Genomic DNA, 55,644 nt, shown 5'->3' with positions numbered 1-55,644 from the left:
TCCTGGGCGCGTCCGAGGCGTTGAACGGCTTGCCGGATCATTACCAGATGGTCCAGTGCAGTCCGGGGATCATCTATCAGGCGAAGTGATTGGCCTGGGTTATAAAAAACGGGAGCCCTACGGGGCTCCCGTTTTTTTTTGCCCTCCAGCCACCACCGTCCCCCTGTGGGAGCGAGCCTGCTCGCGAAGCTTTATCCCGGGCGAAAGCAATGTGGACTGACACAGCGCTTTCGCGAGCAGGCTCGCTCCCACAAAAGAAATGCATTCATCCTGCAGAAGCGGCAGAAAAGCGGCAGCCAGCGGAAACCGATTGCCGCTTTTCTGGCATTGCCGCTTTGCCGATCCCCGCAAAGCCCCGGTTTACGGGCTTTTGGAAAGTGGCACGGTGATTGCTAAAGCCATCGTACGAACATTCTGGTCACCCAAAGGTTTCCGCCATGAGCATCAGCTTCGATAAAGCGCTCGGTATCCACGAACAGGCCCTGAGCTTCCGCGCCCAGCGTGCCGAAGTCCTGGCCAACAACATTGCCAACGCCGACACCCCGAACTACAAGGCCCGTGACCTGGACTTCTCCAAGGTGCTCGCCGAGCAGAACGAAAAAACCAAGAACGGCCACTTCGCCTTGAACATGACCAACAACCGTCATATCGAAGCCGAGGGCGTTGGCAGTGGCGACGGATCGTTGATGTATCGCACGCCGATGCAGCCGTCGATCGACCAGAACACCGTGGATGCTCAACTGGAACAGTCCAACTACGCGGAAAACTCCGTGAACTTCCAGGCCAGCTTCACCCTGCTCAACAGTAAATTCAAAGGGCTGGTATCAGCCCTGCGTGGAGAGTAATTCATGTCGATCGCGAGCGTATTCAACATCGCCGGCAGTGCCATGAGTGCCCAGACCACTCGCCTGAACACCGTCGCCAGTAACATCGCCAACGCCGAGACCGTCTCGTCGAGCATCGACCAGACCTACCGCGCCCGCCACCCGGTATTCGCCACCATGTTCCAGGGTGGCCAGTCCGGCGGCAGCGACTCGCTGTTCCAGAATCAGGACGCGGCCGGGCAGGGTGTGCAGGTGCTCGGCGTGGTTGAAGACCAGAGCAACCTCGACGCCCGTTACGAGCCGAATCATCCGGCCGCCGACGCCAAGGGTTACGTCTACTACCCGAACGTCAACGTCGTTGAAGAAATGGCCGACATGATTTCCGCCAGTCGTTCGTTCCAGACCAACGCCGAAATGATGAACACCGCCAAAGCCATGATGCAGAAGGTCCTGACCCTCGGTCAGTGATAAGGGGCGAGTCACATGAGCGTCACCAACACCACCAGCGGTTTGAGCCTCAACGAGATTCTGGCCAACTCCTCGGTCAAGACCAACACCACGACCGATGGCCTGGGCGCGGCAACCAACGCTGCCTCCGGCAATAAAGAGCTGGGCAAGGATGCGTTCCTGCAACTGCTCGTGACCCAGCTGAAAAACCAGAACCCGCTGGAGCCACAGGATAACGGCGAGTTCGTTGCCCAACTGGCGCAATTCAGCAGCCTGGAAGGCATCACCACGCTCAACGACACCGTCAGCGGCATCGCTGGCAACTACAACTCGTCCCAGGCGTTGCAGGCTTCGTCCCTGGTCGGTCGCTCGGTCATCGCGCCCGGTGACAAGGCCGTGGTCGACACCTCCAAGAGCCTCAACGGCACGGTAGTGGTACCGGCATCGGTGTCCTCCGTCGCCGTCAAGATCGTGGACAAGGACGGCAAGACCGTTCGCACCATCGATCTGGGCAGTCAGAACGCCGGCAACTCCGCCTTCATCTGGGATGGCAAGAACGACGCGGGCACGACGGTCGAGTCGGGCACGTACACCTTCGCGGCCTCGACCACCATCGACGGCAAGGCCACGTCGCTGATCACCAACCTGCCGGCCACGGTCAGCAGCGTGACGATCAGCCAGACGGGCGGTGAGCTGATGCTCAACCTGGCCGGACTGGGCAGCATTGCCCTGTCCAAAGTACAAACTATTGGTATGTAGAGCCGACTAACCGGCAAAAGGAGTCAACATGTCTTTTAACATCGGCCTTAGCGGTCTCTATGCAGCCAACAAACAGCTGGATGTGACCGGCAACAACATCGCCAACGTGGCGACCACCGGTTTCAAATCGTCCCGTGCGGAATTCGAAGACGTCTACTCGGCCACCAAGCTCGGTTCGGGCAGCAAGACCGTCGGCAACGGCGTGCGCCTGGCCAACGTTTCCCAGCAGTTCGGCCAGGGTGACGTGAACAACACCGGCAACGTGCTGGACATGGGCATCCAGGGCCAGGGCTTCTTTGTCCTGAGCAACGACGGTTCCCTGAGCTACACCCGTGCCGGTACGTTCAAGACCGACAAGGAAGGTTTCATCACCAACAGTGATGGCACTGCTCGCCTGCAGGGCTATGGCGTGGATGCCAACGGCAAGATCCAGAACGGCATCCTGACCGACCTGCGCATCGACACTTCGAACCTGCCGCCGACCGCCACCAGCCTGGTATCGTCGACCATCAACCTGAACTCGACAGCGACGCCGATCACAGCCGCGTTCAATCCGGCCGACACCGCTACCTTCACCAAGCAGTTCACCACCCCGGTCTATGACACCCAGGGCAACCAGCACTCAATGGACCAGTACATGGTCAAGACTTCCGGCAACACCTGGAATGTCTACACCTTGATCGACGGTCGTAACCTCAATGGCAGCGCGCCGACCACGACCGGTGCGAACGCGCCGATCCCTTCGACCATGACCTTTGATTCCAGTGGCCGGTTGACGCAGGTCAGCACGCCGCCAGTACCGCCTGCCACTACGCCGACTATCAACAGCGATCTGGTATTGACTGGTTGGGTTCCTGGCACCGTGACCAACGGAACATGGACCGCCAACGGTGCCGCCAGTGCGCCGACCATTACGATTTCCATGGGCAACAGCACCCAGTTCAACGCCGATACCGCGCGCTCGATCCCAACCCAGAACGGCTACGCCACTGGCCAGATCACTAACCTGACCATCGACGGCAGTGGCGTCTTGCTGGCCAACTTCAGCAACAACCAGACCAAGCCGATTGGTCAGCTCGCCCTCGCCAGCTTCACCAATGAGCAGGGCCTGCAGCCAGTAGGTGGCACCAGCTGGAAGGAAACCTTCGCCTCGGGCATCCCGGGCTACGATGCGCCACAGACCGGCACCCTGGGTTCGATCGTCTCCAACTCCCTGGAAGAGTCCAACGTCAACCTGACCAACGAACTGGTCGAGCTGATCAAGGCGCAAAGCAACTACCAGGCGAACGCCAAGACCATCTCCACCCAGAGCACCATCATGCAGACCATCATTCAGATGGCTTGATGTCGATGGCTGTTTGAAGGCTGCACAAGGAGCCCCTCGCGAGAGGGGCTTTTTCATGGGCGATGGTTTTGTATTGTTTGTGCCGGCCGCTTTCGCGAGCAGGCTCGCTCCCACAGAAAGGACGCATTCCAATGTGGGAGCGAGCCTGCTCGCGAAAGCGGCGGGTCAGTCAACACTTTATTCCAGACAAAAGAAAACCCCCGATAAACCAGCGGTCTATCGGGGGCTTCTTTAGCAGGCGCCTTGCAGCGCCTACCTGCTCAGCTTATTGGCAAGCTTCGCAATCCGGCTCGTCGATGGCGCAGGCTTTTGGCACTGGCGCAGGGCCGGCTGGAGCGGCCAGGACCGAATCGTCACCGTGGTTGCCGCCGCTGGAAACCGCGTTCAGCTTGCCGGTGTTGATGGTCGACTTCTCGGTGCTGGTGGCGGCCAGGGCACGGAGGTAGTAGGTGGTTTTCAGGCCACGGTACCAGGCCATGCGGTAGGTCACGTCGAGCTTCTTGCCCGAAGCGCCGGCGATGTACAGGTTCAGCGATTGAGCCTGGTCGATCCACTTCTGGCGACGGCTGGCGGCGTCGACGATCCACTTGGTGTCCACTTCGAATGCGGTCGCGTAGAGCTCTTTGAGTTCCTGCGGGATGCGCTCGATCTGCTGTACCGAACCGTCGTAGTACTTCAGGTCGTTGATCATGACCGAGTCCCACAGGCCGCGAGCCTTGAGGTCGCGAACCAGGTACGGGTTGATCACGGTGAATTCGCCCGACAGGTTCGACTTCACATACAGGTTCTGATAGGTCGGTTCGATCGACTGCGACACGCCGGTGATGTTGGCGATGGTGGCGGTCGGTGCGATGGCCATGATGTTGGAGTTACGAATGCCTTTCTGCACACGGGCGCGAACCGGTGCCCAGTCCAGGGATTCGTTCAGGTCGACATCGATGTACTTCTGGCCACGCTGGGCGATCAGGATCTGTTGCGAGTCCAGCGGCAGGATGCCCTGGGACCACAGCGAACCCTGGAACGTCTCGTACGAACCGCGCTCGTCGGCCAGGTCGCAGGAGGCCTGGATCGCGTAGTAGCTGACCGCTTCCATGGACTTGTCGGCGAACTCGACCGCAGCGTCCGAACCGTACGGGATGTGCTGCAGGTACAGCGCGTCCTGGAAGCCCATGATGCCCAGGCCGACCGGACGGTGCTTGAAGTTGGAGTTCTTCGCTTGCGGCACCGAGTAGTAGTTGATGTCGATCACGTTGTCGAGCATGCGCACGGCGGTGTTCACGGTGCGTTGCAGCTTGGCGGTGTCCAGCTTGCCGTCGACGATGTGGTTCGGCAGGTTGATCGAGCCCAGGTTGCAGACTGCGATCTCATCCTTGTTGGTGTTCAGGGTGATCTCGGTGCACAGGTTCGAGCTGTGGACCACGCCCACGTGCTGCTGCGGGCTGCGCAGGTTGCACGGGTCCTTGAAGGTCAGCCATGGGTGGCCGGTCTCGAACAGCATCGAGAGCATCTTGCGCCACAGGTCTTTGGCCTGGACGACTTTGAACAGCTTGATCTTGTTGTACTCGGTCAGGGCTTCGTAGTACTCGTAGCGCTCTTCGAAGGCCTTGCCGGTCAGGTCGTGCAGGTCTGGCACTTCGGATGGCGAGAACAGGGTCCACTTGCCGTCATCGAAGACGCGCTTCATGAACAGGTCCGGGATCCAGTTGGCGGTGTTCATGTCGTGGGTACGACGGCGGTCATCACCGGTGTTCTTGCGCAGCTCGATGAACTCTTCGATGTCCATGTGCCAGGTTTCCAGGTAGGCGCAGACCGCGCCCTTGCGCTTGCCGCCCTGGTTGACCGCAACGGCGGTGTCGTTGACCACTTTGAGGAACGGCACGACGCCCTGGGATTTGCCGTTGGTGCCCTTGATGTAGGAGCCCAATGCGCGAACCGGGGTCCAGTCGTTGCCCAGGCCACCGGCAAATTTCGACAACATGGCGTTGTCGTGGATGGCGCCGTAGATGCCCGACAGGTCGTCCGGCACGGTGGTCAGGTAGCAGCTCGACAGTTGTGGACGCAGGGTGCCGGCGTTGAACAGGGTCGGGGTCGACGCCATGTAGTCGAAGGACGACAACAGGTTGTAGAACTCGATGGCACGGTCTTCACGCTGCTTCTCTTCGATCGCCAGGCCCATGGCCACGCGCATGAAGAACACCTGCGGCAGTTCGAAACGCACGCCATCCTTGTGGATGAAGTAACGGTCGTACAGGGTTTGCAGGCCCAGGTAGGTGAACTGCTGGTCGCGCTCGTGGTTGATCGCCTTGCCGAGTTTTTCCAGGTCGAATTCGGCCAGGACAGGGTTCAGCAATTCGTACTCGATACCCTTGGCGACATAGGCCGGCAGGGCCTTGGCGTACAGGTCGGCCATTTCGTGGTGGGTCGCGCTGTCGGCAACTTCCAGGAAGCTCAGGCCTTCGGCGCGCAGGGTGTCCATCAGCAGGCGGGCGGTCACGAACGAGTAGTTCGGCTCGCGCTCCACCAGGGTGCGGGCGGTCATCACCAGCGCGGTGTTGACGTCCTTGAGGGCGACGCCGTCATAGAGGTTCTTCAGGGTTTCGCGCTGGATCAGGTCGCCGTCGACTTCTTCCAGGCCTTCGCAGGCTTCGGTGACGATGGTGTTCAGGCGGCCCATGTCCAGTGGCGCCAGGCTGCCATCGGCGCGGGCGATGCGGATCGAAGGGTGAGCCTGGACCGGTGCGTCGGCCGGCGTGCGGATGGCGCGTTCCTTGGCCCGGGAGTCACGGTAGATCACGTAGTCGCGGGCGACTTTCTGCTCGCCGGCACGCATCAGGGCCAGTTCGACCTGGTCCTGGATTTCTTCGATGTGAATGGTGCCGCCCGACGGCATGCGACGCTTGAAGGTCGCGGTGACCTGTTCGGTCAGGCGGGCCACGGTGTCGTGGATTCGCGACGAGGCGGCAGCGGTGCCGCCCTCAACTGCGAGGAACGCTTTGGTGATGGCGACGGTGATCTTGTCATCTGTGTAAGGAACGACAGTCCCGTTACGCTTGATCACGCGCAGCTGGCCAGGCGCGGTGGCGGACAGATCCGGGCTCGAATCGGCGGCCAGCGGCGCGGTGCCCTGCGGGTTCTCGCGAGTTGTGTCGGTGTGCATGGGTGTCTCCACGTTCTCTATGTTTATTTGGGCACCATCACGGTGCCCACCGTTCCGTCCTGAAGCACTACAACCGGCTGGCGCCGGGTATAACAACTTCGGGACAGTAGGAAGCGGGCCGGTGGCACCGCTTCCATCCGAAGTTCTCGGGTCGCGAGCCTGGGCTCGAAACCGGGTTTGCCGGGTGGCAGCAAAGGACTGCAACACCCGTACCGTTCCGGTCGTTTTCGACCTTGGAAACAGTTGCCATCCGCAGGGGCGGTCTGGGTTTGGAAAAATGCGCTGTCGCAGCAGGACAGAGGCAAGAAAAGCGCTTGAATTCTCTATCCGACTTGTGTTTGGTTTTTGGCCTGAAACCCTACATGTAGGGTTTTTTGCGCGGCGGGCTACAAGATAATGCGTTTTGGGGGATGAATCAACGTGCTACCTGTGGATAAGCCTGTGCGTAATTTGTGTGCGAAACGTGGAACTGCTCTGTAGGCCGCGACCTTGCTGGAGCGAGCCTTTTTTCAACGATTTCGACCGGCCGAAAACAGCTTGGTGTTTTTGCGGGCGCGCACGTTACCACACACATCCGGCTCGACCGAACGCATTTGTCCGCTTGTTTTCCATGCAGCCGCCGTTTATACAATCGGCCGGTGCATGAGCGCGATGATCCTCCTTTGATATGACAAAAAGATGGGAGGATGCAGGTTTTCAAGTGGGCACTGTTGTGGCGAGGGAGCTTGCTCCCGATGGGCTGCGTAGCGGCCCCAGGATTTTACGGTCGCTGCGCAACCGAGCGGGAGCAAGCTCCCTCGCCACAGGGTGAGCGTTCATCCTTTCTTTTTATAGCTACAACAAGACGAGGCCCCTCCGTGGAACAAGAAGCCTGGCAGATATTGATTGTCGAGGATGACCAGCGCCTGGCCGAGCTGACCCGCGAATACCTGGAAAGCAACGGCCTGCGCGTCGCCATCGAGGGCAACGGCGCGGTGGCGGCCCAGCGGATCATCGACGAGCAGCCGGACCTGGTCATTCTCGACCTGATGCTGCCCGGCGAAGATGGCTTGAGCATCTGCCGCAAGGCGCGCGAGCACTACGACGGACCGATCCTGATGCTCACCGCGCGGGCTGACGACACCGACCAGATCCAGGGCCTGGACCTGGGCGCCGACGACTATGTCTGCAAGCCGGTGCGCCCGCGCGTCCTGTTGGCCCGCATCCAGGCCCTGTTGCGGCGTAGCGAGCCGGAGCCGTCCGCAGCGCCGAAGCAGCGGCGCCTGGAGTTCGGCCCGTTGGTGGTGGACAACGCCTTGCGCGAAGCCTGGCTGCAGGGCAACGGTATCGAGCTGACCAGCGCCGAATTCGACCTGCTCTGGCTGCTGGTGTCCAACGCCGGACGCATCCTGTCTCGCGAGGAAATCTTCACCGCGTTGCGCGGTATCGGCTACGACGGCCAGGATCGCTCGATCGACGTGCGCATCTCGCGCATCCGTCCGAAGATCGGCGACGACCCGGACCATCCTCGATTGATCAAGACCATCCGCAGCAAAGGCTACCTGTTCGTCCCTGAAGCCTGCGTAGACGCGACCCCGTGAACTCCATCTTCCTGCGCATCTATGGCGGCATGTGCGCGGCACTGGTGCTGGTGGCGGTGCTTGGCGTGCTGGCGCTGCACCTGCTCAACCAGACGCGCGGCGAGCAATACCGCGAGCGCCTGGCCCATGGCACGTTTTCCTTGATGGCCGACAACCTGCGGCCGATGAACGACACCGAGCGGCGCCGGGCCCTGGCGGTGTGGGAGCGCCTGCTGGGCATTCCGCTGGCGTTGCAGACGTTCAGCCAGACCGACCTCGACCTGGGCCAGCGCACCCGGGTGTTGCGCGGGCAGGTCCTGGTGGAGCAGATCGGGCCGCATGCGGCGAAGGTTTATCGGCTGGTCAGCGATGGCGAGCAGTTGACCCTGGTCGGGGAGGTTCGCCAGATCAGCGAGCAACTGGCCCGGGCGACCATTTACCTGCTGGCCGACGAACTGGTGCGCTATCCGGTGGCCGAGCAACCCGAGCGGTTGGCGCAACTCAAGCAGGAAAAAGGCTTCGGTTTCGACCTGCGCCTGATGACTGTCGAGCAGGCGGACATGGACGACGACCAGCGCCGGCGGGTGGCCGAGGGCGACACGGTAATGGCCCTGGGCAAGGGTGCCGACTCGATCCGGGTGTTCGCCGGCATGGTGGGGACGCCGTGGGTGCTGGAAATCGGCCCGCTGTACCAGATGAATCCGTACCCGCCCGAGTGGCTGGTGCTGATTGCCGCACTCGGGTTGAGCCTGATCGGCCTGATTGTCTATCTGCTGGTGCGCCAGCTGGAGCGGCGTCTGCGTGGCCTGGAGTCGGCCGCAACCCAGATCGCCCAGGGTAGCCTGGAGACCCGCGTACCCGCTCGGGGCGCTGACTCGGTCGGGCGCCTGGCAGCAGCGTTCAACGGCATGGCTGAGCACTTGCAGCAACTGCTGGCGATCCAGCGCGAGTTGGTGCGCGCGGTGTCCCATGAACTGCGTACACCGGTGGCGCGCCTGCGCTTCGGCCTGGAAATGCTCGGCAGTGCCAGCACGCCCGAGGCCCGGGACAAGTACCTGGCCGGCATGGATCACGATATCGAAGACCTGGATCGGCTGGTGGATGAAATGCTGACGTATGCGCGGCTGGAGCAAGGGTCGCCGGCGTTGAATTTCCAACGGGTCGACCTGGATGCGTTGGTCAACCAGGTTATCGAAGAACTGGGCCCGTTGCGTGCGGGGATTACCGTTGAGCGCGGCCTGTGCCTGTCCGCCGCCGATTGCGACGGCGCCTGGGTCGAGGCCGAGCCACGCTTTTTGCATCGGGCGTTGCAGAACCTGGTGGGTAATGCCATGCGCCACGCCAGATCCCAGGTGACCGTCAGTTACCAGGTCGGCCAGTTGCGCTGTCGGGTCGATGTCGAGGATGACGGCCCGGGCGTACCGGAGGCGGCCTGGGAGCGGGTGTTCAAGCCATTCCTGCGCCTGGACGACAGCCGCGCACGCGCGTCGGGCGGCCATGGGCTGGGGCTGTCGATTGTGCGGCGGATCATCCATTGGCACGACGGCCGGGCGCTGATCGGCAAGAGCAAGCGCCTGGGCGGGGCGTGTTTCAGCTTGAGCTGGCCGAGGCATCAGGATCGGTCTTGAGAGAGACGGTGTCCATGCAGGCCTCTTCGCGAGCAGGCTCGCTCCCACATTTTGAAATGCATTCCAGCTGTGGGAGCGAGCCTGCTCGCGAAGGCGGCATTGTGGCCAATACAACTTTTAGGCCTTGACGCCCAGCAGGCTCAACAACTGCCCATCCTTCACCCCAAACTGCCCCTGCAGCTCACTGCCATGGCGCCACTCGGCCGACAGATCGGTCAATAACCGCAGCAGCGCTTGCCCGGAGTGGCACCACTCGACTATTTCGGCATGCTCGAAGTAGAAACGCTGCCCGACGATGGGGTACAGCGCTTTGAACAGGCTTTCTTTCATCGAAAAAGTCAGGGTGACCAGCAATGCGCGGTCATCCTGCGGCGCGGTGGCCATGCGCAGCAGTTCCGCCGGGGTGAGGATTTCACCGGCCAGGCGCTCGGCGCGTTCGGGGTCGAGGAGGTTTTCCAGATCCATGCCCAGCCCTTGCCAATCCCGCTTTTGCGCGACGATTGCCGCGGCCCGGCCGGTGCTATGGGTGATCGAGCCGCTGACATGGGCCGACCACACCGGGGCGCGGTCTTCGCCGATGGCCGGCACGTCGGCCTGACCGTCGAGCCTCAGCAACGCCGCCCGGGCACAGATCCGCCCGGCGAGAAACTCCGCCTGACGCTTGGCTACCGAACGCCGGATGCTCGCCGGAGGCTCGATGGCGCTGTTGGGAAAATCGTCAGCGACAAGCAACAGCGGATCGAAGCGAGTACTGAGCAGCACCGTATCGGGCAGGGCGTCAGGCAGCAGCCATTGGTCATCCAGGGGCGAACAGCAGGCGGGCAGGGCAAGGAGTGGGTTCATGACGGGCATTTTGCCGGGTTGGCTTGCGCCTGGGTAGTGGGAGCGGCTTGAGCGGGATGGCTTTTGTGGCGAGGGAGCAAGCTCCCTCGCCACAGGCGCGGTATGTGTCAGAAAATCTTCTTGAAGAACTTTTGCATATCCGCCCACGACTTCTCGTCAGCTTCCTTGTTGTAGGCGATGTCCGGCCCTCCATGTTCGCCATGACTCAGGCGGTCGGCGTCGGGGTTGCTGAAGCCGTGCTTGGCGCCTTCCAGGCTGACAAACTTGTAGTCGGCGCCGGCCTTGTCCATCTCGCTCTTGAACGCGGTGACGTTGTCCTCGGTGACCATGCTGTCCAGCGCGCCGTGCTCCACCAGGATCCTGGCCTTGACGCTGCCGGGGGTGGCCGGCGTGTTAGTGACCAGCGCACCGTGGAAGCTCACCACGCCGGCCAGTGGAACACCTTGGCGCGCCGCGTCCAGCACCACCTTGCCGCCGAAGCAGTAGCCGATGGCAGCGAGTTTGTCCGGGTCGGTCTGCGGTTGTTTCTTCAACAGGTCGAGTCCGGCCTGGAAGCGCGCGCTGGCCGCCTTGCCATCCTTGAGCGCGGCCTGCATGAAGGCCAGGGCGTCCTTCGGATGCTCGGTGTTCTTGCCGTCGCCGTACATGTCGATGGCCAGGGCGCTGTAGCCCAGGCCGGCGAGGTCACGGGCGCGGCGCTTGGCATAGTCGTTCAGCCCCCACCATTCATGCACGACCACCACGCCGGGACGCGGGCCTTTGACCGCGTCGTCATAGGCGTAATAGCCGATCAGCTTCGTGCCGTCGGCACTGGTGTAGGGGATCTCCTGGGTCTGGATGGCGGCGTGGCTCGCGCCGCTCAAGGCCAGAAGTACAACAGCAAGCAACCTGCGCATGATCGATCTCCTTAAAAGTTTGTTGGAACAGACTAGCCGATTCATTCAGCCCAGGTTCAGAGAACGTTCAAGAGGGGTTCAGGGACCCCTGGATATCGTGGCTGCGACTTCACACAACCACCGCATCACAAGGAACCTGACCATGACTTCTATGAAAAAGCTGCTGCTGGCCTTCACCGTGCTGGGCGCCAGCGCCCTGGCCCATGCCGATGACAACTTCGCCGGCCTGACCCTCGGCCAGACCAGCGACAAGGTCAAGAAATCCAATGCCCTGGACAGCGCGCTGAACAACCCGAACGCCGACGGTATCATCGCCAAGGACACCACCTACGGCCTGCGCCTGGGTCGGCAGAATGACCAGGGCCGCTACTACGCCACCTACGACAACGTATCGGGCACCCACAACGGAATCAAGCTGCGCCAGGAGAACCTGCTGGGCAGCTACGATCTGTTCTATCCGGTGACCGCCAGCACCAAATTGTTCGGAGGTGGCACGGCGGGCCTGACCAAGTTGACCCAGGATTCCCCGGGTTTCAGCCGCGACAGCGATATCGGCTATGCCGTTGGCTTGCAAGGCGGCGTGCTGCAGCAGATTTCGCAAAACACCTCGGTGGAACTGGGTTACCGTTACCTGCGCAGCAATGCCAGCACCGAGATGAGCCCGCGCGATGGCGCCAAGGTGGGGTCGCTGGACCTGACCAGCAGCGCCCAGACCTACCTGTCCGCCAACTATACGTTCTAGGCGGCAAGGCAATGATGGAATGCAGCCGGATCGGCGCGTACGATCCGGCGCCTTTGGTTGGAAATTGGTTGTTTGATTCGCCTGGGAGAGGCCCATGAAACTATTGGTTGTCGAAGACGAAGCGTTGTTGCGCCACCATTTGCAAACCCGTCTCACCGACAGCGGCCATGTGGTCCAGGCCGTGGCCAATGCCGAGGAAGCCTTGTACCAGGTCGGCGAATTCAATCACGACCTGGCGGTGATCGACCTGGGCCTGCCGGGTATCAGCGGCCTGGAACTGATTCGCCGGTTGCGCTCGCAGGACAAGACCTTTCCGATCCTGATCCTGACCGCCCGCGGCAACTGGCAGGACAAGGTCGAAGGCCTGGCTGCCGGGGCCGATGACTACGTGGTGAAACCGTTTCAGTTCGAAGAGCTCGAAGCCCGGCTGAATGCACTGCTGCGTCGCTCCAGCGGTTTCACTCAGTCAACCATCGTGGCCGGTCCATTGTTGCTCGACCTCAACCGCAAGCAGGCGTCCCTCGGTGACGAGCCGCTGGCCTTGACCGCCTACGAATACCGCATCCTCGAGTACCTGATGCGCCATCACCAGCAGGTGGTCGCCAAGGATCGCCTGATGGAGCAGCTTTATCCCGATGACGACGAGCGCGATCCCAATGTGATCGAAGTGCTGGTCGGGCGCCTGCGCCGCAAACTGGAAGCCCCGGCCGGGTTCAAGCCGATCGATACCGTGCGTGGCCTGGGTTACCTGTTCAACGAGCGCTGCCAGTGATTCGTTCGCTGCGGTTGCGGTTGATGCTGGCCGCCATGACATTGGCGGTGCTGTTCATGCTGGCGCTGCTGCCGGCGATGCAGGGCGCCTTCAGCCTGGCCTTGCAGGAATCCATCGAGCAGCGCCTGGCTTCGGACGTGACCACGCTGATCTCCGCCGCCCGGGTGGAAAACAATCGTCTGAAGATGCCGGCGCAATTGCCCGATGAGCGCTTCAACCTCGCCGATGCCCGCCTGCTGGGCTACATCTACGATCGCGAAGGGCGGTTGGTCTGGCGTTCGAAGGCGACCCAGGAAGAACACATCAACTACGCGCCGCGCTACGACGGGCTGGGCAACCAGTTTGCGCGCATCCGCGAGGACAACGGCCAGGAGTTCTTCGTCTACGACGTCGAGGTCAAGCTGCTCGGGGGCCAGAGCGCGGCGTTCAGCATCGTCACCCTGCAGCCGGTGCACGATTACGAAATGACGCTGCAAGGCCTGCGAGAAAACCTTTACCTGGGGTTCGGCGCCGCCCTGGCGGTGCTGCTGGCGCTGTTGTGGATCGGCCTGACCTGGGGCTTGCGGGCGTTGCGGCGCCTGAGTCAGGAATTGGACGAAATCGAAACCGGCACCCGCGAAAGCCTCAGCACCGCGCATCCCCGCGAGCTGCTGCGCCTGACCAGCTCGCTCAACCGCCTGCTGCACAGCGAGCGTGAGCAGCGCAGCCGTTATCGGGATTCCCTCGATGACCTGGCGCACAGCCTCAAGACTCCGCTGGCGGTGCTGCAAGGCGTCAGCGAGGACATGGCCCGGCGTCCCGAGGATCGTGGGCAGGCCTGGGTGCTGCAAACCCAGATCGAGCGCATGAGCCAGCAGATCGGCTACCAGTTGCAGCGCGCCAGCCTACGCAAAAGCGGCCTGGTGCGCCATCAGGTGCCCTTGCGCCCGGTGTTGCAAAGCCTCTGCGACACCCTCGACAAGGTCTATCGCGACAAGCGCGTGCAGGTCGAATTCGACCTGCCGGAGGATTGCCAGGTGCCGATCGAGCAGGGCGCCTTGCTGGAGATGCTCGGCAACCTGCTGGAAAACGCCTATCGGCTGTGCCTGGGGCACGTGCGAGTGAGCGTGCACCAGACGCTCGGCGGGACGGAGTTGAGCATCGAGGACGATGGACCGGGCGTGCCACCGGACCAGCGTGCACGGATCCTGCAGCGGGGTGAACGGCTGGATCGCCAGCATCCGGGGCAGGGGATCGGCCTGGCGGTGGTAAAAGACATCATCGAGAGCTATGGCGCCCGGTTGACGCTGGGAGATTCAGAGCTGGGCGGGGCGGCGTTCCGGATTCATTTTCCGGTGGTTTGACTGAATCTTTGGTGTTTGCACTGGCCTCTTCGCGAGCAGGCTCGCTCCCACACTGGACTTTCAGCGTTCATCAATCCCTTGTGGGAGCGAGCCTGCTCGCGAAGGGGGCCGCAATAACCCGCCCCTGACTCACCACTCAGTTCTCCTGCTCCCGATAAGCCCCCGGCGTCACCCCCGTCCACTTCTTGAACGCCCGATGAAACGCCGACGGTTCGGAGAACCCCAGCTGTTCGGCGATCTGCTGCAACGACAGGTCCGCGCGGCCCAGGTGGTAGATGGCGATATCCCGCCGCAACTGATCCTTGAGCTCCTGGAAGCTGGTGCCTTCCTCGCGCAGATGCCGGCGCAGGGTCTGCGAGCTGATATGCAGATGCGCCGCGACCGTGTCCAGGTCCGGCCAGCGCGCCGTGTCGCGGCTGAGCAGGCGCCGCAATTGGCTGGTGAGGCTGTGGCCATCGTCCGGGCGCGAGAGCAGGTCGGCGGGGGAGCGTTCGAGAAAGTGCTTGAGGGTTCGCTCGTCCTGGAGCAACGGCATCTCCAGGTAGCGGGCATGGAATAACAAGCTGCTGCTTCGCGCCTCGAAGACCAAGGGGCAGGGGAACAGCAAGTCGTACTCCGCGCCGTGGCCTGGCCTGGCATAGCTGAAGGTCGCCTGTTCCAGGCCGATCCGCTGGCCGATCAGCCAACTGCCGAGGCGATGCCAGATGACCAGCAGGCTTTCGGCCAGGAAGTGGTCGGGATCACACAGTGTCGACTCGTCCAGGCTCAGCCTTACCCGTTCGCCTTCAGCTTCGAGGGTCAGGCTCGGAGCGTCGGGGAACAGGCTGTAGAACAACAGGCCGCGCTGCAGCGCCTTGCCCAGCGTCCGACAGTGGATCAACGTGTGGCACATCATGGCGAACGTCCCGGGTTTACTCGGTGCCCGGCCAAATCCCAGGTATTCGTCCGCCAATGCGACCCACAGCGCCTGCAACAGGCGGGCGAATTGCTCGGGGGCAATTCGCGCGCGCGGCTCGTCCAGCAGCTCCGGGCTGATTCCCAGTTGCTGCAGCAGGGGAACGTAGTCGAACCCCTGCCGACGCGCGCCACCCAGGGCGGCGCGGGCGAAGTGGCTGGCGATGGTGCGTTGGCGCATGGCACAAATCCGTCCGTTGAGCGGACGAATGGTAACAGGGCGTCGCGGCTCGACAAGGCGGATATCCGCCAAATCCAGGAACGTGAAGCGGGAGGTTGGCGGAAAACCGCCAAGTTTGGGCGTGCGTTTAATTTCCGGGTAAGAAGCAAACGCCGTCTGCCCCGGCGCTTGTAGGACGTTTCGTAAAAATGGCACGGGCCTTGCGATGCCATACACAGGTCTGCCGCGTGCAGCCGACAAAAAACAAATCCCTCCAGTGCAGGAGGGTTCGCAATTGAGGTGTCGTGGACAACAGGTGGATGTTGTCACACGAGACTCTTGAGGAAGGTTTGCCATGACGACTCGTCAGCCACTGTACAAATCCCTGTATTTCCAGGTGATCGTAGCCATTGCCATCGGCATTCTGCTCGGCCACTTCTACCCGCAGACCGGCGTTGCCCTCAAGCCGTTCGGTGACGGGTTCATCAAACTGATCAAGATGGTCATCGCACCGATCATTTTCTGTACCGTCGTCAGCGGCATCGGCGGCATGCAGAACATGAAATCGGTCGGCAAGACCGGCGGCTATGCACTGCTCTATTTCGAAATCGTTTCCACCATTGCCCTGCTGATCGGCCTGGTCGTGGTCAACGTCGTGCAGCCGGGCAACGGCATGCACATCGACGTGTCGACCCTGGACACCAGCAAGATCGCCGGCTTCATCAATGCCGGTAAAGACCAGAGCATCGTTGCCTTCATCCTCAACGTGATTCCGAACACCATCGTCGGCGCCTTCGCCAACGGCGACATCCTCCAAGTGCTGATGTTCTCGGTGCTCTTCGGTTTCGCCCTGCATCGCCTGGGTGCCTATGGCAAGCCGGTGCTGGACTTCATCGATCGCTTCGCTCACGTCATGTTCATCATCATCAACATGATCATGAAGCTCGCGCCGATCGGTGCGTTCGGTGCCATGGCCTTCACCATCGGCGCCTACGGTGTCGGTTCGCTGGTGCAACTGGGCCAGCTGATGATCTGCTTCTACATCACCTGCGTGGTGTTCGTGCTGGTGGTGCTCGGCGCCATCTGCCGCGCCCACGGCTTCAGCGTGATCAAGCTGATCCGCTACATCCGTGAAGAACTGCTGATCGTGCTGGGCACCTCCTCGTCGGAATCGGCCTTGCCACGCATGCTGATCAAGATGGAGCGCCTGGGTGCCAAGAAGTCCGTGGTGGGCCTGGTAATCCCGACTGGCTACTCGTTCAACCTCGACGGTACTTCGATCTACCTGACCATGGCCGCGGTGTTTATTGCCCAGGCCACCGACACCCCGATGGACATCACGCATCAGATCACCCTGTTGCTGGTCCTGCTGCTGTCCTCCAAAGGTGCTGCCGGCGTAACCGGTAGCGGCTTCATCGTACTGGCGGCCACCCTGTCGGCCGTAGGCCACCTGCCGGTTGCCGGCCTGGCGCTGATCCTCGGCATCGACCGCTTCATGTCCGAAGCTCGTGCGCTGACCAACCTGGTCGGTAACGCCGTTGCTACCATCGTGGTTGCCAAGTGGGTCAAGGAACTGGACGAAGACCAGTTGCAGACCGAGCTGGCTTCCGGTGGTCGCGGTATCTCCGACGTGCGTGAAGATGACGAGCAGATCGCGCAAGCGCAGATTGTCGCGGCTGAATCCGCTGCTCCAGGCGCTGTGAAGTAAGCTTCAGGCTGCAACGAAAAACCCGCTTCGGCGGGTTTTTTGTTGGTTCTTGAATGTGAAGCAGGCATGCCTCTGTGGCGAGGGAGCTTGCTCCCGCTGGGTTGCGCAGCAACCCCAGAATATATCTGCCACCGCATGGCTTCAGGTCATACGCAGGGGACTGCTGCGCAGTCCAGCGGGAGCAAGCTCCCTCGCCACGACAACCCTCGCACTGAGCGGATTTGTCAGCCCGAACGACGCCCCCGGTAATTGCCCCATCGCCAGGCCCTGCCTAGTCTTGAACGCACCATTCAAGCGGAGATCACTCATGCAAGGCCCACTGGCATCGCTCAAGGTTCTGGATTTTTCCACCCTGCTGCCCGGCCCGTTCGCCTCGTTGTTGCTGGCGGACATGGGCGCCGAGGTGCTGCGCATCGAGTCGCCGGAGCGTCCTGACCTGCTGCGGATATTGCCGCCCCATGACCAGGGCACCTCGGCCAGCCATGCCTACCTCAACCGCAACAAGCGCAGCCTGGCCCTGGACCTCAAGCAGCCGGCGGCACTGGAGATCATCAAGCGGTTGCTGGACGACCACGACATCCTGCTGGAACAGTTCCGCCCCGGCGTGATGGAGCGGCTGGGCCTGGGTTACGAAGCCTTGAAGGCGATCAATCCCCGGCTGATCTACGTGTCGATCACCGGTTATGGCCAGACCGGCCCGTTCAAGGATCGCGCCGGCCATGACATCAACTACCTGGCCCTGGCCGGGCTGGCGAGCCACACCGGTCGGGCCGACAGCGGGCCGCTGCCGCTGGGCATCCAGGCGGCGGACATCGCCGGCGGTTCGCTGCACGGGGTGATCGGCCTGCTGGCGGCGGTCATTGCCCGCCAGCAGAGCGGGCAGGGCCAGCACCTGGACGTGAGCATGACCGACTGCGTCTTCAGCCTGAACGCACTGGCCGGCGCCGGTTACCTGGCCTGCGGTGTGAAACCGGGTTGGGAAAACCATGCGCTGAACGGTGGCAGTTTTTATGATTACTACCGCACGCGAGATGGTCGCTGGATGTCGGTGGGCAGCCTCGAGCCAGGGTTCATGCAGGCACTGTGCGCGGCCCTGGGGCGGCCGGAGCTCGCCGCCCAAGGGCTGGCGCCCGAGCAACAGCAGCGGCTCAAAGAGCAATTGCGCTCCGAGTTCGAGAAGCGCGATTTTGCTGACCTTTGCGCGCTATTCGCCGAGGTGGATGCCTGCGTCGAACCAGTGCTGGAGCTGGACGAAGCGCTTAAGCATCCGCAGTTGAAGGCCAGGCATCTGGTCACCCGGGTGCCCCGTGGCGACGGGTCGAGCCAGGCGCAGATGGCGTGCCCGTTGAAGTTTTCCGAAGGCTTGCCCGAGCCTCGGCATATAGGCGCGAGGCTGGGGGCGCATACGGAGCAGGTGTTGCGGGAGTTGGGGTTCAGTGATGAGCGGATTGCCCGGCTGCGGGATGACGGGGTGGTTGTGTAGTGCTCTCTCGGGCCCTTTCGCGAGCAGGCTCGCTCCCACAGGGGATTTGTGAACACCGCAGATCCAGTGTGGGAGCGAGCCTGCTCGCGAAGGGGCCAACCCATACACTACAAAAAACAGCTACTCGACCCGCGTCTCCCCGCTGAACACCAACGTATTGCGACAACTTCGGCACAAGTACCGCCGCCCCTGGCGGACCAGGCTGTGGCGCTGTGCGGTAAAGGGGAAGTCGCTGCCGTCGCACGGGCACTTGTAGATGTAGCGGGTGGCGGTGCGACGTTTTATCTCGTAGGTGTGGCAACGGTTGGGCGGCAGTTCGTAGACCCCCCGCATGATCAGTTGCCATTCCTCGCCATGGGCCTGGATGCGGTCGCCAAACAACTGATGGGCGATCAGGTGCGCGACTTCGTGGGCAACGGTCTGCTTGAGGAAGTCGTCGGCGTTTTCCCGGTACAGCTGGGGATTGAAACGCAGCAGGTTTTCATGAAGGTGCGCGACACCGGCCTTCTGGCCGCGCAACTTGAGGCTGACCACCGGGCGTTTGAAAGGACGTTTGAAAAAGGATTCGGCTTGTTGGTAACACTCTTCGACGCGGGTATTGAGTTGCTCGAGCATGCTTTACGGGTCTCCAGAAAGCCGAGTATGCCGCAAGCGCTGGCCGTTGCGAATCGCCCAGCTGCCCAGCGGTCGTTTCGCCGGCCCCAGGCACAGGAAGGCCGCCTTGCGGCGGCCTGTGTTGGCAGATCGTCTTTTTTCTCGGAGGGCTAGTGCAAGCCTTCAGTTGGTATAGACCGGACCCACGCCCAATCCCCAGACAATGACCGTGAACGCCATGATGGCGACCAGCACGACCAGGCCGACGGCCAGCACCGAGCTGGAAAACAGGAAGCCTTCGTCCTGCGGGATGTTCATGAACGTCGGCAAACCCACGTACAGCAGGTAGACCGTGTAGCAGATCGCCGCGGTGCCGACGATCATCCCCAGCCACATGTGCGGGTAGAGCGCTGCCAGCCCGCCAATGAACAACGGCGTCGCGGTGTAGGTGGCGAACGCGACACAACGGGCCAGGCTCGGGTTGGCGTCATAGGTGCGAGCCATCCAGTGGATGAACGCGCCCATCACCGCCACGCCGCCCAACATCGCGAGGTACGACATGATGGTCATCCACAGCGCGCTTTCCAGGGTGAGCATGACCGGTGGGCGATTGCCGATGACCCATCCCACCTGCGTGGTGCCGATGAACGCCGACACCGCCGGGATAGCCGCGAGGATCAGCGTGTGGGTGAGGTACATGTGGCTGATGCTTTCCTCCTGATCGCCACGGATTTCCTTCCATTCTTGATCAGGGTGGGTAAAGAGCCCCACGACATGATGGATCATAGTCAGTCACTCCTTTGTTATTGCCATCGCCCCCCAACGGAGCGCCTACGGGCCAAAGGGCCGGGTAAGTAAAGGTCTGTAAGTGTGTGCGACCTTATGCCGCAGTATAGAAAGGAGTGACCGTCAAGGGGATGGGCGGCTTAGAGCAAATCGCGCTGTAACGAAGCGGCTTAATCGCGACCTGATCTGTGCGCTGTGCGCTATACCAGGCGAATCCGCCCCGTGGCGAGGGAGCTTGCTCCCGCTCGGCTGCGAAGCAGACGCCAACAGGGCAGTCCCAAAGGGTCGCTTCGCCCGAAGCGTCGGACCGACCCAGCGGGAGCAAGCTCCCTCGCCACGAAGGGCGGTGCCACGGGAGGGATTTTTTGCGTAAAATGCCGGCCTTTCGTCACACCTCACGGATTTCGCGTCATGGGCACTCTCACGGTCAACCAGAACAAACTGCAAAAGCGCCTGCGCCGCCTGGCCGGTGAGGCCGTCGCCGATTTCAACATGATCGAGGATGGCGACAAGGTCATGGTCTGCCTGTCCGGCGGCAAGGACAGTTACACCTTGCTCGACGTGCTGATGCATTTGCAGAAGGTTGCGCCGATCAAGTTCGACATCGTTGCCGTGAACATGGACCAGAAGCAGCCGGGCTTTCCCGAGCACGTGCTGCCGGCCTACCTCGAATCGTTGGGCGTTGAATATCACATCGTCGAGAAAGACACCTATTCGGTGGTCAAGGAACTGATCCCCGAAGGCAAGACCACCTGTTCGCTGTGCTCGCGCCTGCGCCGTGGAACGCTCTATACCTTCGCTGACCAGATCGGCGCGACCAAGATGGCCCTGGGTCACCACCGCGACGATATCGTCGAGACCTTCTTCCTCAACATGTTCTACAACGGCTCGCTCAAGGCCATGCCGCCCAAGCTGCGCGCCGACGATGGGCGCAACGTGGTGATCCGTCCGCTGGCCTATTGCAGCGAGAAGGACATCCAGGCCTATTCGGATTTCAAGCAGTTCCCGATCATTCCCTGCAACCTGTGCGGTTCCCAGGAAAACCTGCAACGCCAGGTGGTCAAGGAGATGCTCCTGGAATGGGAGCGCAAGACCCCGGGCCGTACCGAGAGCATTTTCCGGGGCCTGCAAAACGTCATTCCGTCGCAACTGGCGGACCGCAACCTGTTCGACTTCGCCAACCTGCGCATCGACGAAAGCGCCACGCCGCGGTTCGTCAATGTGGTGAATCTCTGACGCTACCGATAGCTTGCATTCACGGCGCTTGCAAGCGCCGTTTTCATTTCAATCCCAGGAGAGGGCATGCGCGATTACAAGTGGCTGCACGAGTATTGTCTGAACCGCTTCGGTTCGGCGGCTGAATTGGAAGCCCACCTGCCTGTACCCAAGACCCCGGCGCAACTGCGCAAGATCAGCGATGATCGCTACCTCTCGACCATGGCGCTGCGGGTGTTTCGCGCCGGGCTCAAGCACAGCCTGGTCGATGCGAAATGGCCGGCGTTCGAAGAAGTGTTTTTCAGGTTCGACCCGGAAAAGGTCGTGCTGATGAGTGCCGAGCACCTGGAGCGGCTGATGCAGGATGCACGGATCATCCGCCACCTGGGCAAGCTCAAGAGCGTGCCGCGCAACGCGCAGCTGGTGCTGGATGTGGCCCATGAAAAGGGCAGCTTCGGTGCGATGATCGCCGATTGGCCGGTGACCGATATCGTCGGCTTGTGGACCTACCTGAAAAAACATGGCCATCAGTTGGGTGGCCTGTCGGCGCCGCGTTTCCTGCGGATGATGGGCAAGGACACGTTCGTGCCCAGCTATGACGTCGTAGCGGCGCTCAACGCCCAGGACCTCATCGATAAAGTCCCGACCAGCCAGCGGGACCTGGCGACGGTGCAGAATGCGTTCAACCAGTGGCATGAAGAGAGTGGCGGGCGGCCGCTGAGCCAGATCTCGATGATGCTGGCTTATACCGTGAATCATTGAGACCGCGTCGCTCCTTTCGCGAGCAGGCTCGCTCCCACACTGGATCTGTGGTGTTCACAAATCCCCTGTGGGAGCGAGCCTGCTCGCGAAAGCGGTCTATCAGGCGACGGAGATATCGCCCTCGCCAGCCAACCGCCGATTCAACTGGAACCGCCAGCGCACATACAGCAACGCCGAGCAGAACAGCGCCACGCTCGCCGCCATCTCCAGCAGGCCGAATAATTGCCGGTTCGGATCGTAGGCCGCCAGCGCGCCCTTGATGAAATACAGGTTCACCACGAAGCACATCCATGAATGCCCGCGCGCGCTGCCGCTGAGCATGCCTGGCGCGAGTATCAGCAGTGGCACCAGTTCGATCAGCAGAATCACCCAGGGGCGCGCGCCGTGCAGGTCGGCGATCAGCAGGTAATACCCGCTGAGCAGCCCCACCAGGCCGAAAAAGCACAACAGGCTGAGGTTACGGGCGATGTGCACACGCGGCTCCAGCCACTCGACCGGCGGCAGGATCTTCGGCTTCTTAGCCACGGCCGTTCTCCAGCAACAAAGCGGTTTTTGCCAGGCGCAGGCCCAAGGCGCGGCACAGGGCGACTTCGTGTTCATTCAAGCCGCTTTTACCGTCGGCGCCGGCGTGGTGGCTCGGGCCGTAGGGTGTGCCGCCGCCCTGGGTGTCGATCAGGGCCGACTCGCTGTAGGGCAGGCCGGTGATCAGCATGCCGTGGTGCAGCAGTGGCAGCATCATCGACAACAGCGTGGTTTCCTGGCCGCCATGCAGGCTCGCGGTGGAGGTGAACACCCCGGCCGGCTTGCCCACCAGGGCGCCGGTCAGCCAGAGGTTGCTGGTGCCGTCGAGGAAGTATTTGAGCGGCGCGGCCATGTTGCCGAAGCGGGTCGGACTGCCCAGGGCCAGGCCGGCGCAGTTCTTCAGATCATCGAGGCTGGCGTAGAGCGGGCCCTGTTCGGGGATATCCGGCGCCACCGCCTCGCTCTCGGTGGAGATCGCCGGCACCGTGCGCAACCTGGCTTCAAGCCCGGCCTGCTCGACGCCGCGGGCGATCTGGCGGGCCATTTCGTTGGTAGAGCCACTGCGGCTGTAATACAGCACCAGGATATAGGGCGTGCTCACGGCAGGATCTCCAGGATTTTCTCCGGTGGGCGGCCGATCACCGCTTTGTCGCCTGCTTCGAGAATCGGCCGTTCCATCAGTTTCGGGTGGGCGGCGATGGCGGCGATCAACTGCGCCTGGCTCAGGCTTTCGTCAGCCAGGTTGAGGGTCTTGTATTCATCTTCGCCGGTGCGCAACAACTGGCGTGCATCGATGCCGAGCTTGCCCAGCAGCCGCTCCAACTGCGCAGCGTCGAGCGGGGTTTCGAGGTAGCGGACCACGGTTGGCGCCAGGCCACGGGCTTGCAACAGTTCCAGCGCACCGCGGGATTTGGAGCAGCGCGGGTTGTGATAAAGCGTCAGATCAGTCATGAGCGGGTCGCATCTTGCGTAAGGTGGCGGCTATTCTACTGTGCTGCGAGGCCCCTAGCATCTGATGGGTCGCGCAGCTGTCCACATTCAGACAAGGATCGGCACATGGCAAGGCGATTGGCGGCGGCACTGACATTCATCGGCTTTTTATTGCTCGGCGGCTGCGGCAACGATTACGGCGTGGACCAGAACGGTCAGCCGATTGCCGCGCAGCGGCTGGACAAACAATGGCTGGTGCTCAACTACTGGGCCGAGTGGTGCGCGCCGTGTCGCACTGAAATCCCCGAATTTAATGCCTTGGCCGAACAGCTCAAGGGACGCAACGTAGGTGTCTTCGGGGTCAACTTCGATCAGGTGCAAGGCGAAGAACTCAAGAGCGCCAGCGAGAAGCTGGGCATCCGCTTCACCGTACTGGCCCGGGATCCGGCCGAGTTCTTTGATGTCCCGCGCAGTGAAGGCCTGCCGGTGACGTACATCATCGATACCCAGGGCAAGGTGCGTGAACAATTGCTGGGAGAGCAGACGGCGGCGGCGGTGATGGCCAGGCTGGAGGCGTTGCAGGCGCTGAAATAGCACTCCATGGCGAGGCAGGTTTTTTGTGGCGAGGGAGCTTGCTCCCGCTGGACTGCGCAGCAGGCCCCTGCTTTCTATCTGACACAGCGCAGTGGCAGATCCATTTTGGGGCCGCTTCGCAGCCCAGCGGGAGCAAGCTCCCTCGCCACAGGGGGGTTAACCAGGCCACAGGACTCAACCTTTTCTCTGGTCCGGACCGGTGCATCGGTCAGCGCAGGAGTCAACCCTCTTCCAACCACCACCGCAGCGGCTTGCCCTGGGCCGGCCAGAAACGCGTCTGGCCCGTAGGAGACACGTCCCAGCGTTCGACCTTCTCCAGCGCCTGCAAGAAACGCGTCTCTTGCTCCATCAACGCCGGGGCGCAGAGTTTGCGGGTGCTGCCGATCTTGCCGAAACTCAAGCGGTCGCCTTCCAGGGTGTAGGGCGCAAACCAGTGGTTGCAGCCGGCATTTCCGTAGGCACGACCGTCATCGTCGAGGGTGATGGTCAGGTGGCTGTAATCCATCAACGGCCGCTCGCCGATCCATTCGAGGATGTAGCTGCGGTTGTGTTGCAGTTGCACCGGATCGGCGGCGCAGCCCATCAGGCCAGCGCCCATCAGCGTGGCCAGGACCAGATGTTTCATCAGGCGGCTTCCTGGCATTTCGGGCACCGGTGTTTCTCCCCGTCGGTCGTCCAGCCCAGCTCGGCAATGTGTGCGCTGGCGGCCGGTTTCTGGGCCTTGGTGCCGAGCTTGGCATCGACGGCGAACTCGAAGCTCAGTTCCTTGGCGCATTGGTCGCACTTGACCTGCCAGGTGTGGATCGCCAGTTCACCGAACACCGGACCGGTGGTCATGGCGGTCCATTGGCCGATCGGCTTGAGCAGATGGCGAACGGTGTCGACGGTCAGGCGCATGGAGAGGTCCTTGCTGCCCTTGAGGGTGACGAGCAATACATCGTTGGCCTGGATCGAGCCGCCATTGCCGGTGACCTGGTAACGGCCCGGCGCCAGGGCGCGGACCTCGGTCAAGGTGTGCTGCGGGTTCATCAGGGTGTAGCGAAAATCGTGTTCGGCCATGGGTCCTCCAGATAGGCGCGATATGCTAGCACGGGGGCTGGCTTGGGCATCGCCTACAAGCGGGGCGGGCCGACGAAATCCCCCTGTGGGAGCGAGCCTGCTCGCGAAAGCGGCGCCTCAGTCGATCGATGTGTGGCTGACACACCGTCTTCGCGAGCAGGCTCGCTCCCACAGGGGATGAGTCAGCCGTCCACCAGATTCTGCGGAGCGCCAGCCGCCCAGGCGGCGATGTTGTCGAGGGTGGTGGTGGCAATCGCGGCCAGTGCTTCGCGAGTCAGGAACGCCTGGTGTGCGGTCACCACGACATTGGGGAAGGTCAGCAGCCGCGCGAGCACGTCGTCCTGCAACGGCAGGTCGGAGCGGTCCTCGAAAAACAATTCGGCCTCTTCCTCGTAGACATCCAGCCCCAGGTAACCCAGCTGGCCGCTTTTCAGCGCTTCGATCAGTGCCGGCGTATCCACCAGGCCGCCGCGTCCGGTGTTGATCAGCATGGCGCCGCGTTGCAGGGTTGCCAGGGAATGAGCATTGATCAGGTGTCGGCTCTGGTCGTTGAGCGGGCAGTGCAGGCTGATGATCTGCGCCTGCGCCAGCAGATCGGCCAAAGGCAGGTAGCGGGCCCCCAAGGCTTCGACCTGAGGGTTGGGGAACGGGTCGTAGGCCAGCAACTGGCAACCGAAACCGGCCATGATCCGGGCGAAGGTCGCGCCGATCTGTCCTGTGCCGACCACGCCCACGGTCTTGCCCACCAGGTCGAAGCCGGTCAGGCCATTCAGGCTGAAATTGCCGTCCCGGGTGCGGTTGCAGGCGCGGTGCAGGCAGCGGTTCAAGGCCATGATCAATGCCACCGCATGTTCAGCCACCGCATGGGGCGAGTAGGCCGGCACCCGGGCGATGCTCAACCCCAGACGCTTGGCGGCGGGCAGGTCGACATGGTTGAAGCCGGCCGAGCGCAGGGCAATCAGCCGGGTGCCGCCGGCCGCGAGTCGTTCCAGCACCGGCGCGCTCAGGTCGTCGTTGATGAAGGCGCACACCACCTCGCACCGTTCGGCCAGGGCCACGGTGTCGAGGCTCAGGCGTGCCGGCTGGAACTGCAATTCAAGGCCGGCAGGTACGGCGGCCTTGCTGAAACTGTCACGATCGTAGGTCTGGCTGCTGAATAGAATTGCACGCATGGCGGCCTCCTGGCGCTGGGATGAACCGAGCTTAACAGCCATTGTGCCGGTGACCATTGCGCTGGGTCAGGCGCTGATGCGCGCCTCGCTAGCCAGCCTGTGGATGGCACGGTCCAGGTCGTCCAGGGCCGCGGCAGCCCGCGGGTCTTGCTGCTTGAGCAAGGTTTCGCTGCGCTGGCAGGCGGCGCGCAGTTGCGGTACGCCGCAATAGCGCGTGGCCCCGTGCAGGCGGTGGACCCGTTCGATCAGCGCGTTGTGGTCGTTGGCCTCGCTGGCCTGGCGGATCGCTTCGCGGTCGGCTTCAAGGGAAGCGAGCAACATCGCCAGCATGTCCGTCGCCAGGTCGGCCTTGCCGGCGGCCAGGCGCAGGCCTTCCTCGTGGTCGAGCACCAGCAGCTCGCTGCTGCCTTGGGCATCAGCGCCCCGATCCGGGGTCTGGTTGCGCAGCGCCAGGCCGGTCCACTTGAGTACGACCTGGGCCAATTGCCGCTCGCTGATGGGCTTGGTCAGGTAGTCGTCCATGCCGCTTTGCAGCAGGGCCCGCTTCTCGTTGGCCATGGCGTGGGCGGTGAGGGCGACGATCGGCAGTGGAGTGCAATGCCGCTCGCTTTCCCATTGGCGGATCGCTTCGGTGCTCTGGCGGCCATCCATGCCGGGCATCTGTACGTCCATCAGGACCAGGTCGAAGGTTTCCTTCTGCACGGCCTTGACCGCCGCGTAACCACTTTCCACCGCCAGCACCCGGGCGCCCATGTCTTCGAGCAGGGTCTGCACCAGCAGCAGGTTGGCCGGGTTGTCGTCCACGCACAACACCTTGGGCGCGCGGCTGGCCACCGGTTCATTGGGTTCGGTGCGGGTCGGGCGCGGGTTGACCAGGTCGGAAAGCGACCGGCGCAGCTTGCGGGTGCAGGCCGGCTTGGCCTGCAATTGACTGTGGGGGTTGGGCACCGAGAGATGGAACAGCGTCTGTTCGGTGGTGGGGCACAGCACCAGCACCTTGCAGCCCAGGTGCTCGAGGTCCCAGATGTGCTGGTTGAGACGCTCCGGCGGCATGTCGTTGCTGGTGATGCCGAGCACGGCCAGGTCAATCGCCTGGTCCGTCTGGTGGGCGACGGTGACGCCGTTGGTCAGGTTTTCCAGGGTATTGAACGGCGTCACCTGCAAACCGCAGTCCTCCAACTGGTGCTGCAAGGCCTGGCGGGCCAGCTCGTGATTTTCCAGAACCGCCACGCGGCGCCCCAGCAGCGGCGGGCCGGGCAGGTCTTCGGCGTCGTCGCGGGTCTTGGGCAGGCGCAGGCTGATCCAGAACTCCGAGCCTTCGCCCGGCGTGCTGTCGACGCCGATCTCACCGCCCATCTGTTCCACCAGTCGCTTGGAAATCACCAGGCCCAACCCGGTCCCGCCGGGCTGCCGGGACAAGGAGTTGTCGGCCTGGCTGAAGGCCTGGAACAGCGCCCGCACGTCCTGGCTGGACAGGCCGATGCCGGTGTCCTGGATGCTGATGCGCAACTGCACGCTGTCTTCGTGCTCATCTTCGAGCATGGCGCGGGCGACGATGGTGCCTTCACGGGTGAACTTGATGGCGTTGCTCACCAGGTTGGTGAGGATCTGCTTGAGCCGCAGCGGGTCACCCACCAGCGACAACGGCGTGTCGCGGTAGACCAGGCTCACCAGCTCCAACTGTTTGGCGTGGGCGGCGGGGGCGAGGATGGTCAGGGTGTCCTGCAGCAGGTCCCGCAAATTGAAGGGGATGCTGTCGAGCACCAGCTTGCCGGCCTCGATCTTCGAGAAGTCGAGAATCTCGTTGATGATGCCGAGCAGGCTGTCGGCGGATTTTTCAATGGTGCCCAGGTAGTCGAGCTGGCGAGGGGTCAGCTCGCTTTTCTGCAATAAATGGGTGAAACCGAGGATGCCGTTGAGCGGCGTGCGGATTTCATGGCTCATGTTCGCGAGGAATTCGGACTTGATCCGGCTCGCTTCGAGCGCTTCCTTGCGGGCCAGGTCCAGTTCGATGTTCTGGATCTCGATGGTTTCCAGGTTCTGGCGCACGTCTTCGGTGGCCTGGTCGATGCTGTGCTGCAACTCTTCCTGGGCATTCTGCAAGGTGCCGGCCATGCGATTGATACCCGACGCCAGCTCATCCAGCTCCTGGCTGCCCAACGGTGGCAGGCGGGTTTCCAGATGCCCGTCCTTGAGCTGCGCCACGGCCTGCTTGATCTGGCTCAGCGGTCGATTGATGGTGCGGCCCATGCGCAGGGCCAGCAGCGCGGTGCAACCCAGGCCGGCGGCGATCAGCAACAGGCTGGCGAACAGGCTGCGGTAACCGCGCAGCAACATGCCGCTGTGGGACAGCTCCAGCTCGACCCAGCCCAGCAGGCGATCGGCTTCTTCGGGAATCAGTTCGCCAGCCAGGTTGCGATGCTTGCCGAACACCGGCAGCAGGTAGCGTGTGGCGTCGTTGCCGGTGCGTTGCAGCAGTTGGCTGCTGTTGCCCTCCGGCGCCCGGTTGAGCATGGTCGGGCCGGCATGGGCGAGCGGTGTGCGGTCGGGGGCGAGGAAGGTCACCGCGCGAACGTCGGCTTGCTCGAGGGACTGGGTGGCGACGCGTTCCAGCAGCTCGATGTCCTGGCGGCTCATGGCCGGAGCGACCAGCGGTGCCAATTGTTCGGCGATCATTTCACCGCGTTGCAGCAACTGAGCGTGCAGGTCCGATTGCTGCATCCAAGTGAAATAACCGCCCAGGACCAGCGCCATCAAGGTGGTCGGCAGCAGGGTGAGCAGCAGCACACGGCCTTTGATTCCCAGTTTCTTGAGCACACTTGTCTCCTGCATCCAGCGGTCCGATTGAGCTTTGCGCGCATCCGGCGCGCAACATCTGCGCAGTGTAGCGATTTGCAGGCGAGCCTTCTTCGTAAAATTCATCTCCTCGCGCATCCCGACCGACTGGCCATTTGCCGTGGCGATACACGGCGGTTGCCTGTCGGGAGCCGATCTTGAATAATCGTTCAACTGAGAATTGTTTGCAGATACTGATGAATCCCATCCCCGCTGTGCCGCCGCGCATCCTTGCCATCGAAGACGACCCCGTGCTGGGCGCTTATGTCCATGAGCACCTGGCCCGCAACGGCTTCGAAGTGACCTGGTGCCAGAACGGCCAGGATGGCCTGGATATCGCCTGCCGGCAGGCTTTCGACGTGGTGTTGATGGACATCCTGCTGCCTGGGCTGGATGGCCTCGCGGTGCTGACCCGTTTGCGCAGGAGCCATTCGACCCCGGTGTTGCTGATGTCTGCCCTGGGCGCGGAAGCGGATCGCATCAGCGGCTTTCGCCTCGGCGCCGACGATTACCTGCCCAAACCGTTCAGCATGGCGGAGTTGCGTGTGCGCATCGAGGCCATCCTGCGCCGAGTGGCGCTGGATCGGCGCCCGGCTCAAATGATGACTCTGCCCCAGGCGCAGGACCTGGACTTTGATGAGCAGCGCAGCGATGTACAGGTCCAGGGCCAATGGGCAGGGCTGACGCGCAGCGAATACCGTTTGCTCGACGTCCTGCACCGCAGCGACAGTGAAGTCCTGAGCAAGGCCTTCCTCTATCAGCATGTGTTGCAGCGCGGCTATGCACCACATGATCGCAGCCTGGACATGCATGTCAGCCAGATCCGCCGCAAGCTCAAGTCTATCGGCTACACCGCGCGGGAGCTGCGCACGGTGTGGGGCAAGGGCTACCTGTTGAGTGCCGTCGATGAAGTGGTCTGATCTGCCTGGGCGGCACTCGTTGTTCTGGAAACTGGCATGCCTGCTGGTGGCGTTCTGTCTGCTGATGATCTGGCTGAGTTGGTCCTGGGGCCGTTATATGGAGGAGCGCAACCAGTTTCTCTCGGACCAGGCCCGCGGCACCCTCACGCGTTACGCCGCCGAGGCCGAGCACGCCTGGCGTTCCGGCCGGCAGGCGGGGGTGGACCGCTGGTTGCAAGGCATTCAGCCGCGCGAGGCAAGCTGGGTGGGGGTGATCGGCCCCGACCTGCAATCGTTGAGTGGGCAGCCGTTGACCGAGAAAGAGGTCGAGCGGCTGACCTTCCTCCGTGGTCTGGATTGGCCGATCCACAAGAAGGGCCGACCATGGCTGCGGGTGCCGTTCCCCGGCGACCCGTCCGTCGGCAGCCTGGTGATCGAACTGCCCGAGCGTTTCCTGCCGGGGCAGTACCAAGTGTTCTGGCGCGTGATGACCAACGGCGTGATCCCCGGACTGTTCACCCTGTTGCTCTGTGTCGGGCTGTATCGCCTGTTGGTGGTGCCGCTCAATCAACTGCGCGAACAGGCCAATGCCTGGCGGGCCGATCAGTTGGGCGTGCGCCTGTCCAGCCGCACCACCGAGCGTGCCGATGAACTGGGCGAGCTGGGACGGGCGTTCGATCACATGTCCGAGCGGTTGCAATCGACCGTCGCGCTGCAACAGCAGCTGCTCCGCGACCTGTCCCATGAGCTGCGCACCCCGCTGAGTCGCCTGCAAGTCGCCAGCGACAGCGAGCAGGACCTGGACCAGTTGCGCGAGCGCGTCGCCCGGGAAGTCGAGGGCATGCAGCGACTGGTCGAGGACACCCTGCAACTGGCCTGGCTGGACACCGAACGCGCGCCGTTGGCGGTCGAGGCGATCCAGGTCCAGGCCTTGTGGGAAATGCTCACGGAAAACGCCTGTTACGAAAGCGGCTGGCCCAGCGCTCAACTGCAATGCGCGGTCGATGCCGATTGCTGGGTCCAAGGCAACCTCAATACCTTGGCGCAGGCTTTGGAAAACATCCTGCGCAACGCCATCCGGCACTCGCCGCCCGGCGGCGTGGTGCGGCTGGACGGTCGACGTGAGGGCGGTTTCTGGCTGCTGTGGCTTGAAGACGACGGCGGTGGCGTGGCCGAGCAGGATCTTGAGCGTATTTTCGACCCGTTCACCCGTCTCGATGGCTCTCGCCCGGGAGACGGCGGTTTCGGGCTGGGCCTGAGCATTGCCCGTAATGCGCTGGCGCGCCAGGGTGGGCGGCTGTGGGCGCAGAACGGCAGGAAGGGCTTGCGGTTGAACCTGCGTCTGGTCGCCACTCAAGCAGCCACCGCCCCCGTGGCGAGGGAGCTTGCTCCCGCTGGGGCGCGCAGCGGCCCCCTGCAACCTGCCTGACACCCCACAAAACCCGGATTGGGGCGACTTCGTCACCCAGCGGGAGCAAGCTCCCTCGCCACGGGAGTGCGTTTGGGCTGGAGCTGCTTATTCCCATAAGCCATAACCACCACACTTTGCGTGATATGGCCTCGCCGGGTTTGCCGGTATGATAGGCGCCCCCGCAGCCCGGATTGCGAATACGCCATGACTTTGCAGTACCCAACCATCGCCGATTGCGTCGGCAACACTCCGCTGGTTCGCTTGCAGCGCCTGCCTGGCGCGACCAGCAATACGCTTTTGCTCAAGCTCGAAGGCAACAACCCGGCGGGTTCGGTCAAGGACCGGCCGGCGCTGTCGATGATCACCCGTGGCGAATTGCGCGGCCAGATCCGCCCGGGCGACACGCTGATCGAGGCGACCTCCGGGAACACCGGCATCGCCCTGGCGATGGCGGCGGCGATCAAGGGCTACAAGATGATCCTGATCATGCCCGACAACTCCAGCGCCGAGCGCAAGGCGGCGATGACGGCCTATGGCGCCGAGCTGATCCTGGTGACCCAGGAAGAGGGCATGGAAGGCGCCCGTGACCTGGCCGAGCGCATGCAGGCCGAGGGCCGGGGCAAGGTGCTGGATCAGTTCGCCAACGGCGACAATCCAGAAGCCCACTACACCACCACCGGCCCGGAGATCTGGCGCCAGACCGATGGCACGATCAGCCATTTCGTCAGCTCGATGGGCACCACCGGCACCATCATGGGTACTTCACGCTACCTGAAAGAACAGAACCCGAACGTGCAGATCATCGGCCTGCAACCGATGGAAGGCTCGGCCATCCCCGGCATTCGCCGCTGGCCCGAGGAATATCTGCCGAAGATCTACCAGGCCGATCGCGTGGATCGCATCATCGACATGGCCCAGAGCGAAGCCGAAGACGTGACCCGTCGCCTGGCCCGTGAAGAAGGTATTTTCTGCGGCGTGTCTTCGGGCGGTGCCGTGGCGGGCATGCTGCGTTTGTCGAAGGAAGTGGAAAATGCAGTGATCGTCGCGATCATCTGCGACCGTGGCGACCGTTACCTGTCGACCGGCATCTTCGACGCGCCCAACTGATGGCCAAACAAGAAAGAGGCTTGCGCTTCCAGCCCAGCGGCGGAAGCCGGGCCCCGCAAGTGCCCACCGGCAAGAAGCAGCGCCTGACCATTGAACGCCTGGCCAACGATGGCCGGGGCATTGCGTTTGTCGACGGGCGGACCTGGTTTGTCATCGGCGCCCTGGCTGGTGAAGAGGTCGAGGCGCGGGTGCTCGGTGCCCACGGCAAAGTGGTCGAGGCCCGCACCGAACGGGTGTTTTCCTCCAGCGAACTGCGTCGTGCAGCGCCCTGCGTGCATGCCGGTCGCTGCGGCGGTTGCAGCGTCCAGCATTTGCCCCATGGCGAACAGCTTGCCCTGAAACAGCGCATGCTCGCCGAGCAACTGTCGCGGGTGGCCGGTGTGGAGCCGGATGAGTGGGCCGCGCCGTTGAGCGGGCCGGAGTTCGGCTACCGACGTCGCGCCCGGGTGGCGGTGCGTTGGGATCAGAAAGCAAAAAATCTTGAAGTGGGTTTCCGTGCCGTCGGCAGCCAGGACATCGTAGCCATCGGTGAATGTCCGGTGCTGGTACAGCCCTTGCAGCCGATCATGAGTCGCCTGCCGGAAATGCTCCGTCGCTTGGGCAAACCCCAGGCGCTCGGTCATGTCGAGTTGTTCGCCGGCTCGTCCCTGGCGTTATTGCTGCGGCATATGGCGCCGTTGTCGGAAGCCGACCTGACGATCCTCAAGGATTTCTGCGCGTTCCATGAAGCCCAGTTGTGGCTGCATGGCGAAGGCGAGCCGCAACCGGTCGATCCGGGCCAGGCCCTGGGTTATCGCCTGGAAAGCTGGGACCTGGAACTGGCTTACCGGCCGGGGGATTTCATTCAGGTGAACGCCGCCGTCAACGAGGCGATGGTCGCCCAGGCGCTGCAATGGCTGGCGCCTCGACCCGATGAGCGAGTGCTGGACCTGTTCTGTGGCCTGGGCAACTTTGCCTTGCCGCTGGCCAGGCAGGTGCGCGAGGTCGTGGCGGTGGAGGGCGTGCAGACCATGGTCGAGCGCGCGGCGGCGAACGCCCTCAGCAACAATTTGCATAACACTGCCTTTTTTCAGGCCGATTTATCCCAGCCTTTGGCGGGTGCCGAGTGGATCGGCGAAGGCTTTTCTGCGGTACTCTTGGACCCACCCCGTGATGGTGCTTTCGAGGTGGTGCGCAAGCTGGCCTCGCTGGGTGCCAGGCGGCTGGTTTATGTGTCGTGCAACCCGGCAACTTTGGCCCGGGACACGGTCGAATTGATCAAGCAGGGCTACCGGTTAAAACGTGCCGGGATTCTCGATATGTTTCCTCAGACGGCGCATGTCGAGGCCATGGCGTTATTTGAAGCGAGCCAGGATGGCTTGTCCGACTGACCCGTTCGTGCCGACCCGCCACAGCCCTGGGCGGAAACACGGGCAACGAAGGTCAGCGATGTGGACGCATTGAATCTGCGTCATAGGGAAGGTAAGTAAAGATGGTACAGGTGAGAGCACACCAGCCGATCAACACCGACGGCAGTATCAATCTCGAGGCTTGGCTCGATCACGCGGTCAGTATCGATCCGGCACTGGATCGCGAAGCCTTGAAGCAAGCCTGCGAGTTCGCTCGCGAGGCGGAACAGCAACACAACGCGGCGAAGAATCTGTGGTCCGAAGGCACCTCGAGTTTCCAGACGGGCCTTGAAATCGCCGAAATCCTCGCCGACCTCAAGCTCGACCAGGACTCGCTGGTCGCCGCGGTGCTGTACCGCGGCGTGCGTGAAGGGCAGATCCAGCTGCCGATGGTCAACCAGCGTTTCGGCACCGTGGTCGCCAAGCTGATCGACGGCGTGTTGCGCATGGCGGCCATCAGCGCCAGCCTCAGCCCGCGCCAGTCCATGGTCCTGGGCACCCAGGGCCAGGTGGAAAACCTGCGCAAGATGCTCGTGGCCATGGTCGACGATGTGCGTGTCGCGCTGATCAAGCTGGCCGAGCGCACCTGCGCGATCCGCGCCGTGAAATCCGCCGACGATGAAAAGCGCAACCGTGTCGCCCGTGAGGTGTTCGACATCTACGCGCCGCTGGCCCACCGTCTCGGTATCGGCCATATCAAGTGGGAGCTGGAGGACTTGTCCTTCCGCTACCTGGAGCCTGACCAGTACAAGCAGATCGCCAAGCTGTTGCATGAACGACGGCTGGATCGCGAGCGCTTCATTACCGATGTCATGACTCAGTTGCGTGAGGAATTGCAGGCCACCGGCGTGGAAGCCGATATCAGTGGCCGGGCCAAGCACATCTATTCGATCTGGCGCAAAATGCAGCGCAAAGGCCTCGAATTCAGCCAGATCTACGACGTTCGCGCCGTGCGCGTGCTGGTTCCGGAAATGCGCGATTGCTACACCGCGCTGGGGATCGTCCACACCTTGTGGCGGCACATTCCGAAGGAGTTCGACGACTACATCGCCAACCCCAAGGAAAACGGCTACCGCTCGCTGCACACCGCGGTCATCGGCCCGGAAGGCAAGGTCCTGGAAGTGCAGATCCGCACCCATGCCATGCACGAAGAAGCCGAGCTGGGGGTTTGCGCCCATTGGAAATACAAGGGCACCGACGTCAAGTCCGGGTCCAACCATTACGAAGAGAAAATCTCCTGGCTGCGCCAGGTGCTGGAATGGCACGAGGAACTGGGTGACATCGGCGGCCTGGCGGAGCAGCTGCGGGTCGACATCGAGCCGGACCGGGTCTACATCTTCACGCCCGACGGCCACGCCATCGACCTGCCCAAGGGCGCGACGCCGCTGGACTTCGCCTACCGGGTGCACACCGAGATCGGCCACAACTGCCGTGGCGCCAAGATCAACGGGCGGATCGTGCCGCTCAACTACAGCCTGCAGACCGGCGAGCAGGTCGAAATCATCACCAGCAAGCACGGCACGCCGAGCCGCGACTGGCTGAACCCGAACCTGGGCTACATCACCACTTCGCGGGCGCGAGCGAAAATCGTCCACTGGTTCAAGTTGCAGGCCCGCGACCAGAACGTTGCCGCCGGCAAGACCCTGCTCGAGCGCGAGCTGAGTCGCCTGGGCCTGCCGCAGGTGGATTTCGACAAGCTGGCTGAAAAAGCCAACATGAAGACCGCCGAGGACATGTTCGCCGCCCTTGGCGCCGGCGACCTGCGCCTGGCGCAACTGGTCAACCTCGCCCAGCAACTGGTTGAGCCGGAACGCGGCAACGAGCAACTGGAACTGATCCCGCGCAAGGCCACCGGCTACAAGCCCGGCAAGCGCGGCGACATCCAGATCCAGGGCGTGGGCAACCTGATGACCCAGATGGCGGGCTGCTGCCAGCCGCTACCGGGGGATGCGATCGTCGGCTACATCACCCAGGGCCGTGGCGTGAGCATTCACCGCCAGGATTGCGCCTCGGTGCTGCAACTGGCCGGTCGCGAACCGGAGCGGATCATCCAGGTCAGCTGGGGCCCGGTGCCGGTGCTCACCTACCCGGTGGACATCATCATCCGCGCCTACGACCGTTCCGGCCTGCTGCGTGACGTGTCCCAGGTGCTGCTCAACGAGCGGATCAACGTGCTGGCGGTCAACACCCGCTCGAACAAGGAGGACAACACCGCGCTGATGTCCCTGACCATCGAGATTCCGGGGCTGGATGCACTGGGGCGGTTGCTGGGGCGGATTTCCCAGTTGCCGAACATCATCGAGACCCGGCGTAATCGGACGCCGGGCTAAAGGTCAGGCACAGTCCAACAGTGTGGGAGCGAGCCTGCTCGCGAAGGCGGTGTGTCAGCTGGTATGTTTTGACTGATGTACCGCTTTCGCGAGCAGGCTCGCTCCCACAGGGATTTTTTGTGGTGGGATGATTGATGTACAGCCTCGAAGACCTGCTCCACCTGATGAACCGCCTGCGCGACCCGCTATACGGCTGCCCGTGGGACATCAGGCAAACCTACGCAACCATCGTCCCTCACACCCTGGAGGAAGCCTACGAAGTGGCCGACGCCATCGAGCGCGGCGACTTCGATCACCTTCAAGGTGAATTGGGCGATTTACTGTTCCAGGTGGTGTATTACAGCCAGCTGGCCCGGGAAGAAAACCGTTTCGAATTCGCCGGCGTGGTCGATAGCATCACCCGCAAGCTGATTCGCCGCCATCCCCATGTGTTTCCCACCGGTGACCTTTACGCAGCCGTGGATACCCCGCGCCTGAGCGAAGAGCAGGTCAAGCAGCGCTGGGAGGAAATCAAGGCAGAGGAGCGCGCCGAGAAGGCCTCGGTGCCCGAGCAGTTGTCACTGCTTGATGATGTACCGGCGGCATTGCCGGCCTTGTCGCGGTCGGCGAAGTTGCAGAAGCGTGCCGGCCAGGTCGGTTTCGACTGGCCGGGACCGCTGCCGGTGCTCGATAAGGTCCGTGAAGAGCTCGACGAAGTGCTCGAAGCCATGGCGGACAATGACACCGCGGCCATCAGCGACGAAGTGGGTGACCTGCTGTTCAGCGTGGTGAACCTGGCTCGACACTTGAAAGTCGACCCCGAAACGGCCCTGCGTGGCGCCAATGCAAAGTTTGAAAGACGTTTCCGATTTATCGAACAGGCATTGCGCGAGACCCACCGTCCCATGGAAGATTGCACCCTCGAAGAGTTGGACGCCTTGTGGGGCGAAGCCAAACGTCAGGAAAAGAATTTGCCCAGCTGTGGCTGAGGCCGTTGCCTAAGTGAGTAAGCACCATGAGCCTTTCCCTTCGCGACCAGTTGCTCAAAGCAGGGCTGGTCAACCAAAAGCAGGCCAAGCAGGTCGGCAAAGAGAAACAGAAGCAGCAACGCCTGGCCCACAAAGGCCAGGTCGAACTGGACGACTCCCAGCAGCGTGCGGCCCAGGAAGCCATGGCCGAGAAGGTCAAGCGCGACCAGGAGCTCAACCGCCAGCAGCAGGAAAAGGCCGAGCAGAAGGCCCGTGCCGCGCAGATCAAGCAATTGATCGAGGTGTCGCGCCTGCCGAAGCTGACCACCGATGACTACTACAACTTCGTCGACGACAAGAAGGTCAAGCGCATCTCGGTCAATGCGCTGATGCGTAACAAGCTGAGCAGCGGTTCCCTGGCGATCGTCCATCATGCCGGGAGCTATGAAGTGATCCCGCGCGAAGCGGCGCTGAAAATCCAGGAACGCGACCCCAAGCGCATCGTCCAGCTCAACACCCAGACCGAAGAAGTGGATGCCGATGATCCGTACGCGGCGTATCAGATTCCTGATGATTTGATGTGGTAAGCGGGAAAATACTATTGAGTTGAACACAAACCCTGTGGGAGCGAGCTTGCTCGCGATAGCGGCCTATCAGTGACAGAGATGTTGGCTGATGCCCCGCTATCGCGAGCAAGCTCGCTCCCACAGGTGTTTTGCGTGGTTCAGGAATGCGAGGTCTCACGCAAACGCTGCCGCTCCTCACGCTCCAGCTCGGCCTTGTAGTTGTGAGCGTCCGTCTCGGAATGGAACATGCCCACCAGCAGATCCTGTTGATGCACATCCCAGATCCGGATACCGGCGGCAATACCTTCGTGGGACATGTGGGCGTCGTCGCGTTCAGTTACTTTCACAGTCATCTTGCAAGCTCCAATCTCTGTTATCTGCAGCAAGGCGTGTGCAGGGTTTTGTTATAGATTTGGATAGCGAGCTAAGTAAATGGCCGGAGCTATTAAGAAGTTTTCATGAAGCGTGTAGCCCTCGTGCAGGCCAGGCAGGGCGCGGCGTTTGGTCGCAGGTGGTGTTCATGAAGAAAATTTCATGTCGTCAAGCGGACGCCTAACCTGTGGGAGCGAGCCTGCTCGCGAAAGCGGTGTGTCAGTCAACATCCTTGCTGGCTGATCCAATGCTTTCGCGAGCAAGCTCGCTCCCACAGGTATAGGTGGTGGGGTTGGAGTTCGGGCATTAAAAAGCCCCGCATCTGCGGGGCTTTTTTGCATTCGGCGTTGATCAGCTGCCTTTCACAGCCTTGCCGTTGACCGTACCGTCCTGGAGCATGATGTTGTACTCCTTGCCGTCGGTCTCGACTTGCTGCAGGCGTACCAGCAGGTAATCCCAGTCCTTGGCGAACCAGAGCACGGTGATGCGCTTGCTTTGTGTCGGGTCGCGCACGCGCTCGACCTTGATGGCGTCGATCTGGCCGGCCTTGGTGTCGACTTTTTCCGAACCAAGCACGCGGAAGTCATAGGTATCGATTTCACCGTCATCGACGACCTGATAACTCATGCTTTTCTTGCCGGCCGCCACGTCGTGCTGCAGGGCCAGTTGGTACGTGGATTTGTCAACCATGCCGCGATTCAATGGAAGCTTGACCGCGTCACCGCGATCGGTGCCGGTGACCATCTTGGCATTCCAGTCGAAATCCAGGTCAGCCTTCTTGGCCTTGCCCAGGCCACCGCGCTCGAAGTGATAGGACTGCGGCAGCAGGGTGTCCTTGTCCAGCGTCAGGGTGCTTTCTTCGGTCAGGCTGGCGATCATCATCGATGCCTTGAAGCTCAGCTTCCAGGTGCCGTTGGCCTCCTTGGTCAGGCTGCGCTCGGCGGTGCCGCTCATGGGCAGCTGTTTCCAGTCGGCGGTATAGCTGGCGGAGAACGGTTGAAGGTCTGCGGCCTGTGCCAGGGGCAGGGCAAGCAGAGCGCAAGCGAAGAGCAGGGCGCGACGCATAAAATCTCCTAGTATCGAATCAAATGGCCGCTGGCGGCGAGCAACTGGCCGTCCAGTGAGGCTCCGCGATCGTCGAGCGTTAGCCGGCCTTCGGCAAACCAACGCACGGCCATCGGGTAGATCTGGTGTTCGCGGGCGTGGACCCGTTGCGCCAGGCTTTGCGGCGTGTCGTGCAACTCTACCGGTATTACTGCCTGTACGACCAGTGGTCCGCCATCGAGTTCCTCGGTGACAAAGTGAACCGAGCAGCCATGCTCCGTGTCACCGGCCTCCAGCGCACGCTGGTGAGTGTGTAACCCTTTGTATTTGGGCAACAGCGACGGATGGATATTGAACAGGCGGCCTTGGTAGTGACGCACAAAACCGGCGCTGAGGATGCGCATGAAACCGGCCAGGACCACCAGTTGCGGATTGAAGGCGTCGATCTGTTCGATCAGCGCGGCATCGAAGGCCTCGCGACCGTCGAACGCCTGGTGTTCGAGGACGCGGGTATCGATACCCGCCTCCTTGGCACGTTGCAGGCCGTAGGCATCGGCGCGGTTGGAAATCACCGCGCGGATCCGGACCGGGCTGTCGCCGGTCCGTGTACTGTCGATCAGGGCCTGCAGGTTACTGCCGGTGCCGGACAACAGCACCACGACGTCACAGGTTGCGGACATCAGTGTGCCTTGAGGTTTTTCAGCTCGACCTGTGCGGCGCCTTCGGCCGCGGTGGCGATCTGGCCGATGACCCAAGGCTGCTCGCCCGCGTCGCGCAGGACGTTCAGCGCGGTTTCGACGTGCTCCTGGGCCACGCAGATGACCATGCCCACGCCGCAGTTCAGCACGCGGTGCATTTCGGTTTCATCGACGTTGCCTTTTTCCTGCAGCCAGTCGAACACCGCCGGGCGGGTCCAGCTCGCCACGTCGACCACGGCCTGGGCGCCTTTTGGCAGCACGCGCGGGATGTTGTCCAGCAGACCGCCACCAGTGATGTGGGCCATGGCCTTGACGGCGCCGGTGTCCTTGATCAGCTTGAGCAGCGGCTTGACGTAGATGCGCGTCGGGGCCATCAGCAGGTCGGCGAGTGGCTGGCCGTCGAGCTGGGTGTTCTCGATATTGGCGCCCGAGACTTCGATGATCTTGCGGATCAGCGAGTAGCCGTTGGAGTGCGGGCCGGAAGATGGCAGGGCGAGCAGGGCGTCGCCGGCGGCGACTTTCGAGCCGTCGATGATCTCGGCTTTTTCCACGACGCCGACGCAGAAGCCGGCCAGGTCGTAGTCTTCGCCTTCGTACATGCCTGGCATTTCAGCGGTTTCGCCGCCGACCAGGGAGCAGCCGGACAATTCACAGCCGGCGCCGATGCCGGTCACGACCTGGGCGGCGGTATCGACGTTGAGTTTGCCGGTGGCGTAGTAGTCGAGGAAGAACAGCGGCTCGGCGCCGCAGACCACCAGGTCATTCACGCACATGGCCACCAGGTCGATGCCGATGCTGTCGTGCTTGTTCAGGTTCAAGGCCAGGCGCAACTTGGTGCCGACGCCGTCGGTACCCGAGACCAGGACCGGTTGCTTGTAGCCGGCCGGGATCTCGCAGAGGGCGCCGAAACCGCCCAGGCCGCCCATGACTTCCGGGCGCGCGGTGCGCTTGGCGACGCTCTTGATGCGTTCGACCAATGCTTCGCCGGCGTCGATGTCTACACCGGCGTCCTTGTAGCTCAGGGAGGGTTGCTTGCTCATGATCCAGGCCTTTAAAGGGGGGATTTCTGGGTAACGACCGATCGCCGGGGCCATTGAATAACCGTTGTACGAATTATTCCGGGTGCCCAGCCATTGCCGGTCTGCGAAGGCGCGCGATTTTATCAGGCTTGTGGACCAGCGGCCATCCTCGCGCCGACGGGCAGGGACATATCCGCCAAAAAAAACCGTTATTTCTTGTATTGGTACTGGGCGACGCGTCTGTATAAGGTGTAGCGGTAAGCGGCTATGGTTATGACAGTAGAAAACTGCGCCGGGTGGTGAATGTTTTCCCCGGTGCCGTGGTCACAGCCATGCTCAATCTTCTCCACACGGCCGGTGCCAGCCGTTATGTCCGGGAATCTTCCATGCGTCTTCTCAAATTCTTGTCCATGGGCTGCCTGTCGCTGATCAGCCTGGCGAGCCATGCCGAAACCCTCAATAACCTTTATCAGGTGCGTGAGCCGGTCAGCAGCCAGGCGCCGGATGAGCGTAACCAGGCGACCCTGCGGGCGCTGGACACCTTGGTGCTGCGCCTGACCGGCGACACCAAGGCCGCGCAGCATCCCGGTCTGGCGGCGATCCGCAAGGACCCGCAGCAGATCATTCTGCAATACGGCTACGACGCCGGTCCTCCGGAAAGCCTGCAGGTGGACTTCGATCCCGCCAGCACCGACCGGGCATTGCGTTCGGCGGGGCTGCCGCTCTGGGGCGCGAATCGTCCATCGATCCTTGGCTGGTGGCTGAATGACTCGGCAGAAGGCTCCAGCCTGGTCGGCGATGGCCAGGCCAGCGCCACGCCTCTGCGCCGCGCTGCCCAGCACCGGGGGCTGCCGTTGCACTTGCCGTTGGCGGACTTGAGCGAGCAGATTGTCGCCACCGCGCCGACGTTGCAAGGCAACGATCCGGCGCCGTTGCGTGAGGCGTCGGACCGGTATGGCTCGGATGCCTTGCTGGCGGTCCATGCCAAGGAGGAGGGTGGCCAGTGGCAGGCCACCTGGCGCCTGTGGCTGGGCGACCAGCGCGAACAGGGCAATGCCCAGGGCGCCGATCCCGCTGCGCTGGCCGATGCCGTGATGTTGGCGGTGAGCCAGCGCCTGGCGCCGCGTTTCGTGGCCAAGCCGGGCGTGGCGACCGAGCAGTTGCTGGAAGTCCAAGGCGTGAATCTGGAACGTTATGCAGCGCTGGGGCGTCTGCTCGAACCGTTCGCTGGCCAGGTGCAGCGGGTCGAGGGCGACATGATCGTCTACAAGGTCAACGGCAGCGCCGAGCAATTGAAGGCACAACTGGCCCTGGCCAAACTGCAGGAATTGCCGCCGGGTGAAGCCGTCGCGCAAGCGCCCGCGGCGCAGCCGGCCGCCGACGGAACGGTTCCGGTCGCGACACCGACACCGACACCGTCGCCGGCTAACTTGCGATTCCGCTGGTAGTTTTCTTTCTTTTATAGGGGCAGGAGTGGTTCATGGGCGATACGCGGCGTTGGTTCTGGTTGGGTGGGGTCGCCCTGCTGATTGCATTTATCTACTTGCTTCACCCGATCCTCACGCCGTTCCTGGTTGCGCTGTTACTGGCCTATCTGTTCGATCCGGTGGTGGATCGCCTGGAAAAACTCGGGCTGTCCCGGACCTGGGGCGTGGTGGCGGTGTTCGCGTTGTTTACCTTGATCGTCAGCGCTCTGCTGCTGGTGCTGATACCCATGCTGGCCAAGCAATTGGTGCGCCTGTACGAGCTGGCACCGCAGATGCTCGATTGGCTGCAGCACACCGCGGTGCCGTGGGTGCAATCGAAGCTGGGCCTGTCGGACGGTTTCTGGAAGTTCGACAAGGTCAAGGCCGCCATCAGTGAACACATGGGGCAGACCACCGATATCGTCGGCGTGGTATTGAGCCAGGCCACGGCTTCGAGCCTGGCGCTGATCGGCTGGCTGGCGAACCTGGTGCTGATTCCCGTGGTGGCTTTTTATCTGCTGCGCGATTGGGACCTGATGATGGCGAAGATCCGCAGCCTGCTGCCGCGTCATCGCGAAGAACGCATCATGACGCTGACTGGCGAATGCCACGAAGTGCTGGGGGCGTTTGTCAGGGGGCAGTTGCTGGTCATGGTCGCGTTGGGTTTCATCTACGCGGCGGGGCTGATGCTGGTAGGGTTGGAGCTGGGCCTGTTGATCGGCCTGATCGCCGGGTTGGCGGCCATCGTGCCTTACATGGGGTTTGTCATCGGGATTGGCGCGGCGTTGATCGCCGGGCTGTTCCAGTTTGGCGGCGACCTGTATCCCATGGTCGGCATCGTCGCGGTATTCATGGTCGGGCAGGCGCTGGAGGGCATGGTGCTGACGCCGTTGCTGGTGGGAGATCGTATCGGCTTGCACCCGGTGGCGGTGATCTTCGCGATCCTGGCGGGTGGCGAGTTGTTCGGCTTCACCGGGATCCTGCTGGCGCTGCCGGTGGCGGCGGTGATCATGGTGCTGGTGCGTCATATGCACGATCTGTACAAGGATTCCGACATATATAGCGGCGCAGAGGACCCCGACCTCTAGGGCAAAATGGCAGGCGCGGCGTCAGGGAAACTGACGCTCCGTGCCCTTGCTGCTGCAAACCTTTGATTTTGCTCGTGGTCCGGCGCATTGTGCGGTCCGCGCCACGGGTATAAACTTTGCAAACTTTACACAGAGGCCACTAATGGTTCCCTTGGAACCGTTCAGTCAGCATGAAACCGATTCAGCTGCCCCTTGGTGTGCGTCTGCGTGACGACGCCACCTTCATCAATTACTACCCAGGCGCCAATGCCGCTGCACTCGGCTATGTCGAGCGGCTTTGCGAAGCCGACGCCGGCTGGACCGAGAGCCTGATCTATCTGTGGGGCAAGGACGGGGTAGGGCGCACGCATCTGTTACAGGCGGCGTGCTTGCGCTTCGAGCAGTTGGGTGAGCCTGCCGTGTACCTGCCACTGGCTGAGCTGCTGGATCGCGGCGTGGAAATCCTCGACAACCTGGAGCAGTACGAACTGGTCTGCCTGGATGATCTCCAGGCAGTGGCCGGCAAGGCCGATTGGGAAGAGGCGTTGTTCCATCTGTTCAACCGGTTGCGCGACAGTGGCCGGCGCCTGTTGATTGCCGCATCGACCTCGCCACGGGAGCTGCCGGTGAAGCTGGCCGACTTGAAATCCCGCCTGACCCTGGCGTTGATCTTCCAGATGCGCCCGCTTTCCGACGAGGACAAGCTTCGCGCGTTGCAATTGCGTGCATCTCGACGCGGCCTGCACCTGACCGACGAGGTCGGGCATTTCATCCTCACCCGTGGCACCCGCAGCATGAGCGCGTTGTTCGAACTGCTCGAACGTCTCGATCAGGCCTCACTCCAGGCCCAGCGCAAGCTGACCATTCCTTTTTTGAAAGAAACTTTAGGCTGGTAAAACGGTCGCGAGATGATGGCTTAAAGCCTCTTCTTAACCCGACGAAGCCCGCGGTTTTACTGGGCTGGAGGCCTGCAAGCCGCTCAATACGGGCTTAAGCGCTTAGATGTAAACGAGAAATCAAGAAGTCACATTTGCATCGATTGAATTTGCAAATGAGGTTGATAGAAGGCATAGTCTCGCCATCTTTACTACCTCAGCCACGGTCGTGCCCATGCTAAATCGCTTCGCACCCCTCGTGCCTCTCGCACTCGTTACCCTGTTGTTCGGTTGCGCTGCCCACTCTCCAGTGACCCAGCAAGCGCCCCAACCACAGGTGAATAACACCGTTACCGCCCAGTCTTCCGTCGTTGCGTTCCAGGAAGAAATGGCCTCCGACAAAGAGCTGGCAGACTTCGCCGGCAGCAAGCCTTATCAGCTTCCAGTGCTGGCGGACAGCATCCTGGAGCGCGGCATGTCCTTGATCGGCACACGTTATCGTTTTGGCGGGACCTCCGAAGCCGGCTTCGACTGCAGCGGCTTCATCGGCTACCTGTTTCGCGAAGAAGCGGGTATGACCCTGCCGCGTTCCACGCGTGAAATGATTAACGTGAAGGCCCCGCTGGTCGCTCGCAACCAGCTCGAACCCGGTGACCTGCTGTTCTTCAGCACCAACGGGCGTCGCGGTCGCGTCAGCCACGCCGGTATCTACCTGGGCGACAACCAGTTCATCCACTCCAGCAGCCGCCGCAGCGGTGGGGTGCGAATCGACAGCCTGGGCGACAGCTACTGGAGCAAGACCTTCATCGAAGCCAAGCGTGCCCTCGCCATGGCACCGACCGTAATGACGGCTCGCAAGTAAGCGCACAGTTTGTAGGGCAAACTTAAAGTCTTACTTGAAGTTTGCCCCATAGCCGCTAGAATCCATGATCATTGATTGATGGCAATCCGCCTGCGTACTACGCGGGCGGACTTGTTTCCATCTCCACGGCAGAAATAGCCGCATCCAGATCAGGATTGTTGTGCCTATGTCGACGTCGGCCCGCCTCGCTCTCATGTTTCTTGCTGCACTGCTCAGCGCGTGCGCGAGTCGCACCCCGCCGCCCGCGCCAGTGCGGGCTCCGGTGGTGTTCGCACCTTCCCAGACTTTTTCTCCCGCCGCCGAAGACGTGCTGTTCCGGGCTTTGGGCCTGGTGGGTACGCCTTATCGCTGGGGCGGCAACACGCCGGATTCAGGTTTTGATTGCAGTGGCTTGATCGGCTATGTGTACCGTGACGCCGTCGGCATCTCGCTGCCACGTTCCACGCGCGAAATGATCAGCATGCGCGCGCCGGAAGTCGGCAAGGATGCGTTGCAGAGCGGCGATCTGGTGTTCTTCGCCACCAATGGCGGCTCTCAGGTCAGCCATGCCGGAATCTATGTCGGAGAGGGGCGCTTCGTCCATGCGCCGGCCACGGGCGGGACGGTCAAGCTCGACAGCCTGTCAAAGGCCTATTGGCAGAAAGCCTACCTGGGCGCCAAGCGCGTACTGCAGCCGGATCATCTGGCGCGTAATCCCTGATTTCTGCCGGGTAGGCTCTTGTGGCGAGGGAGCTTGCTCCCGCTGGGCTGCGCAGCAGCCCCAAGCTTTTAGCGGTCGCTACGCAACCGAGCGGGAGCAAGCTCCCTCGCCACGGGTTTCAGCTTTAGTTTTTTGACACCCGCCAGATTTTGTTCCCGACATCATCCGCCACCAACAACCCGCCCTGCTTGTCGATCACCACGCCCACCGGCCGGCCCTGGGCTTTTTCGTCTGCATTGAGGAAACCGGTCAACACATCTACTGGTTGCCCGACCGGTTTGCCGCCGCTGAACGGAACAAAAATCACTTTGTAGCCACTGTGGGGCTTGCGGTTCCAGGAACCGTGTTGCCCGATGAAAGCCCCTTCGGTGAACGGCGCGGGCAATTGGCTGCCCTCGGCGAAGCTCAGGCCCAGGGAGGCGGTGTGCGGGCCCACCGCATAATCGGGGGCGATGGCCTTGGCCACCAGCTCGGGGTTTTGCGGCTCGACCCGGACATCGATGTTTTGCCCGTAATAACTGTAAGGCCAGCCATAGAAGCCGCCATCCTTCACCGACGTGATGTAGTCCGGCACCAGGTCGCTGCCGATCTCGTCCCGTTCGTTGACCGCCGTCCACAACGCGCCGCTGCGTGGCTCCCATGCCAGGCCATTGGGATTGCGCAGGCCCGCGGCGAAGATGCGATGAGTGCCTGTGGCGCGGTCGACTTCCCAGATCGCCGCCCGGCCTTCTTCCGCTTCCATGCCGTTCTCGCCAACGTTGCTGTTCGAACCGGTGGTCACGTACAGCTTGCTGCCGTCCCGGCTGGCGATGACGTTTTTGGTCCAGTGGTGGTTCAAAGTGCCGCCCGGCAAGTCGACCACCTTGGTTGGCTGTGCCTTGATTTGTGTGTCGCCTTCCTTGTACGGGAAGCGGATCAGGCGGTCGGTGTCGGCCACGTACAGGTCATTGCCGACCAGGGTCATGCCGAACGGCGAATTGAGGTTCTCCAGGAAAATCGTCCGGGTCTCGGCGACGCCATCGTGATTGGCGTCTCGCAGCAGGGTGATGCGGTTGGGGCTGGGCACGCCGGCACCGGCCCGGCCCATGACCTTTTTCATGACCCAGCCACGAATGCCCTGGGTATCGTCGGGCTTGGGCGGGGCGTTGGTTTCGGCCACCAGCACATCGCCATTGGGCAGTATATAAAGCCAGCGCGGATGATCCAGCCCTTCGGCAAACGCGACTACCTGCAGGCCGTGGGCCGGGGTTGGCTTGGCGCCGTCCGGCCAGCCGACCGCCTCGGCGATGTTCACGGTGGGAATCAGGGTCTTGTTCGGTTCGGGCAGTTTCGGCGACGGGCCGGTGCCGTCGGAAACCTGCAATGTGGAAGACTCGCCACACGCGACAAGCCCCGTAGCCAGGGCAATGATTAACAGATGAGGTGGCTTGAGCATGCGGGCTTCCCTATGAGTGCATGTGGTTACTCATAGAGGAGCGTAGACGTGGGATGGTTCAACGGTGGGTAACAACAGTCAGGCAAACAGATTCCTTTGTGGGAGCGAGCCTGCTCGCGAAAGCGCTATATCGGGCAACATCGATGTCGACTGTTGCACCGTCTTCGCGAGCAGGCTCGCTCCCACATGTTTTCCCACTGATCCATGAATCAGCCGTGCGCCTGTTTCAGCAGCAGCGCAATACCCGGATGGTACTGGCCCGCCTCGTTGCGCAATTTGCGATAGGCGTAGGGGAAGTACCAGGCCACGGCGCAGGTGTTCTCCTTCTGCAGGTCGTCGATCATGTCCTGCAACTCTTCTGGCGTGGCGCTTTGCTGGGCTTTTTGCGGGGCAACGAACAGGCAGCCCAGTTTCAGGTCGCTGGCGTAGCTGATGCGCTTGGCGTCGCTGGCGGCTTCGAGCAAGGGTTGGGTCAGGTTCAGGTTGTTGACTTTCGGCCAGCGCTGGGTGGCCTGGATGAAGGCGCGCTCATCGGTGCTGGCGATGAACAGGTCGGCGCTGACGTTGCGTTCGCCTTCTTCATTCTGCTTGCGCGTCGCTGCGTTCTGCAGCGTGACCATCTCAGCCATCCAGGCAGCGGCAGACAGCAACCCGAGGTTGGCTTTTTGATCATGCCAGTAGGGGGTGTCGTTATCGCCGCGCACGGCGTTGTAGCGATCGATACAGTCGAACCAGCGTTCCAGCACCGGGCGTAGAAACTCCAGCTTTGGATTGCTGATAATCATGCCTTGCATGCGTTTGCCCTCTTGTTCTTGTGATAGCGGGTCGTAGTGTCTATTTGATATCACTTGCCACAGCTTCACACAAGATCGATGTCAGTTTATTGATCAGGACCACTCAATGAGCCGATGCATATGGCGGCTTTAATTGACGCTCCATCCCCAACCCTCTAACCTTCGCGGCTTGTTTCAGGTGCTCTGTGGCGCGGTCGCGGCCGACAGAGTGAAACAGGGAAGCCGGTGAGCGAACGCGAACCCGGCGCTGCCCCCGCAACGGTAAATGAGTCAACGCTGTGCTTTGTGGCCACGCAGGCCACTCACCACTGTGTCGCAAGACATGGGAAGGCGCGCAGCCAGGCATAACGCCGCTCATGAGCCCGGAGACCGGCCTGATTCATCCAACGGCATCACGGTGGGCGATGCCAGGCTCGCTGCCGTCCTTTTTTCTGCCCGCCCGCCGTTATCCAGTCCCAACGGAGAGCTCCCCTCATGACCGATACGCCCGATCGCGACGAACGCCACCTGGCGCGCATGCTGCGCAAGAAAGCCGTGATTGACGAGCGCATCGCCAATTCACCGAACGAGTGTGGCCTGCTGCTGGTGCTGACCGGCAACGGCAAGGGCAAGAGCAGTTCGGCGTTCGGCATGCTCGCCCGTGCCATGGGCCACGGCATGCAGTGCGGCGTGGTGCAGTTCATCAAAGGGCGCAACAGCACCGGCGAGGAGCTGTTTTTCCGACGCTTCCCGGAGCAGGTGCGCTTTCACGTCATGGGCGAAGGCTTTACTTGGGAAACCCAGGATCGTCAGCGCGACATCGCCGCCGCCGAAGCGGCCTGGGCGGTATCGCGGCAACTGCTCGGCGATCCGTCGATTGGCCTGGTGGTGCTTGATGAGCTGAACATCGCTCTCAAGCACGGTTATCTCGATCTCGATCAGGTGTTGAGCGATCTGCAGGCCCGCCCGCCCATGCAACATGTGGTGGTCACTGGCCGGGGCGCCAAGCTGGAAATGATCGAGCTGGCCGATACCGTGACCGAAATGGGCATGATCAAACATGCCTTCCAGGCCGGCATCAAGGCGCAGAAAGGCGTTGAACTGTGAATGATGCTTCGATGACCAGCCGCCACTGTCCGGCGGTGTTGATTGCCGCGCCGGCTTCCGGCCAGGGCAAGACCACCGTCACTGCGGCGCTGGCACGGTTGCATCGCAACCAGGGGCGCCAGGTGCGTGTGTTCAAATGCGGACCTGATTTCCTTGATCCGATGATCCTTGAGCGCGCCAGTGGCGCACCGGTCTATCAACTGGATATGTGGATGGTCGGCGAGCAGGAAAGTCGCCGACTGTTGTGGGAAGCCGCCGCCGAAGCGGACCTGATCCTGATCGAAGGGGTGATGGGGCTGTTCGACGGCACCCCGTCCAGCGCCGACCTGGCGCGCCACTTCGGCGTGCCGGTGCTGGCCGTGATCGACGGCACCGCCATGGCCCAGACGTTCGGCGCCCTGGCCCTGGGCCTGGCCCGTTATCAGCCGGACTTGCCGTTCGCTGGCGTACTGGCCAACCGGGTCGGAACCCTGCGCCACGCGCAATTGCTCGAAGGCAGCCTGACCGAAGGCCTGCGCTGGTACGGCGCGCTCTCGCGAGAAACCGGCATCGAGTTGCCGAGCCGCCATCTCGGACTGGTCCAGGCCAGCGAACTGAATGACCTGGATGTTCGCCTCGACGCAGCGGCCGAAGCATTGGCCAGCAGTTGTGAAGTGGCGCTGCCGCCCCAGGTCGAGTTCGCCGCGCCCGAACTGACAACCGTCGAGCCGTGGCTCGACGGTGTGCGCATCGCCGTCGCCCGTGACGAAGCGTTTGCCTTCACCTATGGCGCCAGCCTCGATCTGCTGCGGGCCATGGGCGCGCAACTAGCCTTCTTTTCCCCTGTTCATGACGCCGAACTGCCCGAGGCGGACAGCCTGTATCTGCCTGGCGGTTACCCGGAGCTGCACCACGTTGCACTGGCGCGGAACGTGCCGATGCTGACGGCGATCCGTGCCCACCACGCAGCCGGCAAACCGCTGCTCGCCGAATGCGGTGGCATGCTCTACCTGCTCGATTCATTGACCGACGTCGAGGGCACTCGCGCCGAGCTGCTCGGCCTGTTGAGCGGCGAAGCGCAGATGCAAAAGCGCCTTGCGGCCTTGGCGTTGCAATCAGTCGAGCTGCCGGAAGGCACCCTGCGCGGGCATACCTATCATCACTCCTTGACCAGCACTGAACTCGAGCCGATCGCCCGTGGGCACAGCCCGAACGGTGGGCGAGGGGCTGAGGCGGTTTTTCGCCTGGGGCGGATGACGGCTTCCTATGTGCATTTTTACTTTCCGTCCAATCCCAGGGCGATTGCCGCGTTGTTTGCGCCCGACCCTGGGGGCGCCTTCGCGAGCAGGCTCGCTCCCACAGGGGACCGCGATTCAAATGTGGGAGCGAGCTTGCTCGCGATGAGGCCATGACTGACAACGCCTTTACCCAGGCCGAACGCGAAGCCGTCTACCGCGCCATCGCCGAACGCCGCGACATGCGCCATTTCAGCGGTGGCACCGTCGAGCCAGCGTTGCTGCGCCGTCTGCTGGAAGCCGCGCACCAGGCGCCCAGCGTCGGGCTGATGCAACCGTGGCGCTTCATCCGTATCAGCGACCGCGCCTTGCGTGGGCAGATCCAGAGACTGGTGGAAGAGGAACGCATCCGTACCGCCGAAGCCCTGGGCGAGCGCAGCGATGAATTCATGCAGCTCAAGGTCGAAGGTATCAATGACTGCGCCGAGGTACTGGTGGCGGCATTGATGGACGACCGCGAGCGGCACATATTCGGTCGCCGGACCTTGCCGGAAATGGACCTGGCCTCGCTGTCCTGCGCCATCCAGAACCTGTGGCTGGCGGCCCGCGTCGAAGGGCTGGGGATGGGCTGGGTGTCGCTGTTCGAGCCTCAGGCCCTGGCTGACCTGCTGGGCCTGCCCGCCGGGGCCAAGCCGTTGGCGGTCCTGTGCCTGGGGCCGGTCGAAGGCTTCTACCCAGCGCCGATGCTGGCCCTGGAAGGCTGGGCGCAACCGCGTCCGCTCACTGAACTGCTGTATGAAAACCACTGGGGAGTGCGCCCATGAGCGTAGCGTTGGTCAGTGCCGCCGCGGTGGCGCTGGATGCGCTGCTGGGTGAGCCCCGGCGTTGGCATCCGCTGGTGGCGTTCGGCGGCTTTGCCGATCGCATCGAACAGCGTTTCAACTCCGGCGGGCGTGGCTGGCGCAGCCATGGGGTGACGGCGTGGGTGATCGCCGTGGTGCCGCTGACCTTGCTCGCCACGGCCCTGTCCTGGGCACCGATGATTGGCTGGCTGGTGGAAATTCTGGCGCTGTACTGCGCCCTCGGCCTGCGCAGTCTCGGCGAGCATGTCGAGCCGGTGGCCCGGGCGCTGCGCAGCGGTGACCTGGACGAGGCGCGTCGACGCGTCGGTTACCTGGTCAGCCGCGAAACCGCCGAGCTGGACGAAACCGCCGTTGCCCGCGCCGCCACCGAGTCGGTCCTGGAAAACGGCAGCGACGCGGTATTCGCCGCGCTGTTCTGGTTCGCCGTGGCCGGCGCGCCCGGCGTGGTGTTGTACCGGTTGAGCAATACCCTCGACGCGATGTGGGGCTATCGCAACGAGCGCTTCGAGCGTTTCGGCTGGGCGGCGGCGAAAATCGACGACCTGCTCAACTACATTCCCGCGCGCCTGGTGGCGTTGACTTACGCTGCGCTCGGCAAGACCCGCCTGGCACTTAAATGCTGGCGCAGCCAGGGGCCGACCTGGGACAGCCCGAATGCCGGGCCGGTGATGGCCGCCGGTGCCGGCGCGCTGGGTGTGGAACTGGGGGGCGCGGCGGTGTATCACGGCGAACTTCATCAACGCCCGCCATTGGGCGAGGGCGTGCCGGCGAGTGCCGATTCGATTGACCGAGGCTGGCAATTGGTGCAACGCGGCGTATGGTTATGGCTGCTGATTCTCTGCCTCGGAGCCGAGTTTTATGCTTGAGCATGGTGGACGACTGCGCAACGCCGCCCGGCAATACGGGATTGCCGAGGCCGACTGGCTCGACCTGTCCAGTGGCCTCGCGCCCTGGCCGTTCGAGATCCCGGCGATTCCAATGCGCGCCTGGGCGCGCCTGCCCGAGACCGACGATGGTCTGGAACAGGCCGCTTGCGACTATTACGAAGCGACGCATGTGCTGCCGGTGGCCGGTTCGCAAATGGCCATCCAACTGCTGCCGCGCCTACGCCGAGCGGGCAAGGTCGGGGTCCTGTCGCCCTGTTACGCCGAACACGCCGAAGCCTGGCGCCGCAGCGGCTACATCGTGCGCGAAGTGCTGGAAGCGGAAGTGGATTTCTTCCTCGACAGCCTCGACGTGCTGGTGGTGGTCAACCCGAACAATCCCACCGGCCTGAGCCTGGACCCCGGACGCCTGCTGGATTGGCATGCGCGGCTGGCCCAGCGGGGTGGCTGGCTGGTGGTGGACGAGGCGTTCATGGATATCACGCCGCACCTGAGCCTTGCCGCCTACGCCCATCAGGTCGGATTGATCGTGCTGCGCTCGTTCGGCAAGTTTTTCGGCCTGGCCGGAGTTCGCCTCGGGTTCGTCCTGGCCGAGCGACGCTTGCTCAAGCTGCTCGCCGAACAGGTCGGGCCGTGGGCCGTCAGCGGGCCGACGCGGATATTGGGCCAGGCGTGCCTGTTGGATACCGAGGCACATACTCGCCAGCGCCAGCGTTGCGAGGAAACGAGTCAGCGCCTGGCGCTGCTGCTCGAACACCGCGGCTTCAAGCCCCACGGTGGCTGCGGGTTGTTCCAGTGGCTGGTTACCGAGCACGCCCGGGCCCTTTATGACTTCATGGCTCATCGCGGCATTCTCCTGCGGCTGTTCATCAACACCAGCAGTCTGCGCTTCGGACTGCCGGCCGATGACGCAGAATTCCTGCGTCTCGAACAGGCTTTCGAGGCCTATGCCAAGGACATTCAATGACCACCTTGATGGTGCAGGGCACCACCTCCGATGCCGGCAAAAGCACGCTGGTCACGGCGCTGTGCCGCTGGGTCAGGCGCCAGGGCGTGAGCGTGGTGCCGTTCAAGCCGCAGAACATGGCGCTCAATAGCGCGGTGACCGCCGATGGCGGCGAAATCGGCCGGGCCCAGGCGGTCCAGGCCCAGGCTTGTGGCCTCGAACCGCATACCGACATGAACCCGGTGCTGCTCAAGCCCAACAGCGACACCGGTGCCCAAGTCATCATCCATGGCCGCGCCGTGACCAGCATGAACGCCGTGGCGTATCACGATTACAAGGCCATCGCGATGCAAGCGGTGCTGGCTTCCCATGAGCGTTTGCGCGCGGCGTATCCGGTGGTCATGGTGGAGGGCGCGGGGTCGCCGGCGGAGATCAACCTGCGTGCCGGCGACATCGCCAACATGGGCTTTGCCGAGGCCGTCGATTGCCCGGTGGTGCTGATCGCCGACATCAATCGCGGCGGCGTCTTCGCCCACCTGGTCGGCACCCTGGAATTGCTTTCGCCGAGCGAGCAGGCCCGGGTCAAAGGTTTCATCATCAACCGTTTTCGTGGCGACCTGGCGTTGCTGCAACCCGGCCTGGATTGGCTGCAAGCGCGCACCGGCAAACCGGTGATTGGCGTGTTGCCCTATGTGCTGGACCTGCACCTGGAAGCCGAGGATGGTCTCGATCAGCGTCAGGCCGACAAGGCCGAACAGGTACTCAAGGTTGTGGTGCCGGTGCTGCCGCGCATCAGCAACCATACCGATTTCGATCCGCTGCGCCTGCACCCGCAGGTCGACCTGCAATTCATCGGCTCCGGCCAGACCATCCCGCCGGCTGACCTGATCATCCTGCCCGGTTCGAAAAGCGTGCGCAGCGACCTGGCCTACCTGCGCGCCAACGGCTGGGAGACGGCGATCAATCGGCACCTGCGCTACGGTGGCAAGTTGCTGGGCATCTGCGGTGGTTTGCAGATGCTTGGCCGGCAGGTTCACGATCCGCTCGGGCTGGAAGGCGCGGCCGGTTCGAGTGCCGGGCTGGGCCTGCTGGACTTCGAGACGACGTTGGAGCATGAGAAGCAGTTGCGCAATGTGCGCGGGCGGTTGGCTTTGGAGGATGCCGAGGTCAGCGGCTATGAGATCCATGCCGGTGTGACCACTGGCCCGGCCCTGGAAAACCCTGCGGTGACGCTGGACGACGGCCGCTGCGACGGCGCCCGAAGCCTCGACGGGCAGATTTTCGGCACCTATCTGCATGGGCTGTTTGAAACGCCAGCGGCGAGCAGCGCGTTGCTGCGCTGGGCGGGCGTGCAGGACGTGCAAGCGGTGGATTACCACGGGTTGCGCGAGCGGGATATCGAGCGGTTGGCGGATCTGGTGGAGCGGCATCTGGATACCGGGGTGTTGCGTGAACTCTGTGGGATTTGAGGTGGCCGGGCTGACCTCATCGCGAGCAAGCTCGCTCCCACATTGGAACGCATTTCAAATGTGGGAGCGAGCTTGCTCGCGATGGCGCCAGTCGCCACACCGGCAGATAGAAGGTAACGACCCATGCTGCAACTGATCCTCGGCGGCGCCCGCTCCGGCAAGAGTCGCCTGGCTGAAAAACTCGCGGCAGGCACCGGCTTGGCGGTGACCTACATCGCCACCAGCCAACCCCTGGACGACGAGATGAACCAGCGTGTCGCCCAGCATCGCGCCCGGCGCCCGGCCGATTGGGCGCTGGTGGAGGAGCCACTGGCGCTGGCGCAGGTGTTGCGCGAAACCGCCGCGAGCGAGCGCTGCCTGCTGGTGGATTGCCTGACCCTCTGGCTGACCAACCTGTTGATGCTCGACGATGCCGACCGACTGGCCGCCGAGCGCGAAGCCCTGCTGGACTGCATCGGCGCGCTGCCCGGTGAAATCATTTTTGTCAGCAACGAGACCGGCCTGGGTGTCGTGCCGCTGGGCGAGCTGACTCGCCGTTACGTCGATGAAGCCGGTTGGCTGCATCAAGCCCTGGCCGAACGTTGCCAGCGCGTCGTGCTGACCGTTGCCGGCCTGCCCCTGACTCTCAAAGGTACTGCGTTATGAATCACCGCTGGTGGCTGGACCCGTGCAAGCCCGTTGATAGCCAAGTGCTGGAGCAAGCGATGGCGCGGCAACAACAACTGACCAAACCGGCCGGCTCCCTCGGGCGCCTGGAGTCGGTGGCGGTGCAGCTGGCGGGCCTGCAAGGGCAGGTCAAGCCGAGCCTTGAACAATTGTGGATCGCGATTTTTGCCGGCGATCACGGTGTGGTGGCCGAAGGCGTCTCGGCCTATCCCCAGGAAGTGACCGGGCAGATGCTGCTCAACTTTGTCAGCGGCGGCGCGGCTATCAGCGTGCTCGCGCGGCGGTTGGACGCTTGCCTGGAAGTCGTCGACCTGGGCACCGTGACGCCTTCGCTGGACTTGCCCGGCGTGCGGCATTTGCGGGTCGGCCCGGGCACCGCCAATTTCCTCCTGGGCCCGGCCATGACCCTGGCCCAGGGCGAACAGGCCCTGCAAGCCGGACGCGACA

The 55,644-nt window shown here is 62.7% G+C and carries 54 protein-coding genes and 1 riboswitch (2 of these 55 only partly in view); of the genes, 35 read left to right on the top strand and 19 right to left on the bottom strand.

Features of this window, described 5'->3' with window-relative positions; all coding sequences use genetic code 11:
• From cheR to flgE, 5 genes are all read left to right on the top strand, one after another.
• Positions 1-89 carry the 3' portion of a protein-glutamate O-methyltransferase CheR gene (gene cheR / locus J3P97_RS20320; RefSeq protein ID WP_305499372.1) on the top strand. Its footprint begins 739 nt before the window's first position, so only the last 89 of its 828 coding nucleotides appear in the window; its start codon lies beyond the left edge, outside the window; it ends in the stop codon at positions 87-89.
• A 348-nt stretch (positions 90-437) separates the two neighbouring features.
• Complete coding sequence (flgB, locus tag J3P97_RS20315; protein ID WP_434572378.1) at positions 438-845, top strand: flagellar basal body rod protein FlgB; 408 nt, start codon at positions 438-440, stop codon at positions 843-845.
• Positions 846-848: 3 nt separating this feature from the next.
• Positions 849-1,292 carry a flagellar basal body rod protein FlgC gene (flgC, locus tag J3P97_RS20310; RefSeq protein ID WP_434572380.1) on the top strand — a complete coding sequence of 148 codons (444 nt, stop codon included), beginning with the start codon at positions 849-851 and terminating at the stop codon, positions 1,290-1,292.
• A 15-nt stretch (positions 1,293-1,307) separates the two neighbouring features.
• Positions 1,308-2,030: a flagellar hook assembly protein FlgD gene (gene flgD, locus J3P97_RS20305; protein ID WP_434601595.1), complete on the top strand. Its 723-nt coding sequence runs from the start codon at positions 1,308-1,310 to the stop codon at positions 2,028-2,030.
• Positions 2,031-2,058: 28 nt separating this feature from the next.
• Positions 2,059-3,375: a flagellar hook protein FlgE gene (gene flgE, locus J3P97_RS20300; RefSeq protein WP_434672637.1), complete on the top strand. Its 1,317-nt coding sequence runs from the start codon at positions 2,059-2,061 to the stop codon at positions 3,373-3,375.
• Positions 3,376-3,640: 265 nt separating this feature from the next.
• Here the strand turns inward: flgE and J3P97_RS20295 are convergent, their stop codons facing one another.
• Positions 3,641-6,532: a ribonucleoside-diphosphate reductase subunit alpha gene (locus J3P97_RS20295; RefSeq protein ID WP_434572388.1), complete on the bottom strand. Its 2,892-nt coding sequence runs from the start codon at positions 6,530-6,532 to the stop codon at positions 3,641-3,643.
• An 857-nt stretch (positions 6,533-7,389) separates the two neighbouring features.
• Between J3P97_RS20295 and J3P97_RS20290 the strand changes: the two genes are divergently transcribed.
• Positions 7,390-8,112, top strand: a complete 723-nt coding sequence (locus tag J3P97_RS20290; RefSeq protein WP_434601592.1) for a response regulator — start codon at positions 7,390-7,392, stop codon at positions 8,110-8,112.
• The gene (locus J3P97_RS20285) at positions 8,109-9,719 is read left to right on the top strand and encodes an ATP-binding protein (RefSeq protein WP_305499381.1); all 1,611 of its coding nucleotides are present in this window, start codon (positions 8,109-8,111) and stop codon (positions 9,717-9,719) included. Before J3P97_RS20290 ends, J3P97_RS20285 begins: the two co-directional genes overlap by 4 nt.
• Positions 9,720-9,836: 117 nt before the next feature.
• Here J3P97_RS20285 and J3P97_RS20280 read toward each other — a convergent pair whose 3' ends face one another.
• Together J3P97_RS20280 and J3P97_RS20275 are read right to left on the bottom strand one after the other, a co-directional pair.
• Positions 9,837-10,562 carry a 4'-phosphopantetheinyl transferase family protein gene (locus J3P97_RS20280; RefSeq protein ID WP_434672636.1) on the bottom strand — a complete coding sequence of 242 codons (726 nt, stop codon included), beginning with the start codon at positions 10,560-10,562 and terminating at the stop codon, positions 9,837-9,839.
• A 107-nt stretch (positions 10,563-10,669) separates the two neighbouring features.
• Positions 10,670-11,458 carry a dienelactone hydrolase family protein gene (locus J3P97_RS20275; RefSeq protein ID WP_434656307.1) on the bottom strand — a complete coding sequence of 263 codons (789 nt, stop codon included), beginning with the start codon at positions 11,456-11,458 and terminating at the stop codon, positions 10,670-10,672.
• 142 nt (positions 11,459-11,600) lie between these two features.
• Here J3P97_RS20275 and J3P97_RS20270 point away from each other — a divergent pair, with 142 nt between their 5' ends.
• From J3P97_RS20270 to J3P97_RS20260, 3 genes are all read left to right on the top strand, one after another.
• Complete coding sequence (locus tag J3P97_RS20270; protein WP_434672635.1) at positions 11,601-12,200, top strand: hypothetical protein; 600 nt, start codon at positions 11,601-11,603, stop codon at positions 12,198-12,200.
• A 94-nt stretch (positions 12,201-12,294) separates the two neighbouring features.
• Positions 12,295-12,972, top strand: a complete 678-nt coding sequence (locus J3P97_RS20265) for a response regulator (RefSeq protein ID WP_434572398.1) — start codon at positions 12,295-12,297, stop codon at positions 12,970-12,972.
• Entirely contained in the window at positions 12,969-14,315 is a 1,347-nt protein-coding gene (locus J3P97_RS20260; protein WP_434572400.1) for an ATP-binding protein, read from the top strand. Before J3P97_RS20265 ends, J3P97_RS20260 begins: the two co-directional genes overlap by 4 nt.
• Before the next feature lie 136 nt (positions 14,316-14,451).
• Here J3P97_RS20260 and J3P97_RS20255 read toward each other — a convergent pair whose 3' ends face one another.
• Complete coding sequence (locus tag J3P97_RS20255) at positions 14,452-15,450, bottom strand: AraC family transcriptional regulator (RefSeq protein ID WP_434572402.1); 999 nt, start codon at positions 15,448-15,450, stop codon at positions 14,452-14,454.
• A 334-nt stretch (positions 15,451-15,784) separates the two neighbouring features.
• Between J3P97_RS20255 and J3P97_RS20250 the strand changes: the two genes are divergently transcribed.
• The gene (locus J3P97_RS20250) at positions 15,785-17,137 is read left to right on the top strand and encodes a dicarboxylate/amino acid:cation symporter (protein ID WP_305499392.1); all 1,353 of its coding nucleotides are present in this window, start codon (positions 15,785-15,787) and stop codon (positions 17,135-17,137) included.
• Positions 17,138-17,444: 307 nt separating this feature from the next.
• Positions 17,445-18,620, top strand: a complete 1,176-nt coding sequence (locus J3P97_RS20245; RefSeq protein WP_434672634.1) for a CaiB/BaiF CoA transferase family protein — start codon at positions 17,445-17,447, stop codon at positions 18,618-18,620.
• 120 nt (positions 18,621-18,740) lie between these two features.
• On the opposite strand, the gene J3P97_RS20240 is transcribed toward J3P97_RS20245, so the two are convergent.
• Together J3P97_RS20240 and J3P97_RS20235 are read right to left on the bottom strand one after the other, a co-directional pair.
• Positions 18,741-19,235 carry a SprT family zinc-dependent metalloprotease gene (locus J3P97_RS20240; protein ID WP_434656316.1) on the bottom strand — a complete coding sequence of 165 codons (495 nt, stop codon included), beginning with the start codon at positions 19,233-19,235 and terminating at the stop codon, positions 18,741-18,743.
• 162 nt (positions 19,236-19,397) lie between these two features.
• Positions 19,398-20,000, bottom strand: a complete 603-nt coding sequence (locus tag J3P97_RS20235; RefSeq protein ID WP_305499396.1) for a Yip1 family protein — start codon at positions 19,998-20,000, stop codon at positions 19,398-19,400.
• Between the two features lie 411 nt (positions 20,001-20,411).
• On the opposite strand from J3P97_RS20235, the gene ttcA reads away from it, so the two are divergent.
• Positions 20,412-21,236 (top strand): tRNA 2-thiocytidine(32) synthetase TtcA, encoded by an 825-nt coding sequence (ttcA, locus tag J3P97_RS20230; RefSeq protein WP_434656317.1) that lies wholly within the window; start codon positions 20,412-20,414, stop codon positions 21,234-21,236.
• A 66-nt stretch (positions 21,237-21,302) separates the two neighbouring features.
• Positions 21,303-21,977, top strand: coding sequence for a DNA-3-methyladenine glycosylase I (locus J3P97_RS20225; RefSeq protein ID WP_434672633.1), 675 nt, complete (start codon positions 21,303-21,305; stop codon positions 21,975-21,977).
• 99 nt (positions 21,978-22,076) lie between these two features.
• Here J3P97_RS20225 and J3P97_RS20220 read toward each other — a convergent pair whose 3' ends face one another.
• Genes J3P97_RS20220 through arsC form a run of 3 tightly spaced genes read right to left on the bottom strand, consistent with a single transcriptional unit; the run spans position 22,077 to position 23,450 of the window.
• Positions 22,077-22,502, bottom strand: a complete 426-nt coding sequence (locus tag J3P97_RS20220) for a DUF2069 domain-containing protein (RefSeq protein ID WP_434601584.1) — start codon at positions 22,500-22,502, stop codon at positions 22,077-22,079.
• Complete coding sequence (wrbA, locus tag J3P97_RS20215; protein ID WP_434672632.1) at positions 22,495-23,100, bottom strand: NAD(P)H:quinone oxidoreductase; 606 nt, start codon at positions 23,098-23,100, stop codon at positions 22,495-22,497. Before wrbA ends, J3P97_RS20220 begins: the two co-directional genes overlap by 8 nt.
• Complete coding sequence (arsC, locus tag J3P97_RS20210) at positions 23,097-23,450, bottom strand: arsenate reductase (glutaredoxin) (protein ID WP_305499404.1); 354 nt, start codon at positions 23,448-23,450, stop codon at positions 23,097-23,099. Before arsC ends, wrbA begins: the two co-directional genes overlap by 4 nt.
• A 105-nt stretch (positions 23,451-23,555) precedes the next feature.
• Between arsC and J3P97_RS20205 the strand changes: the two genes are divergently transcribed.
• Positions 23,556-24,023 carry a TlpA family protein disulfide reductase gene (locus J3P97_RS20205; RefSeq protein WP_434601582.1) on the top strand — a complete coding sequence of 156 codons (468 nt, stop codon included), beginning with the start codon at positions 23,556-23,558 and terminating at the stop codon, positions 24,021-24,023.
• A 220-nt stretch (positions 24,024-24,243) separates the two neighbouring features.
• Here the strand turns inward: J3P97_RS20205 and J3P97_RS20200 are convergent, their stop codons facing one another.
• From J3P97_RS20200 to J3P97_RS20185, 4 genes are all read right to left on the bottom strand, one after another.
• Entirely contained in the window at positions 24,244-24,648 is a 405-nt protein-coding gene (locus J3P97_RS20200; RefSeq protein WP_434601581.1) for an META domain-containing protein, read from the bottom strand.
• Entirely contained in the window at positions 24,648-25,082 is a 435-nt protein-coding gene (locus tag J3P97_RS20195) for a hypothetical protein (protein ID WP_434672631.1), read from the bottom strand. Before J3P97_RS20195 ends, J3P97_RS20200 begins: the two co-directional genes overlap by 1 nt.
• Positions 25,083-25,264: 182 nt before the next feature.
• Positions 25,265-26,254 carry a 2-hydroxyacid dehydrogenase gene (locus tag J3P97_RS20190; protein ID WP_434629041.1) on the bottom strand — a complete coding sequence of 330 codons (990 nt, stop codon included), beginning with the start codon at positions 26,252-26,254 and terminating at the stop codon, positions 25,265-25,267.
• A 66-nt stretch (positions 26,255-26,320) separates the two neighbouring features.
• The gene (locus J3P97_RS20185) at positions 26,321-29,071 is read right to left on the bottom strand and encodes a response regulator (protein WP_434601579.1); all 2,751 of its coding nucleotides are present in this window, start codon (positions 29,069-29,071) and stop codon (positions 26,321-26,323) included.
• Between the two features lie 215 nt (positions 29,072-29,286).
• Between J3P97_RS20185 and J3P97_RS20180 the strand changes: the two genes are divergently transcribed.
• From J3P97_RS20180 to J3P97_RS20150, 7 genes are all read left to right on the top strand, one after another.
• Complete coding sequence (locus J3P97_RS20180) at positions 29,287-30,009, top strand: response regulator transcription factor (RefSeq protein WP_434672630.1); 723 nt, start codon at positions 29,287-29,289, stop codon at positions 30,007-30,009.
• Positions 29,996-31,417 carry a histidine kinase sensor domain-containing protein gene (locus J3P97_RS20175; RefSeq protein WP_434672629.1) on the top strand — a complete coding sequence of 474 codons (1,422 nt, stop codon included), beginning with the start codon at positions 29,996-29,998 and terminating at the stop codon, positions 31,415-31,417. Before J3P97_RS20180 ends, J3P97_RS20175 begins: the two co-directional genes overlap by 14 nt.
• A gap of 186 nt (positions 31,418-31,603) precedes the next feature.
• The gene (gene cysM / locus J3P97_RS20170) at positions 31,604-32,506 is read left to right on the top strand and encodes a cysteine synthase CysM (protein ID WP_305499413.1); all 903 of its coding nucleotides are present in this window, start codon (positions 31,604-31,606) and stop codon (positions 32,504-32,506) included.
• Entirely contained in the window at positions 32,506-33,876 is a 1,371-nt protein-coding gene (rlmD, locus tag J3P97_RS20165; protein WP_434672628.1) for a 23S rRNA (uracil(1939)-C(5))-methyltransferase RlmD, read from the top strand. Before cysM ends, rlmD begins: the two co-directional genes overlap by 1 nt.
• A gap of 101 nt (positions 33,877-33,977) precedes the next feature.
• Entirely contained in the window at positions 33,978-36,224 is a 2,247-nt protein-coding gene (gene relA / locus J3P97_RS20160) for a GTP diphosphokinase (protein ID WP_305499415.1), read from the top strand.
• Positions 36,225-36,358: 134 nt separating this feature from the next.
• A complete protein-coding gene (gene mazG, locus J3P97_RS20155; RefSeq protein WP_434656334.1) occupies positions 36,359-37,192 on the top strand; it encodes a nucleoside triphosphate pyrophosphohydrolase in 834 nt (277 codons plus the stop codon).
• A 26-nt stretch (positions 37,193-37,218) separates the two neighbouring features.
• On the top strand, positions 37,219-37,758 hold the full coding sequence (locus J3P97_RS20150) for a DUF2058 domain-containing protein (RefSeq protein WP_305499418.1): 540 nt from the start codon (positions 37,219-37,221) through the stop codon (positions 37,756-37,758).
• Positions 37,759-37,895: 137 nt separating this feature from the next.
• Here the strand turns inward: J3P97_RS20150 and J3P97_RS20145 are convergent, their stop codons facing one another.
• From J3P97_RS20145 to purM, 4 genes are all read right to left on the bottom strand, one after another.
• Positions 37,896-38,090 (bottom strand): hypothetical protein, encoded by a 195-nt coding sequence (locus tag J3P97_RS20145; protein ID WP_434601573.1) that lies wholly within the window; start codon positions 38,088-38,090, stop codon positions 37,896-37,898.
• A gap of 370 nt (positions 38,091-38,460) precedes the next feature.
• Positions 38,461-39,174, bottom strand: coding sequence for a DUF3108 domain-containing protein (locus J3P97_RS20140; protein ID WP_305499421.1), 714 nt, complete (start codon positions 39,172-39,174; stop codon positions 38,461-38,463).
• Positions 39,175-39,182: 8 nt separating this feature from the next.
• Positions 39,183-39,833, bottom strand: coding sequence for a phosphoribosylglycinamide formyltransferase (gene purN / locus J3P97_RS20135; RefSeq protein ID WP_434672627.1), 651 nt, complete (start codon positions 39,831-39,833; stop codon positions 39,183-39,185).
• Positions 39,833-40,891 (bottom strand): phosphoribosylformylglycinamidine cyclo-ligase, encoded by a 1,059-nt coding sequence (gene purM, locus J3P97_RS20130; RefSeq protein WP_434672626.1) that lies wholly within the window; start codon positions 40,889-40,891, stop codon positions 39,833-39,835. The genes purN and purM overlap by 1 nt, the downstream gene beginning before the upstream one ends.
• A gap of 365 nt (positions 40,892-41,256) precedes the next feature.
• On the opposite strand from purM, the gene J3P97_RS20125 reads away from it, so the two are divergent.
• The 5 genes from J3P97_RS20125 (at position 41,257) to J3P97_RS20105 (ending at position 45,840) form a co-directional block, all read left to right on the top strand.
• Positions 41,257-42,318 carry a DUF2066 domain-containing protein gene (locus tag J3P97_RS20125; RefSeq protein WP_434672625.1) on the top strand — a complete coding sequence of 354 codons (1,062 nt, stop codon included), beginning with the start codon at positions 41,257-41,259 and terminating at the stop codon, positions 42,316-42,318.
• Between the two features lie 32 nt (positions 42,319-42,350).
• A complete protein-coding gene (locus J3P97_RS20120) occupies positions 42,351-43,424 on the top strand; it encodes an AI-2E family transporter (protein ID WP_305499429.1) in 1,074 nt (357 codons plus the stop codon).
• A 170-nt stretch (positions 43,425-43,594) separates the two neighbouring features.
• Positions 43,595-44,299, top strand: coding sequence for a DnaA regulatory inactivator Hda (hda, locus tag J3P97_RS20115; RefSeq protein ID WP_003178999.1), 705 nt, complete (start codon positions 43,595-43,597; stop codon positions 44,297-44,299).
• 214 nt (positions 44,300-44,513) lie between these two features.
• Positions 44,514-45,140 (top strand): C40 family peptidase, encoded by a 627-nt coding sequence (locus J3P97_RS20110; protein WP_434672624.1) that lies wholly within the window; start codon positions 44,514-44,516, stop codon positions 45,138-45,140.
• Positions 45,141-45,306: 166 nt separating this feature from the next.
• Positions 45,307-45,840 (top strand): C40 family peptidase, encoded by a 534-nt coding sequence (locus J3P97_RS20105; protein ID WP_434672623.1) that lies wholly within the window; start codon positions 45,307-45,309, stop codon positions 45,838-45,840.
• Positions 45,841-45,964: 124 nt separating this feature from the next.
• Here J3P97_RS20105 and J3P97_RS20100 read toward each other — a convergent pair whose 3' ends face one another.
• Both J3P97_RS20100 and J3P97_RS20095 read right to left on the bottom strand, forming a co-directional pair.
• Positions 45,965-47,275 (bottom strand): PQQ-dependent sugar dehydrogenase, encoded by a 1,311-nt coding sequence (locus J3P97_RS20100; RefSeq protein ID WP_434672622.1) that lies wholly within the window; start codon positions 47,273-47,275, stop codon positions 45,965-45,967.
• A gap of 209 nt (positions 47,276-47,484) precedes the next feature.
• Positions 47,485-48,069 (bottom strand): hypothetical protein, encoded by a 585-nt coding sequence (locus tag J3P97_RS20095; RefSeq protein ID WP_434572435.1) that lies wholly within the window; start codon positions 48,067-48,069, stop codon positions 47,485-47,487.
• A 159-nt stretch (positions 48,070-48,228) separates the two neighbouring features.
• A riboswitch (cobalamin riboswitch) is annotated at positions 48,229-48,461 on the top strand.
• Between the two features lie 82 nt (positions 48,462-48,543).
• Here J3P97_RS20095 and cobO point away from each other — a divergent pair.
• The 8 genes from cobO to cobT all read left to right on the top strand — a co-directional run.
• The gene (gene cobO, locus J3P97_RS20090) at positions 48,544-49,155 is read left to right on the top strand and encodes a cob(I)yrinic acid a,c-diamide adenosyltransferase (RefSeq protein WP_434672621.1); all 612 of its coding nucleotides are present in this window, start codon (positions 48,544-48,546) and stop codon (positions 49,153-49,155) included.
• 11 nt (positions 49,156-49,166) lie between these two features.
• Positions 49,167-50,546: a cobyrinate a,c-diamide synthase gene (locus J3P97_RS20085; protein WP_434672620.1), complete on the top strand. Its 1,380-nt coding sequence runs from the start codon at positions 49,167-49,169 to the stop codon at positions 50,544-50,546.
• Entirely contained in the window at positions 50,543-51,193 is a 651-nt protein-coding gene (gene bluB, locus J3P97_RS20080) for a 5,6-dimethylbenzimidazole synthase (protein ID WP_434672619.1), read from the top strand. The genes J3P97_RS20085 and bluB overlap by 4 nt, the downstream gene beginning before the upstream one ends.
• Positions 51,190-52,098 carry an adenosylcobinamide-phosphate synthase CbiB gene (gene cbiB / locus J3P97_RS20075; protein ID WP_434672618.1) on the top strand — a complete coding sequence of 303 codons (909 nt, stop codon included), beginning with the start codon at positions 51,190-51,192 and terminating at the stop codon, positions 52,096-52,098. Before bluB ends, cbiB begins: the two co-directional genes overlap by 4 nt.
• On the top strand, positions 52,091-53,083 hold the full coding sequence (cobD, locus tag J3P97_RS20070) for a threonine-phosphate decarboxylase CobD (RefSeq protein WP_434672617.1): 993 nt from the start codon (positions 52,091-52,093) through the stop codon (positions 53,081-53,083). Before cbiB ends, cobD begins: the two co-directional genes overlap by 8 nt.
• Positions 53,080-54,531: a cobyric acid synthase gene (locus J3P97_RS20065; protein ID WP_434672616.1), complete on the top strand. Its 1,452-nt coding sequence runs from the start codon at positions 53,080-53,082 to the stop codon at positions 54,529-54,531. Before cobD ends, J3P97_RS20065 begins: the two co-directional genes overlap by 4 nt.
• Before the next feature lie 123 nt (positions 54,532-54,654).
• The gene (gene cobU, locus J3P97_RS20060; protein ID WP_434672615.1) at positions 54,655-55,176 is read left to right on the top strand and encodes a bifunctional adenosylcobinamide kinase/adenosylcobinamide-phosphate guanylyltransferase; all 522 of its coding nucleotides are present in this window, start codon (positions 54,655-54,657) and stop codon (positions 55,174-55,176) included.
• A protein-coding gene (cobT, locus tag J3P97_RS20055) for a nicotinate-nucleotide--dimethylbenzimidazole phosphoribosyltransferase (RefSeq protein WP_434672614.1) crosses the window boundary here: on the top strand, positions 55,173-55,644 show its beginning. Its footprint extends 584 nt past the window's final position; the window shows 472 of its 1,056 coding nt (coding positions 1-472); its start codon is at positions 55,173-55,175; its stop codon lies off the right edge, out of view. The genes cobU and cobT overlap by 4 nt, the downstream gene beginning before the upstream one ends.

Origin of the sequence: Pseudomonas sp. R1-15 (assembly GCF_051132085.1) — a bacterium.
GTDB lineage: Bacteria > Pseudomonadota > Gammaproteobacteria > Pseudomonadales > Pseudomonadaceae > Aquipseudomonas.
This window is presented reverse-complemented; position numbering and strand designations above follow the sequence as displayed.

Excerpts from the sequence above, each read along its gene's own strand:
- flgB (WP_434572378.1), top strand. The coding sequence starts at position 438 with ATGAGCATCAGCTTCGATAAAGCGCTCGGTATCCACGAACAGGCCCTG.
- flgC (WP_434572380.1), top strand. The coding sequence starts at position 849 with ATGTCGATCGCGAGCGTATTCAACATCGCCGGCAGTGCCATGAGTGCC.
- flgD (WP_434601595.1), top strand. The coding sequence starts at position 1,308 with ATGAGCGTCACCAACACCACCAGCGGTTTGAGCCTCAACGAGATTCTG.
- flgE (WP_434672637.1), top strand. The coding sequence starts at position 2,059 with ATGTCTTTTAACATCGGCCTTAGCGGTCTCTATGCAGCCAACAAACAG.
- J3P97_RS20295 (WP_434572388.1), bottom strand. The coding sequence starts at position 6,532 with ATGCACACCGACACAACTCGCGAGAACCCGCAGGGCACCGCGCCGCTG.
- J3P97_RS20280 (WP_434672636.1), bottom strand. The coding sequence starts at position 10,562 with ATGAACCCACTCCTTGCCCTGCCCGCCTGCTGTTCGCCCCTGGATGAC.
- J3P97_RS20275 (WP_434656307.1), bottom strand. The coding sequence starts at position 11,458 with ATGCGCAGGTTGCTTGCTGTTGTACTTCTGGCCTTGAGCGGCGCGAGC.
- J3P97_RS20270 (WP_434672635.1), top strand. The coding sequence starts at position 11,601 with ATGACTTCTATGAAAAAGCTGCTGCTGGCCTTCACCGTGCTGGGCGCC.
- J3P97_RS20265 (WP_434572398.1), top strand. The coding sequence starts at position 12,295 with ATGAAACTATTGGTTGTCGAAGACGAAGCGTTGTTGCGCCACCATTTG.
- J3P97_RS20255 (WP_434572402.1), bottom strand. The coding sequence starts at position 15,450 with ATGCGCCAACGCACCATCGCCAGCCACTTCGCCCGCGCCGCCCTGGGT.
- J3P97_RS20250 (WP_305499392.1), top strand. The coding sequence starts at position 15,785 with ATGACGACTCGTCAGCCACTGTACAAATCCCTGTATTTCCAGGTGATC.
- J3P97_RS20245 (WP_434672634.1), top strand. The coding sequence starts at position 17,445 with ATGCAAGGCCCACTGGCATCGCTCAAGGTTCTGGATTTTTCCACCCTG.
- J3P97_RS20240 (WP_434656316.1), bottom strand. The coding sequence starts at position 19,235 with ATGCTCGAGCAACTCAATACCCGCGTCGAAGAGTGTTACCAACAAGCC.
- J3P97_RS20235 (WP_305499396.1), bottom strand. The coding sequence starts at position 20,000 with ATGATCCATCATGTCGTGGGGCTCTTTACCCACCCTGATCAAGAATGG.
- ttcA (WP_434656317.1), top strand. The coding sequence starts at position 20,412 with ATGGGCACTCTCACGGTCAACCAGAACAAACTGCAAAAGCGCCTGCGC.
- J3P97_RS20225 (WP_434672633.1), top strand. The coding sequence starts at position 21,303 with ATGCGCGATTACAAGTGGCTGCACGAGTATTGTCTGAACCGCTTCGGT.
- arsC (WP_305499404.1), bottom strand. The coding sequence starts at position 23,450 with ATGACTGATCTGACGCTTTATCACAACCCGCGCTGCTCCAAATCCCGC.
- J3P97_RS20205 (WP_434601582.1), top strand. The coding sequence starts at position 23,556 with ATGGCAAGGCGATTGGCGGCGGCACTGACATTCATCGGCTTTTTATTG.
- J3P97_RS20200 (WP_434601581.1), bottom strand. The coding sequence starts at position 24,648 with ATGAAACATCTGGTCCTGGCCACGCTGATGGGCGCTGGCCTGATGGGC.
- J3P97_RS20195 (WP_434672631.1), bottom strand. The coding sequence starts at position 25,082 with ATGGCCGAACACGATTTTCGCTACACCCTGATGAACCCGCAGCACACC.
- J3P97_RS20190 (WP_434629041.1), bottom strand. The coding sequence starts at position 26,254 with ATGCGTGCAATTCTATTCAGCAGCCAGACCTACGATCGTGACAGTTTC.
- J3P97_RS20180 (WP_434672630.1), top strand. The coding sequence starts at position 29,287 with ATGAATCCCATCCCCGCTGTGCCGCCGCGCATCCTTGCCATCGAAGAC.
- J3P97_RS20175 (WP_434672629.1), top strand. The coding sequence starts at position 29,996 with ATGAAGTGGTCTGATCTGCCTGGGCGGCACTCGTTGTTCTGGAAACTG.
- cysM (WP_305499413.1), top strand. The coding sequence starts at position 31,604 with ATGACTTTGCAGTACCCAACCATCGCCGATTGCGTCGGCAACACTCCG.
- rlmD (WP_434672628.1), top strand. The coding sequence starts at position 32,506 with ATGGCCAAACAAGAAAGAGGCTTGCGCTTCCAGCCCAGCGGCGGAAGC.
- relA (WP_305499415.1), top strand. The coding sequence starts at position 33,978 with ATGGTACAGGTGAGAGCACACCAGCCGATCAACACCGACGGCAGTATC.
- mazG (WP_434656334.1), top strand. The coding sequence starts at position 36,359 with ATGTACAGCCTCGAAGACCTGCTCCACCTGATGAACCGCCTGCGCGAC.
- J3P97_RS20150 (WP_305499418.1), top strand. The coding sequence starts at position 37,219 with ATGAGCCTTTCCCTTCGCGACCAGTTGCTCAAAGCAGGGCTGGTCAAC.
- J3P97_RS20145 (WP_434601573.1), bottom strand. The coding sequence starts at position 38,090 with ATGACTGTGAAAGTAACTGAACGCGACGACGCCCACATGTCCCACGAA.
- J3P97_RS20140 (WP_305499421.1), bottom strand. The coding sequence starts at position 39,174 with ATGCGTCGCGCCCTGCTCTTCGCTTGCGCTCTGCTTGCCCTGCCCCTG.
- purN (WP_434672627.1), bottom strand. The coding sequence starts at position 39,833 with ATGTCCGCAACCTGTGACGTCGTGGTGCTGTTGTCCGGCACCGGCAGT.
- purM (WP_434672626.1), bottom strand. The coding sequence starts at position 40,891 with ATGAGCAAGCAACCCTCCCTGAGCTACAAGGACGCCGGTGTAGACATC.
- J3P97_RS20125 (WP_434672625.1), top strand. The coding sequence starts at position 41,257 with ATGCGTCTTCTCAAATTCTTGTCCATGGGCTGCCTGTCGCTGATCAGC.
- J3P97_RS20120 (WP_305499429.1), top strand. The coding sequence starts at position 42,351 with ATGGGCGATACGCGGCGTTGGTTCTGGTTGGGTGGGGTCGCCCTGCTG.
- hda (WP_003178999.1), top strand. The coding sequence starts at position 43,595 with ATGAAACCGATTCAGCTGCCCCTTGGTGTGCGTCTGCGTGACGACGCC.
- J3P97_RS20110 (WP_434672624.1), top strand. The coding sequence starts at position 44,514 with ATGCTAAATCGCTTCGCACCCCTCGTGCCTCTCGCACTCGTTACCCTG.
- J3P97_RS20105 (WP_434672623.1), top strand. The coding sequence starts at position 45,307 with ATGTCGACGTCGGCCCGCCTCGCTCTCATGTTTCTTGCTGCACTGCTC.
- J3P97_RS20100 (WP_434672622.1), bottom strand. The coding sequence starts at position 47,275 with ATGCTCAAGCCACCTCATCTGTTAATCATTGCCCTGGCTACGGGGCTT.
- J3P97_RS20095 (WP_434572435.1), bottom strand. The coding sequence starts at position 48,069 with ATGCAAGGCATGATTATCAGCAATCCAAAGCTGGAGTTTCTACGCCCG.
- cobO (WP_434672621.1), top strand. The coding sequence starts at position 48,544 with ATGACCGATACGCCCGATCGCGACGAACGCCACCTGGCGCGCATGCTG.
- J3P97_RS20085 (WP_434672620.1), top strand. The coding sequence starts at position 49,167 with ATGACCAGCCGCCACTGTCCGGCGGTGTTGATTGCCGCGCCGGCTTCC.
- bluB (WP_434672619.1), top strand. The coding sequence starts at position 50,543 with ATGACTGACAACGCCTTTACCCAGGCCGAACGCGAAGCCGTCTACCGC.
- cbiB (WP_434672618.1), top strand. The coding sequence starts at position 51,190 with ATGAGCGTAGCGTTGGTCAGTGCCGCCGCGGTGGCGCTGGATGCGCTG.
- cobD (WP_434672617.1), top strand. The coding sequence starts at position 52,091 with ATGCTTGAGCATGGTGGACGACTGCGCAACGCCGCCCGGCAATACGGG.
- J3P97_RS20065 (WP_434672616.1), top strand. The coding sequence starts at position 53,080 with ATGACCACCTTGATGGTGCAGGGCACCACCTCCGATGCCGGCAAAAGC.
- cobU (WP_434672615.1), top strand. The coding sequence starts at position 54,655 with ATGCTGCAACTGATCCTCGGCGGCGCCCGCTCCGGCAAGAGTCGCCTG.